Origin of the sequence: Nitrincola tibetensis (assembly GCF_003284585.1) — a bacterium.
Lineage (GTDB): Bacteria > Pseudomonadota > Gammaproteobacteria > Pseudomonadales > Balneatricaceae > Nitrincola > Nitrincola tibetensis.
Window position 1 is genome coordinate 1 of the sequence record NZ_QKRX01000020.1, and the last position, 49852, is coordinate 49852.

The 49852-nt window shown below is 45.8% G+C and carries 42 protein-coding genes and 2 tRNA genes; 24 read left to right on the forward strand and 20 right to left on the reverse strand.

Annotated elements, in window-relative coordinates:
• Window positions 1-340: 340 nt before the first annotated feature.
• From carA to greA, 3 genes are read left to right on the forward strand one after another with little or no spacing between them, the layout of a single operon-like run.
• Window positions 341-1480: a glutamine-hydrolyzing carbamoyl-phosphate synthase small subunit gene (carA, locus tag DN062_RS17165; protein ID WP_112160529.1), complete on the forward strand. Its 1140-nt coding sequence runs from the start codon at window positions 341-343 to the stop codon at window positions 1478-1480.
• Window positions 1481-1509: 29 nt separating this feature from the next.
• Window positions 1510-4731 (forward strand): carbamoyl-phosphate synthase large subunit, encoded by a 3222-nt coding sequence (carB, locus tag DN062_RS17170; RefSeq protein ID WP_112160530.1) that lies wholly within the window; start codon window positions 1510-1512, stop codon window positions 4729-4731.
• Complete coding sequence (gene greA / locus DN062_RS17175) at window positions 4728-5207, forward strand: transcription elongation factor GreA (RefSeq protein ID WP_112160531.1); 480 nt, start codon at window positions 4728-4730, stop codon at window positions 5205-5207. The genes carB and greA overlap by 4 nt, the downstream gene beginning before the upstream one ends.
• A 59-nt stretch (window positions 5208-5266) precedes the next feature.
• Here the strand turns inward: greA and DN062_RS17180 are convergent, their stop codons facing one another.
• Complete coding sequence (locus DN062_RS17180) at window positions 5267-5575, reverse strand: YhbY family RNA-binding protein (RefSeq protein ID WP_112160568.1); 309 nt, start codon at window positions 5573-5575, stop codon at window positions 5267-5269.
• A gap of 570 nt (window positions 5576-6145) precedes the next feature.
• On the opposite strand from DN062_RS17180, the gene ftsH reads away from it, so the two are divergent.
• From ftsH to pnp, 14 genes are all read left to right on the forward strand, one after another.
• Window positions 6146-8173 carry an ATP-dependent zinc metalloprotease FtsH gene (ftsH, locus tag DN062_RS17185; protein WP_112160532.1) on the forward strand — a complete coding sequence of 676 codons (2028 nt, stop codon included), beginning with the start codon at window positions 6146-6148 and terminating at the stop codon, window positions 8171-8173.
• A 105-nt stretch (window positions 8174-8278) separates the two neighbouring features.
• Complete coding sequence (gene folP / locus DN062_RS17190; protein ID WP_112160533.1) at window positions 8279-9136, forward strand: dihydropteroate synthase; 858 nt, start codon at window positions 8279-8281, stop codon at window positions 9134-9136.
• 1 nt (window position 9137) lies between these two features.
• On the forward strand, window positions 9138-10487 hold the full coding sequence (gene glmM, locus DN062_RS17195; protein ID WP_112160534.1) for a phosphoglucosamine mutase: 1350 nt from the start codon (window positions 9138-9140) through the stop codon (window positions 10485-10487).
• Between the two features lie 47 nt (window positions 10488-10534).
• Window positions 10535-11317, forward strand: a complete 783-nt coding sequence (gene tpiA, locus DN062_RS17200; RefSeq protein ID WP_112160535.1) for a triose-phosphate isomerase — start codon at window positions 10535-10537, stop codon at window positions 11315-11317.
• A 4-nt stretch (window positions 11318-11321) separates the two neighbouring features.
• Entirely contained in the window at window positions 11322-11687 is a 366-nt protein-coding gene (gene secG, locus DN062_RS17205; RefSeq protein ID WP_193483909.1) for a preprotein translocase subunit SecG, read from the forward strand.
• 13 nt (window positions 11688-11700) lie between these two features.
• Window positions 11701-11786 (forward strand) — tRNA-Leu (locus DN062_RS17210).
• A gap of 22 nt (window positions 11787-11808) precedes the next feature.
• A tRNA-Met gene (locus DN062_RS17215) sits at window positions 11809-11885 on the forward strand.
• A 338-nt stretch (window positions 11886-12223) separates the two neighbouring features.
• Window positions 12224-12679, forward strand: coding sequence for a ribosome maturation factor RimP (rimP, locus tag DN062_RS17220; protein ID WP_112160537.1), 456 nt, complete (start codon window positions 12224-12226; stop codon window positions 12677-12679).
• 38 nt (window positions 12680-12717) lie between these two features.
• A complete protein-coding gene (nusA, locus tag DN062_RS17225; protein WP_112160538.1) occupies window positions 12718-14208 on the forward strand; it encodes a transcription termination factor NusA in 1491 nt (496 codons plus the stop codon).
• Window positions 14209-14235: 27 nt separating this feature from the next.
• Entirely contained in the window at window positions 14236-16845 is a 2610-nt protein-coding gene (infB, locus tag DN062_RS17230) for a translation initiation factor IF-2 (protein ID WP_112160539.1), read from the forward strand.
• A gap of 9 nt (window positions 16846-16854) precedes the next feature.
• A complete protein-coding gene (gene rbfA / locus DN062_RS17235; protein ID WP_112160540.1) occupies window positions 16855-17268 on the forward strand; it encodes a 30S ribosome-binding factor RbfA in 414 nt (137 codons plus the stop codon).
• A 3-nt stretch (window positions 17269-17271) separates the two neighbouring features.
• The gene (gene truB, locus DN062_RS17240; RefSeq protein ID WP_112160541.1) at window positions 17272-18228 is read left to right on the forward strand and encodes a tRNA pseudouridine(55) synthase TruB; all 957 of its coding nucleotides are present in this window, start codon (window positions 17272-17274) and stop codon (window positions 18226-18228) included.
• A 118-nt stretch (window positions 18229-18346) separates the two neighbouring features.
• Window positions 18347-18616 (forward strand): 30S ribosomal protein S15, encoded by a 270-nt coding sequence (rpsO, locus tag DN062_RS17245; protein WP_036514252.1) that lies wholly within the window; start codon window positions 18347-18349, stop codon window positions 18614-18616.
• Window positions 18617-18800: 184 nt separating this feature from the next.
• Entirely contained in the window at window positions 18801-20909 is a 2109-nt protein-coding gene (pnp, locus tag DN062_RS17250; RefSeq protein WP_112160542.1) for a polyribonucleotide nucleotidyltransferase, read from the forward strand.
• Between the two features lie 75 nt (window positions 20910-20984).
• Here pnp and DN062_RS17255 read toward each other — a convergent pair whose 3' ends face one another.
• The 3 genes from DN062_RS17255 to rsuA are packed head-to-tail and all read right to left on the reverse strand — an operon-like array spanning window position 20985 to window position 23426.
• On the reverse strand, window positions 20985-21641 hold the full coding sequence (locus tag DN062_RS17255; RefSeq protein WP_112160543.1) for a YciC family protein: 657 nt from the start codon (window positions 21639-21641) through the stop codon (window positions 20985-20987).
• Between the two features lie 11 nt (window positions 21642-21652).
• The gene (locus DN062_RS17260) at window positions 21653-22714 is read right to left on the reverse strand and encodes a class I SAM-dependent methyltransferase (RefSeq protein ID WP_112160544.1); all 1062 of its coding nucleotides are present in this window, start codon (window positions 22712-22714) and stop codon (window positions 21653-21655) included.
• Entirely contained in the window at window positions 22701-23426 is a 726-nt protein-coding gene (gene rsuA / locus DN062_RS17265; RefSeq protein WP_112160545.1) for a 16S rRNA pseudouridine(516) synthase RsuA, read from the reverse strand. The genes DN062_RS17260 and rsuA overlap by 14 nt, the downstream gene beginning before the upstream one ends.
• Before the next feature lie 135 nt (window positions 23427-23561).
• Here rsuA and DN062_RS17270 point away from each other — a divergent pair, with 135 nt between their 5' ends.
• A complete protein-coding gene (locus DN062_RS17270; RefSeq protein ID WP_112160546.1) occupies window positions 23562-24398 on the forward strand; it encodes a 6-carboxytetrahydropterin synthase in 837 nt (278 codons plus the stop codon).
• 67 nt (window positions 24399-24465) lie between these two features.
• Here the strand turns inward: DN062_RS17270 and DN062_RS17275 are convergent, their stop codons facing one another.
• From DN062_RS17275 to dksA, 10 genes are all read right to left on the reverse strand, one after another.
• Window positions 24466-25647: an acetyl-CoA C-acetyltransferase gene (locus DN062_RS17275; protein WP_112160547.1), complete on the reverse strand. Its 1182-nt coding sequence runs from the start codon at window positions 25645-25647 to the stop codon at window positions 24466-24468.
• Window positions 25648-25867: 220 nt separating this feature from the next.
• On the reverse strand, window positions 25868-26716 hold the full coding sequence (gene panC / locus DN062_RS17280; RefSeq protein ID WP_112160548.1) for a pantoate--beta-alanine ligase: 849 nt from the start codon (window positions 26714-26716) through the stop codon (window positions 25868-25870).
• A gap of 3 nt (window positions 26717-26719) precedes the next feature.
• Window positions 26720-27511: a 3-methyl-2-oxobutanoate hydroxymethyltransferase gene (gene panB / locus DN062_RS17285; RefSeq protein ID WP_112160549.1), complete on the reverse strand. Its 792-nt coding sequence runs from the start codon at window positions 27509-27511 to the stop codon at window positions 26720-26722.
• A 42-nt stretch (window positions 27512-27553) separates the two neighbouring features.
• Window positions 27554-28048: a 2-amino-4-hydroxy-6-hydroxymethyldihydropteridine diphosphokinase gene (gene folK, locus DN062_RS17290; protein ID WP_112160550.1), complete on the reverse strand. Its 495-nt coding sequence runs from the start codon at window positions 28046-28048 to the stop codon at window positions 27554-27556.
• Window positions 28045-29502, reverse strand: coding sequence for a polynucleotide adenylyltransferase PcnB (gene pcnB / locus DN062_RS17295; protein ID WP_112160551.1), 1458 nt, complete (start codon window positions 29500-29502; stop codon window positions 28045-28047). Before pcnB ends, folK begins: the two co-directional genes overlap by 4 nt.
• Window positions 29503-30004: 502 nt before the next feature.
• Window positions 30005-31360 carry a sigma-54-dependent transcriptional regulator gene (locus DN062_RS17300; RefSeq protein WP_112160552.1) on the reverse strand — a complete coding sequence of 452 codons (1356 nt, stop codon included), beginning with the start codon at window positions 31358-31360 and terminating at the stop codon, window positions 30005-30007.
• A 14-nt stretch (window positions 31361-31374) separates the two neighbouring features.
• Window positions 31375-34299: an ATP-binding protein gene (locus tag DN062_RS17305; RefSeq protein WP_112160553.1), complete on the reverse strand. Its 2925-nt coding sequence runs from the start codon at window positions 34297-34299 to the stop codon at window positions 31375-31377.
• Window positions 34300-34303: 4 nt separating this feature from the next.
• Window positions 34304-34471 carry a hypothetical protein gene (locus DN062_RS18575; RefSeq protein ID WP_156460570.1) on the reverse strand — a complete coding sequence of 56 codons (168 nt, stop codon included), beginning with the start codon at window positions 34469-34471 and terminating at the stop codon, window positions 34304-34306.
• On the reverse strand, window positions 34472-35365 hold the full coding sequence (gene gluQRS / locus DN062_RS17310) for a tRNA glutamyl-Q(34) synthetase GluQRS (protein ID WP_239995832.1): 894 nt from the start codon (window positions 35363-35365) through the stop codon (window positions 34472-34474). It abuts the gene before it with no gap.
• Between the two features lie 47 nt (window positions 35366-35412).
• Window positions 35413-35844 carry an RNA polymerase-binding protein DksA gene (gene dksA / locus DN062_RS17315; RefSeq protein WP_112160555.1) on the reverse strand — a complete coding sequence of 144 codons (432 nt, stop codon included), beginning with the start codon at window positions 35842-35844 and terminating at the stop codon, window positions 35413-35415.
• 252 nt (window positions 35845-36096) lie between these two features.
• On the opposite strand from dksA, the gene DN062_RS17320 reads away from it, so the two are divergent.
• Entirely contained in the window at window positions 36097-37269 is a 1173-nt protein-coding gene (locus DN062_RS17320; protein WP_112160556.1) for a pyridoxal phosphate-dependent aminotransferase, read from the forward strand.
• Here the strand turns inward: DN062_RS17320 and DN062_RS17325 are convergent.
• Window positions 37264-37584, reverse strand: coding sequence for a Rieske (2Fe-2S) protein (locus tag DN062_RS17325; protein WP_112160557.1), 321 nt, complete (start codon window positions 37582-37584; stop codon window positions 37264-37266). The two genes, DN062_RS17320 and DN062_RS17325, sit on opposite strands and share 6 nt — an antisense overlap.
• A 2-nt stretch (window positions 37585-37586) precedes the next feature.
• Window positions 37587-39128 (reverse strand): bifunctional aminoglycoside phosphotransferase/ATP-binding protein, encoded by a 1542-nt coding sequence (locus DN062_RS17330; protein ID WP_112160558.1) that lies wholly within the window; start codon window positions 39126-39128, stop codon window positions 37587-37589.
• Between the two features lie 45 nt (window positions 39129-39173).
• Between DN062_RS17330 and mrcB the strand changes: the two genes are divergently transcribed.
• Entirely contained in the window at window positions 39174-41534 is a 2361-nt protein-coding gene (mrcB, locus tag DN062_RS17335) for a penicillin-binding protein 1B (protein WP_112160559.1), read from the forward strand.
• Window positions 41535-41544: 10 nt separating this feature from the next.
• Entirely contained in the window at window positions 41545-42192 is a 648-nt protein-coding gene (locus tag DN062_RS17340; protein WP_112160560.1) for a tetratricopeptide repeat protein, read from the forward strand.
• On the opposite strand, the gene DN062_RS17345 is transcribed toward DN062_RS17340, so the two are convergent.
• Together DN062_RS17345 and hemL are read right to left on the reverse strand one after the other, a co-directional pair.
• Window positions 42182-42787, reverse strand: a complete 606-nt coding sequence (locus DN062_RS17345) for a hypothetical protein (protein ID WP_112160561.1) — start codon at window positions 42785-42787, stop codon at window positions 42182-42184. The genes DN062_RS17340 and DN062_RS17345 overlap by 11 nt on opposite strands.
• A 14-nt stretch (window positions 42788-42801) precedes the next feature.
• Window positions 42802-44097 (reverse strand): glutamate-1-semialdehyde 2,1-aminomutase, encoded by a 1296-nt coding sequence (gene hemL / locus DN062_RS17350; protein WP_112160562.1) that lies wholly within the window; start codon window positions 44095-44097, stop codon window positions 42802-42804.
• Between the two features lie 168 nt (window positions 44098-44265).
• Between hemL and argC the strand changes: the two genes are divergently transcribed.
• Entirely contained in the window at window positions 44266-45300 is a 1035-nt protein-coding gene (argC, locus tag DN062_RS17355) for an N-acetyl-gamma-glutamyl-phosphate reductase (RefSeq protein WP_112160563.1), read from the forward strand.
• Window positions 45301-45365: 65 nt separating this feature from the next.
• Window positions 45366-45713: an iron-sulfur cluster insertion protein ErpA gene (gene erpA / locus DN062_RS17360; protein ID WP_112160564.1), complete on the forward strand. Its 348-nt coding sequence runs from the start codon at window positions 45366-45368 to the stop codon at window positions 45711-45713.
• 79 nt (window positions 45714-45792) lie between these two features.
• Here the strand turns inward: erpA and DN062_RS17365 are convergent, their stop codons facing one another.
• Window positions 45793-46896, reverse strand: a complete 1104-nt coding sequence (locus DN062_RS17365; RefSeq protein WP_112160565.1) for an anhydro-N-acetylmuramic acid kinase — start codon at window positions 46894-46896, stop codon at window positions 45793-45795.
• On the reverse strand, window positions 46893-48209 hold the full coding sequence (locus DN062_RS17370) for a M23 family metallopeptidase (RefSeq protein WP_112160566.1): 1317 nt from the start codon (window positions 48207-48209) through the stop codon (window positions 46893-46895). Before DN062_RS17370 ends, DN062_RS17365 begins: the two co-directional genes overlap by 4 nt.
• A 160-nt stretch (window positions 48210-48369) precedes the next feature.
• Between DN062_RS17370 and tyrS the strand changes: the two genes are divergently transcribed.
• Window positions 48370-49662, forward strand: a complete 1293-nt coding sequence (gene tyrS / locus DN062_RS17375) for a tyrosine--tRNA ligase (protein WP_112160567.1) — start codon at window positions 48370-48372, stop codon at window positions 49660-49662.
• Window positions 49663-49852 lie beyond the last annotated feature (190 nt).

Sequence of the window (49852 nt, forward strand, 5' to 3'; positions counted from 1 at the left end):
TCATCGCCGATGGTAGTGTGGGGTTTCCCCATGTGAGAGTAGGTCATCGCCAGGCATTTATTTAGAGAAGCCCCTGATTCCATGAGTCAGGGGCTTTTTGCTTTTATAAAACCTTAAAACAAATAAACTCGAATAGTGATTTTCGTCGCTCAACAGCAATAGCTAAAAGAGCGTTGGACTATTTTGACTATCTCGACTAGAATACAGCCGGTTTGCCGACAGGTTTTGGCAAAATACAAAATTCTAAATAGCGAGGCGGGCCTCTGGTTTTGTCTCGCTTTTTTACAGCTATACTTCACACTTCGATTATTTTTTTCAGCGCACATGCGGGGAGGTTCCATTGACGCGACCAGCCATTCTTGCTCTTGAGGACGGAAGTATTTTCAGGGGGATCGCGATTGGCGCCAACGGGGAGACGACCGGGGAGGTTGTGTTTAATACCTCGATGACGGGTTATCAAGAAATATTGACCGACCCATCATACTGCCGTCAAATTGTGACGCTTACTTACCCTCATATAGGTAACACGGGTATCAACTCTGAAGATCAGGAGTCCAACCAAGTTTGGGCATCTGGTCTCGTTATCCGTGACTTGCCTTTAATGGCAAGTAACTTTCGTAGTGAAATGACGTTAGATGCGTATCTTTCTGAAAAAGGCGTTATCGGTATCGCCGATATAGATACGCGTCGTTTAACTCGCTTATTGCGTGAAAAAGGTTCCTTAAATGGCTGTATCATGGCCGGGGAATCTGTTGATGAGTCAAAGGCGATTGAGAGTGCTAAAGCTTTCCCCGGTTTGAAGGGAATGGATTTAGCAAAAGAAGTGACCGTTGATCAGTCATACGAGTGGACTTCAGGTGAATGGAAGTTAGGTGTTGGTTATGCATCACATAGCGATCGAGATCATGAGTTTCACGTCGTTGCCTACGATTACGGTGTTAAACATAATATATTGAGAATGTTGGCCAGTCGCGGATGTAAATTAACTGTCGTTCCGGCTCAAACGTCTGCTAGAGATGTATTAGCTCTTAATCCTGACGGTGTTTTTCTGTCAAATGGTCCTGGTGATCCAGCTCCTTGTACATATGCAATTGAAGCGATAGCCCAGATACTTGAAACAAAACGCCCTGTATTCGGCATATGCTTAGGCCATCAGCTTTTAGCCTTAGCGTCTGGTGCAAAGACAGAAAAAATGAAGTTTGGCCATCATGGTGCAAATCATCCTGTTCAAGATATGTCTACGAACAAAGTAATGATTACGAGTCAGAACCATGGCTTTGCTGTATCAGAAAGCGATCTGCCGAGCACACTTGTGGCAACACACAAGTCGCTTTTCGATGGCTCATTGCAAGGTATTGCCCGTACCGACTGTCCAGCTTTCAGTTTTCAAGGGCACCCAGAGGCTAGCCCAGGGCCACGCGATGTAGCACCCTTATTTGATCATTTCATCGATCTTATGCGTGCACATAAACAAGCCTAAACAGAATTTAAGACAACTGGTTACTACAGATGCCAAAACGTACAGATATACAGAGTATTCTTATCCTTGGAGCCGGCCCTATTGTTATAGGTCAGGCATGTGAATTTGACTATTCAGGTGCCCAGGCTTGTAAAGCGCTGAGAGAAGAGGGTTACCGTGTTATTCTCGTGAACTCTAATCCTGCAACCATTATGACCGATCCAGCAATGGCTGATGCGACATACATCGAGCCCATCAATTGGAAAACGGTTGCAAAGATCATTGAGAAAGAGCGCCCTGATGCCTTGCTTCCAACAATGGGAGGGCAAACCGCGTTGAATTGTGCTCTTGACTTGGATCGTGAGGGTGTTCTGGCTCAGTACGGCGTCGAAATGATTGGTGCTACGCAGGATGCGATTGATAAGGCTGAAGACCGCGAACGTTTCGATAAAGCCATGCGCAGCATTGGCCTGGAGTGCCCTCGCTCAGCGATTGCACACAGCATGGAAGAAGCGCTTCAAGTTCTCGACTCTATCGGTTTTCCTGCAATCATTCGTCCATCATTCACAATGGGCGGATCAGGCGGCGGTATTGCATATAATCGCGAAGAATTTATCGAAATCTGTGAGCGCGGCCTTGATTTGTCGCCAACCTCAGAACTGCTGATCGATGAATCATTGATTGGCTGGAAAGAATATGAAATGGAAGTTGTTCGCGACAAGAATGACAACTGTATTATTATCTGTTCAATTGAAAACTTTGATGCCATGGGTGTTCACACGGGTGATAGCATCACAGTTGCTCCTGCACAAACATTGACTGACAAAGAATATCAATTAATGCGTGATGCATCGATTGCAGTTCTACGTGAAATTGGTGTTGAAACAGGTGGTTCTAACGTTCAGTTTGGTATTTGCCCGACGACTGGTCGTATGGTAATCATCGAGATGAACCCTAGGGTGTCTCGCTCCTCAGCATTGGCCTCAAAAGCGACGGGTTTCCCAATAGCAAAGGTTGCGGCGAAGCTTGCTGTAGGTTACACACTCGATGAGCTGCAAAACGAAATTACAGGTGGTCGTACCCCTGCTTCTTTCGAGCCCTCGATTGACTATGTCGTAACTAAAATACCGCGTTTTACCTTCGAAAAGTTCCCACAAGCCAATGACCGCTTAACCACGCAAATGAAATCCGTTGGTGAAGTGATGGCGATTGGTCGTAACCAGCAAGAGTCGCTGCAAAAAGCACTGCGTGGGCTTGAAGTTGGCGCCACTGGTTTTGATCCTATCGTTGACTTGAACGCAGAAGACGTTAAAAGCGATCTCGTTAGAGAATTGCAGCAGCCAGGTAGCGAGCGAATTTGGTATATAGGTGACGCTTTCCGCTTAGGAATGAGCGTTGACGAAATCTATAAGCTCTCCGGGGTCGATCCTTGGTTCTTGGTTCAAATTGAAGACATTATTAAGGATGAGGCTAGGGTTGCTCAAAGCACCTTAACTGATCTAAGCAAGAATGATATTTTTAGACTTAAGCGCAAAGGTTTTTCAGATGCGCGTTTAGCTAAACTCTTAGGTGTTACCGAAAAGCAATTCAGAAAACAGCGTCACTCTTTTAATATTCGTCCGGTATTTAAGCGTGTTGACACCTGTGCTGCTGAGTTTGCAACAGACACAGCCTATATGTACTCAACCTATGATGAAGAGTGCGAAGCAGCTCCTTCTGATCGTGAGAAAATCATGGTCATCGGTGGAGGTCCAAACCGTATAGGTCAAGGCATTGAATTCGATTATTGCTGTGTTCATGCGGCATTAGCGGCTCGTGAAGACGGCTATGAAACGATCATGGTCAATTGTAATCCAGAGACTGTTTCAACTGATTACGATACATCAGATCGCTTGTACTTTGAGCCGATTACACTTGAAGACGTGCTTGAAATTGTTGCCGTTGAAAAGCCTAAAGGGGTTATTGTTCAGTACGGTGGTCAGACACCTTTGAAACTTGCTGTTGCTCTTGAGCAGGCAGGGGTGCCAATTATTGGAACACCTCCAGAGGCTATTGATCGTGCAGAAGATCGTGAATTGTTCCAGCAGATGCTTAAACGTTTAGGTTTAAAGCAACCTGAAAATGCGACTGTACGTAGTTTAGAACAGGCCGTGATTGAAGCAGAAAAAATAGGTTATCCATTAGTTGTTCGCCCATCGTATGTGTTAGGTGGAAGAGCAATGGAGATCGTCTATAAAGAGTCTGAATTGCGTCAGTATATGCAAAATGCGGTTAAAGTCTCGAATGATGCGCCCGTACTGCTTGATCATTTCTTAAATGCAGCGGTTGAAGTTGATATAGATGCGGTATGTGATGGTACAACTGTTGTTATTGGCGCGATTATGCAGCACATTGAACAAGCGGGTGTTCACTCAGGTGACTCTGCTTGCTCCTTGCCACCCTACAGCTTAGCTGCAGACGTGCAAGATGCCATGAGAGAAATGGTCCGTAAAATGGCTTTAGAGCTCGGTGTTATCGGCTTAATGAACGTGCAGTTGGCCTATCAAAATGGCGAAATTTACGTTATTGAAGTGAATCCGCGCGCATCGAGAACGGTACCTTTTGTTTCTAAGTGCATTGGTGTTTCACTGGCCAAAATAGCTGCATTGGTTATGACGGGTAAAACCTTACCTGAACTTGGGTTTACTGAAGAAATCATTCCTAAGTTCTTCAGCGTTAAGGAGGCGGTTTTCCCGTTCAATAAATTCCCAGGCGTTGACCCCATATTAGGCCCAGAGATGAAATCAACGGGTGAAGTGATGGGTGTGGGCACTAGCTTCGGAGAGGCCTTCATGAAGGCTCAGATAGGTGCTGGTGAAAAAATGCCGATTAAGGGTAAAGCCTTTATCTCTGTTCGTGACGTAGATAAAGAAGCCGTTGTTCCTGTTGCTAAAGATTTAGTTGAATTAGGTTTTAAGTTGATCGCGACGTCGGGCACTGCTAGCTTGCTAGAAAAGGCAGGCTTACATGTTGAGCGTGTTAATAAAGTAATGGAAGGTCGTCCAAATATTGTTGATTTAATGAAAAATGGCGATATAGCTTATGTCATTAATACAACTGAAGGTCGTAAAGCGATAGCCGATTCCGCTGCGATTCGTCGTGCAGCGATTCAGCATAAAGTGCCTTACACGACAACTCTTGCTGGAGCTGCCGCCGTGACCGAAGGCTTGAAATTTGGTGAAGAAAAAGTTGTTCGTCGCCTACAAGATTTGCATGCAGGAGTGTTCTCATGAGTCGTGTTCCTATGACTGTTGCCGGAGAGGCTGCGTTGAGAGCTGAGCTTGAGCAGCTTAAGACAAAAGATCGTCCAAAAGTAATTGCTGATATTGCTGAAGCTCGTGCTCATGGCGATCTTAAGGAAAATGCAGAGTACCATGCGGCTCGTGAGCAGCAGGGCTTTATTGAAGGGCGCATAAGAGAGTTGGAGTATAAACTCTCTTTAGCACAGATTATTGATGTATCCAAAATACCTCATACCGGAAAAGTTATTTTTGGCGTGACGGTGAGCCTTGTTAATCTGGATACGGATGAAGAGGTGTCTTATCAGATTGTTGGAGATGATGAGGCGGATATTAAGAAGCAAAAAATATCTGTGAACTCACCTATAGCAAGAGCTTTGATAGGCAAAGAGGAAGGTGACGTTACAGCTGTCAATACGCCAGCAGGCATGACAGAGTATGAAATTACCCTCGTAACGCACACAGTCTAAATCTGCTGCAGCCACCTCATTTTCCTTTGGGGTGGCTGTAGTTGTAACGCCCAGCGAATTTATACAGAGCGCATTAAATTCGACAGCTTAGGATTCGGAGCGCTTGATTTTCTGTACAACAAGGCAAGATTGCCAATTTCTTGTACAAGCGTTGCTTCAACAATCACGCAAAGCTCTTGAATCAGCTGCTTTTTGAGTTGGCGGTCTCCAACAGAGAAGCGAACTTTAATGAGTTCGTGATCCTCTAATGCTCGATCAACTTCCAATTGAATATTCTCGGACAAGCCATTTCCCGCGACCATGACAATCGGATTGAGTTGATGTCCAATCGTGCGAAAATGTTTTTTTTGCTCAGGCGTTAAGCTCATACTAAAATGTTTATCTCGTAATTCGGGTTGAGGCATTTAGTGCCTAATAATAGTCAGAACAGCATTCTACAACACTCACTGGTTAGTGAGTAGTCGTGAAGCTCTAAAGTTGGCGCTTTGGTCTTGATGGATGAGGTGTATTTGATCTGCTGAGGCTTGAACGTTTATGGAAAATTAGCATCTAACTTAGGGCTAGTTACTCATTCAACGAACACGCCAATTGTTTGGGCGACTCTGCTTCGTCGCTTTGTAAGGGGTTGTAATTCTAAATTAATACCTCATATAGGTTCTTAGGTGCGCGTTGTCTTTGGCTTGGCGGTGGTATTGATGTGGCAACGGAGTTCAATGCTTGTGTTGTTTTTTTGATCTTACCAAGTATTATTTTCGTAACTTAAAGCGATAATTGCGATAAGGTGTGAAAGTAAATGCAGACTGAATGCTCGATTAGATTAATTTATCAACTCGATTGATCAATTAGTCAGAGGAAAATATCAGGTAGATCGAATTACCTGTGTTATGATGATCTTATGGTCATTAAAAAGATAAACTGAGGGTGGACCTTTGAACGATATGGCAAAAAACTTAGTGCTGTGGCTCGTCATAGCAGCGGTTCTTCTGACCGTCTTTAATAATTTTAGCACAGAGCCAGATGCCCGGACGCTGAGCTACTCAGAGTTTGTAACTGAGGTTCAGTCAGGAAGTGTCTCTAAAGTTGTGATTGATGGTTTTACAATCACTGGACAAAGGCCAACAGGTGAAACCTTTGTCACTATTAGACCAGCAGTGCAGGATCCTAAGCTAATCGATGACTTGTTAGCGAATAATGTTGCCGTTGAAGGTAAACAACCTGAAGGACAAAGTATTTGGTCTCAACTCTTAGTTGCAGCCTTTCCTATCCTGATTATTATCGCAATTTTCATGTTTTTCATGCGTCAGATGCAAGGCGGCGGCGGTGGCCGTGGTGGCCCAATGTCCTTCGGCAAATCAAAAGCCAGAATGATGAGTGAAGATCAGATTAAAACAACGTTCGATGATGTTGCGGGTGTTGAAGAGGCAAAAGAAGAAGTTGCCGAGCTTGTTGATTATCTTCGCGATCCAGGAAAGTTTCAGCGTTTAGGTGGACACATTCCACGAGGCGTTTTGATGTCAGGCTCTCCTGGTACGGGTAAAACCTTGCTTGCAAAAGCAATTGCAGGAGAGGCAAAGGTTCCTTTCTTCAGTATATCGGGCTCTGATTTTGTTGAAATGTTTGTCGGTGTCGGTGCGTCACGTGTTCGTGATATGTTCGATCAAGCTAAGAAACACGCTCCTTGCATTATCTTTATCGACGAGATTGATGCCGTTGGTCGCAGTCGTGGCGTAGGCCTAGGTGGCGGTAATGATGAGCGTGAGCAGACCCTAAACCAGCTTTTGGTTGAAATGGACGGCTTTGAAGGCACGGAAGGGATCATTGTTATTGCGGCGACTAACCGTCCAGATGTACTTGATCCAGCTTTATTGCGTCCAGGCCGTTTTGACCGCCAAGTTCATGTTGGTTTACCAGACATTCGTGGTCGCGATCAAATTCTTAAAGTCCATATGAGAAAAGTGCCGCTTGGCGATGATGTTCGATCCGATTTAATTGCGCGCGGAACACCAGGCTTCTCTGGCGCTGACTTGGCAAACCTAGTTAACGAAGCCGCTTTGTTTGCAGCAAGAGAAGGTAAGCGTGTCGTTGGAATGGAGCAGTTTGAGAAAGCCAAAGACAAAATCATGATGGGCGCTGAGCGTAAATCTATGGTGATGTCTTATAAAGAGCGACTCAATACAGCCTATCATGAATCGGGCCATGCAATTGTCGGTCGTTTAATGCCTGAGCATGATCCGGTCTATAAAGTGTCAATTATTCCTCGTGGTAGAGCATTGGGTGTGACAATGTTTCTTCCTGCTGAAGACCGTTATAGCTTTAGTCGACAAGGTATTATTTCTCAAATATGTTCGCTGTACGGCGGTCGTATTGCTGAGGAAATGACCTTGGGTAAAGAAGGGGTCACGACGGGTGCATCGAATGACATTCAGCGTGCTACTACTTTGGCTCGGAACATGGTGACAAAATGGGGTTTAAGTGAAGAGCTTGGTCCCTTGCTTTATGCTGAAGAAGATGATGATCCTTTTGGTCGAGGCATGGGCGGTGGTGCCAAGGCTAAGTCAGAAGATACTCAGCGTAAAATTGACGCTGAGGTTAAAAAGATTATCGACACTTGTTATGCAAAAGCATACCAATTACTGACTGAGAACCGTGACATTCTTGAAACAATGACTCAAGCGCTCATTAAGTATGAAACAATTGGTTCGAAGCAATTAGATGAGCTTATGGCAAGAGAGCCAGTAACGGCGCCTGATGGCTGGGATGAAACGGCTGAACGGCCTAATTCAGAGCCATTAAAGCCTTCTTCAGTTGAGCCTGAATCCTCGTCAGTCCTTGACGAGAAAGAGTCTGATTCAGACGATGGTCAATCCAATGATGCTCATGAATCTAAGGATCGAAAAGAATCTTCAGACACTGATGAGTCAACTGGATCGGTTGATCCTTGGACAGGAAAGCCTGACTCAAAATAGATATTGAGTTCTAATCAAATAAAAAGCTGGCTTATGCCAGCTTTTTATTTGTAAATTACTTTCTGTTTTGCCAATGCGTTGTTGGTGAGTTGTTAGGGCATCGATATGAAATCAATCCAGTGTGGAACTAAGTGGCTTAATCTAGATGAGCCTAAAGTCATGGGGATACTCAACGTTACCCCCGATTCGTTCTCGGATGGTGGCCGTTATTATCAGAATGACCACCTTTCTTTGAACGCAGTAATAAGTCAGGCCAACCAGATGGTGATGGCTGGTGCTCAGATACTAGATGTAGGTGGTGAGTCTACGCGACCGGGTGCTGTTGAAGTGAGTGCTCAGCAAGAGTTGGATAGAGTCGCACCTGTTATTGAGCGTTTAGTGGCTGAGTTTGATGTGGTTGTTTCTGTTGATACCAGTCAGCCGGTCGTGATGTCAGTCGCTGCTGGGCTGGGCGTGGGGTTGATTAATGATGTAAGAGCTTTACGTTTGGATGGTGCATTAGAGGCCGTCGTGAATTCAAAACTGCCAGTTTGTTTGATGCACATGCAAGGCGCGCCTGCCACTATGCAAGAAAAGCCTCAGTATGAAAATGTGATAGATGAAGTTTCACATACTTTGCTCAGTTATGCTCGTCGATGTGAAAGCGCAGGTGTGTCGAAGGATCAGATTATTCTAGATCCGGGTTTTGGCTTTGGGAAAAGTTTGGCGCATAATTTACAACTCTTAAATCGTTTAGATGAAATTTGTACATTGGGGTATCCTGTATTGAGTGGTACTTCAAGAAAATCAATGGTGGGTGTCATAACGGGAAAAGAGCCTCAGCAGCGACTGGGCGGCAGTCTTTGTACCGCTATTCTAGCTGTCCAGAAAGGGGCCTGTATTGTGCGTGTTCATGATGTGGAAGAAACCGTCGATGCACTTAAATTAATTAAAGCTGTTAGAAATCAAGCCTGGGAGGTGTAATTTGGTACGTAAATATTTCGGAACGGATGGTATCCGGGGAGCTGTTGGTACCTTTCCTATTACACCTGATTTTGTATTGAAGTTAGGTTGGGCGGCTGGCTGTGTTTTTGCGCGTGAGGGTCGGAGTAAGATTGTTATAGGTAAGGATACGCGTATATCAGGATATATGTTTGAATCAGCGTTAGAAGCAGGTCTGTCTGCAGCGGGCGTTGATGTTTTGCTAACGGGGCCTATGCCTACCCCAGCAATTGCCTACCTAGCCAAAACCTTCCGAGCCGATGCGGGTATTGTTATTAGTGCATCCCATAATGCTTACCAAGATAACGGAATTAAGTTTTTTTCCTCTAAGGGCACTAAGTTGCCTGACGCGGTTGAGATGGCTATTGAAGCACAAATGGACCTGGCAATGACCACTGTATCTTCGGATATGCTTGGTAAAGCAAAACGAATAGATGATGCAGCGGGTCGCTATATCGAGTATTGCAAGGGAACGATTAACGGTGCCCTTAGTTTGAAAGGAATGAAGATCGTTTTAGATTGTGCTAACGGAGCTACTTATCATGTTGCTCCATCTGTATTTAGTGAGTTAGGTGCGCAAGTTGTTGAAATTGCCTCATCTCCAGATGGGCTGAATATCAATAAGGATTGTGGTGCAACGGATGTCGCTCGTTTGCGTAAGGCGGTTGTCAATGAGTCTGCAGATATCGGCATTGCCTTGGATGGTGATGGTGATAGGTTAATTCTTGTTGATCACGCAGGAGAAGTGGTTGATGGCGATGAGATACTGTTTATTATTGCCATGATGATGCACCGGAGGGATGAGTTATCCGGTGGTGTTGTTGGGACGCTAATGTCCAATTTTGGTTTGGAAAAGGCGCTTTCCAATTTAGATATTCCTTTCCTCCGTGCTAATGTAGGGGATCGATATGTATTGGAACTGCTATCTCAACAAGGTTGGCTTCTTGGTGGTGAAGGTTCAGGGCATATTGTATGTCGTCATTTAAGCACGACAGGAGATGGGATTGTTGCTGCACTACAGGTCTTAAAAGCCATGAACGAATTGGGTGAAACGCTGCATGTGTTGAAGTCTCAAATGGCTAAGCTGCCTCAGGTTATGATAAACGTTCCATTGCCGAAAGGCGTTAATCCATTAGCGATGCCATCCCTTCGCAATGAAGTTGAGAAAGCAGAACTGCTGCTTAATAATACTGGGCGCGTCTTACTGAGACCTTCTGGTACTGAGCCACTTCTAAGAGTGATGGTTGAGGGTGTCGATCCTAATCAGGTAGCACGCATAGCTGCAGATTTAGCCGAAAGTGTTGAAAATTATACGCGTAGGGTTGAAATCTAACAGAAACTCCGTTAATATTTGCGCCTCATTTGAAAAGGGAGCAACTCATGCGTAAAGCAATGGTGGCTGGTAACTGGAAAATGAATGGTTCTTTGGTATCAAATGAATTGTTGGTTAACACAATTCTGAAGGGTGCTGATAAACTATTGACAGATTCCGTTGATGTTGTATTATGCCCGCCCAATGTTTACCTGAGTCAGATTTGTGAGTTGCTCAAAAACAGCTCTGTGATGTGTGGCGTTCAGAATATTTCGCTGCACCAGAGTGATGGGGCGCACACGGGTGAAGTAAATGCCCGTATGATGAAAGAATTTGGTACGAAGTATGTTATTGTAGGGCACTCTGAGCGTCGGGCAAATCAGTTTGAATCTGATGCTGATGTGCTTAGTAAAATTAAGCATGCTCTTCAATATCAAATGATTCCAATTTTTTGCGTTGGTGAAACGTTGGATCAACGTGAAAGTGGTCGAATTGAAGTTGTTATATCAGATCAGGTGCTATCGGTACTTGATGGACTGACCGAGAAAGAAGCGAGTGAAATTGTTGTGGCTTATGAGCCAGTTTGGGCGATTGGAACAGGATTGACAGCATCGCCTGATCAAGCTCAAGAAGTTCATCGCTACATACGTAGTTTATTTTCTTCTAGATATGGTCAGGAACTGGCTGAAAAAGTCCGTATACTTTACGGTGGAAGTGTAAATGCTGCTAATGCATCAGATCTTTTTAAAATGAAAGATATAGATGGTGGGTTAGTTGGTGGTGCTTCTCTAAAAGCTGATGAATTCTTGGGTATTTGTAGGTCATCTACGAATCTCGTGGTGAGTGATTGAAATGATTGAAACACTGGTTCTTATTGTGCATGTACTGCTAGCAGCGGCGATTATTGCTTTAGTTCTGCTTCAGCAGGGTAAAGGAGCTGAAGCGGGTGCCTCATTCGGTGGTGGTGCATCCCAAACAGTATTCGGGAGCACAGGTTCCGGCAGTTTTATGGTAAAAATTACGGCGCTAGCAGCAGCGATATTATTCGCAACAAGCTTTGCATTGGCGTATTTTGCTAAAGAGCGTGCAGCGAATGTTACTGAAGTAGGAATTCCTTCAGTTAGCGTAATTGAATCTGCAGCTGAGCGAAATCAACTGCCTGTGTTAGAAGTGCCAAGATCTGCTGATTTACCCTCAAGCGATATACCGCAAGCAGATTGATTGTAACGTTTTAGCCGACGTGGTGAAATTGGTAGACACGCCATCTTGAGGGGGTGGTGAGCCTAGCTCGTGCCGGTTCGAGTCCGGCCGTCGGCACCATTTTGAAGTTTTGATGTTTTGATGCGGGGTGGAGCAGTCTGGTAGCTCGTCGGGCTCATAACCCGAAGGTCATAGGTTCAAATCCTGTCCCCGCTACCAATTTTCAGCGTAAAAGCTGAGCGTTCATGGGTTAAGTGGTTTTAGTGCATCCCCTTGTTTTGGGGAGCGCTTATCTACTTGCTCGCTTAGTGTGCAATTGCTATAATATGTGCACTATGTTAGCTGCTCTCCATTTCATAATATTTAGAGACTATAAATGCTTCAACTTATTGTTTAAGTTTTTGTGTTTTTTGTCTAAAGTATTATGGCAGTATGAAACGTAAAAGCCCCCTGAGAGGGGCTTTTTAGTAGGTAAATTTAGGCTAAATGCCTGTCAGAAATGGGTCCGCACGAGACCCATTTTTTGTTTCAGGGCAAAGGTCATAATGAGGTAGTGTGTGTCGGCAAAACTGAAACAACTGGAAACCCTAATTGGTCCAGCCGTAAGCTCGTTAGGTTTCGAGCTTTGGGGTATTGAGTATCAATCCGCAGGTAAAAATAGCACTTTGCGAATATTTATAGACAGCCCAGATGGAATCTCTGTTGATGATTGCGCGAAAGTGAGTCATCAAGTGAGTGGTGTCTTAGACGTTGAAGATCCGATTAAGGATCAATATCTCTTAGAAGTCTCATCGCCCGGTATGGATCGACCTCTTTATACATTAGAGCACTATCAGCTTTTTGTTGGACATACTATTCAAATTCGACTTCGTGTTCCTTTTGAAGGGCGACGCAAGTTCAAAGGAATACTAAATGGTACTGAGGGTGAAGACGTGTTGCTGGTCGTCGATGATGAGGAATATATACTTCCTTTAGATATCATTGATAAAGCAAACGTAGTGCCACAATTTTGAAGTATTTATGATTTTGCAGATTCAAGTGAGACACAATAATGAATAAAGAAATTTTGCTGGTTGCAGAAGCGGTATCGAATGAAAAAGATGTGCCGAAAGGCGTTATTTTTGAAGCGATTGAAGTCGCACTAGCAACAGCAACCAAAAAACGCTATGACGAAGATGCAGATATTCGTGTCGTCATTGACCGCCAAACGGGTGACTATGAAACGTTTCGTCGTTGGTTGGTCGTTGATAATACTTGCGTTCCAGCATTGGGAACTGAACTTACTCTGCAAGAAGCTGAAGAAATAGATGTCAAGCTTCAGCCGGGTGATATTCATGAAGAGCAAGTTGACTCTGTTGCTTTCGGGCGAATTGCCGCCCAAACCGCTAAGCAGGTTATCGTTCAAAAAGTGCGTGAAGCGGAAAGAGCGAAAGTTGTAGATCAATACCGTGACCGTCAAGGTGAGCTCATTGCAGGTACGGTTAAAAAGGTTACGCGCGATAACGTGATTATCGATCTAGGTAATAATGCAGAAGCCTTGCTTCCGCGTGAAAATCTTTTGCCTAGAGAAAGTTTTAGAATGGGCGATCGAGTTAGAGCCGTTTTAGCTGAGGTACGTGCTGAAGGGCGTGGACCACAGTTAATATTGAGCCGGACCAGTCCTGAGATGCTAATTCAACTTTTTAGCATTGAAGTTCCCGAAGTCGCCGAAGATGTTATTGAGATTCGTGCTGCAGCGAGAGATCCAGGTTCCAGAGCTAAGATTGCAGTTAAAACCAATGATGGACGCATTGATCCTGTTGGTGCTTGTGTTGGGATGAGAGGCGCGCGCGTTCAAGCTGTTTCCAATGAATTGGGGGGCGAACGTGTAGATATCGTACTTTGGGATGATAATCCTGCTCAATTGGTTATTAATGCTATGGCGCCAGCTGAAGTGGCTTCGATCATCATTGATGAAGACAGCCATTCTATGGACGTTGCTGTCGCGGAAGAAGCCTTGGCAATGGCGATAGGACGCAGTGGTCAAAATGTACGCTTGGCAAGTGAGCTGACTAAATGGAAGCTTAATGTAATGAGTGAAGCCGAAGCTCAAGCGAAGCATCAGACTGAAGTGGGGAATGTTATTCAGACCTTTATTCAACACTTAGATGCGGATGAAGAACTAGCACAAATTCTGGTTGACGAAGGCTTTACCTCATTAGAAGAGGTTGCATATGTGCCCGTCGACGAGATGCTACAAATTGTTGGCTTTGATGAAGACCTAGTTGAAACCTTAAGAGCACGAGCAAAAGATGCGCTTCTTAATTTAGCTATCGCTTCTGAAGAGCAATTAGGTGATGCAGAACCTGCTGAGGACCTCCTTAATATGGAAGGGATGGAACGCACACTGGCCTATCAAATGGCTTCTGTGGGAATCATCACGATGGAAGATCTTGCAGAGCAGTCTATTGACGATCTTCTTGAGATCGAAGGCATCACAGAAGAGCAGGCAGCACAGTTAATTATGACTGCACGCGCGCCTTGGTTTTCGGAAAGTCAGTAAATATCAACGGAGAAGAGGAACCCATTTATGGCAGAAGTAACCGTTAAACAACTTGCCGATGTGGTTGGTGTATCCGTTGAGCGATTGCTCAAGCAGATGCAAGATGCCGGTATCAAAGGTAAGAATGAAACATCTAATGTAACTGATGCTGAGCGTCAGTCACTGTTAAATTTTTTGAAAAAGTCTCATGGTGAGCAATCAACTGGAAATGAGCCGATCAAAATTACACTTAAGCGTAAAACAACATCGCAATTGAAGGTCTCAGGTGCATCTGGGAAACGAAAAACGGTCAATGTTGAAGTGCGTAAAAAACGCACCTATGTAAAGCGCGATGAGCTTGAAAACCAAGTGGCTCAAGATGCTCAGCCTCAGCCAAATCCGGCTGTACCTGAAGTGGTACAGGCAGCTGAAACCCTGGTTACAGATACTGCAGTGAACGATACTGCGGTGAATACCGCTGTTCCGTCGGTCGAAGGGCAGTCATCAACGGCTGAGTCAGTTACGTCAACAGTTTCTGAAGTCTCTGAGCCTGTATCTGAAACAAAATCAGCTGCTGTTGAGTCTACTCAAAAAGAGGTGACTTCGAATGCTGGCGATGCAGTTGCTGCTAAAAAGCCGCGTACCGCTGATGATTCGTCACCAGACAAAGACAAAAAAGCGCCGTCTAAAACTAAAGATGCGCGTAACAACAAGGAAAGAGGCCGCAATAAAGACGCGGATGAAATTCCTAGACGTGGCAAGCCTATTGCTGCTAGAGCACCGTCTGTTGGCGAAGAAGAGATGCCTAGAGGCACTCGTCGTCCTGGTAAAAGTCCAAAGCGTGCAAATGCTCGTGGTCGTGTCCAAAACCAGCACGGTTTTGAAAAGCCGACAGGCCCAGTGGTTCATGAAGTAAGCCTGCCAGAAAGCATTACTGTCGCCGAGTTGGCGAAGAAAATGTCTGTTAAGGCGGCTGAAGTTATAAAAGTAATGTTCAAAATGGGTGCAATGGCAACCATTAACCAAATCCTTGATCAAGACACAGCAATGCTGGTCGTAGAGGAAATGGGGCATAAAGCAACAGCGATGCAAGAAAACGCAGTTGAAGATGCGTTGCTTGAAAGCATGCAGGCTCACGAAGGTGAAGAAATGCATCGTGCTCCTGTTGTTACCGTTATGGGACACGTCGACCACGGCAAGACCTCTTTGCTGGACTATATTCGTAAAGCAAAGGTCGCTGCGGGCGAGTCGGGCGGTATCACCCAGCATATCGGTGCTTACCATGTTGAAACCGATAATGGCATGGTTACCTTCTTGGATACACCGGGGCATGCTGCCTTTACTGCGATGCGTGCGCGTGGTGCTAAGCTTACGGATATCGTGATCTTGGTCGTTGCTGCTGATGATGGCGTGATGCCGCAAACAGAGGAGGCTATTCAGCACGCCAAAGCTGGTAATGTGCCGATCGTTGTTGCCGTGAATAAGATTGATAAGCCAGATGCTGATCTAGATCGTGTTCGTAGTGAATTAGCGCAGCGCGATGTTATTTCAGAAGAATGGGGCGGTGATGTGCAGTTTGTGCATGTTTCAGCAAAAACCGGTGAAGGTATTGATGCACTGTTAGATGCAGTCCTTCTTCAGGCGGAAGTGTTGGAATTAAAAGCCATACCTACCATCCCTGCTACGGGTGTTGTCGTTGAGTCACGTTTAGATAAAGGCCGCGGATCTGTTTCGACCTTATTGGTACAAAACGGCACACTTCGTAAAGGCGATATCGTCTTGGCTGGGCTCTACTACGGTCGTGTCCGTGCGATGTTGGATGAAAATGGTCGTTCAGTTGATACAGCAGGACCTGCTATTCCAGTCGAGATTCTTGGTTTAGATGGAACGCCAGATGCTGGTGATGAGTTTGCTGTCGTGTCTTCTGAGAAGAAAGCGCGTGAAGTGGCGCTTTTCCGTCAAGGCAAATTCCGTGAAGTTAAACTGGCTCGTCAACAAAAAGCGAAGTTAGAGAATTTGTTTGCGAATATGCAGGCAGGGGATGTTAAGTCACTTAACATCGTTCTCAAAGCGGATGTTCGAGGTTCTTTAGAAGCTTTAACACAGTCTCTAGAAGAGTTGTCGACGGACGAAGTGAAAGTCAATATCGTATCAAGTGGTATTGGTGGTTTTGGTGAAACTGATGCAAACTTGGCGTTGGCTTCATCCGCGATTCTAATCGGCTTCAATGTCCGTGCGGATAACCAGGCCAAGGCGATTGTTGAGCGTGAAGAGCTTGAGCTTCGTTACTACAGTGTTATTTACGACATCATTAACGATGTGAAGCAAGCGATGGCCGGTCTGCTATCTCCTGAATATCGTGAAGATATCGTTGGTATTGCTGAAGTACGTGATGTTTTCCGCTCTCCGAAGCTGGGTCAGATTGCTGGCTGTATGGTTATCGAAGGAACGGTTTACCGTAACAAGCGCATCCGCGTACTACGCGACAACATTGTTATTTATGAAGGCGAATTAGAGTCTTTACGTCGCTTTAAAGATGTTGTTGCCGAAGTCAGAAATGGCATGGAGTGCGGCATCGGCGTTAAGAACTATAATGATGTTCGTGTGGGTGACCAGATCGAAGTCTTTGACACTATCGAAGTGAAACGTACTTTATAACGGAGAACTATGGCTCGCGAATTTAAACGTACCGATCGAGTATCAGACCAGATCCAACGGGATCTGGCGATGCTGATTCAGCGCGAAATTAAAGACCCACGCTTAGGCATGGTGACGATTAGTTATGTCAAAGTCAGTAAGGATCTAGGTTATTCTGATGTTTACGTAACCGTTATGCCATTAGGTGATCAGACGCAGGAGGTTGCTCTTGAGCAATCCCTTGCAGTGCTGAATCATGCGGCTGGTTTTTTGCGCAAAGAATTATCGAAAGGCATTAAACTAAGAGTGATGCCGCAGTTGCGGTTTCACTTTGACGCCAGTGTTGACCGTGGCCGACGTTTGCACAGTTTGATAGAGCAAGCCTATCAGCAAGAGCAAAAAAGGGTGACGCCCGACACGGATTCAGACAAGCCTGAGGAGTAAGCTTTGGCTCGTAAACCAAAAGGCCGTCGTATAGACGGCATTTTTTTATTAAATAAATCTGCGGGCATGAGCTCAAATAAAGCACTGCAGCAGATCAAGCATCTTTATGGCGCTGAAAAGGCCGGCCATACTGGAGCGCTTGATCCTTTAGCAACGGGAATGTTGCCTATCTGCTTAGGCGAGGCGACAAAGTTTTCTCAGTATCTGCTCGACTCTGATAAATCCTATGTTACAACGGCAAAATTAGGCGTTAGAACAACGACCAGTGATGCCGAGGGAGAGATTGTTGAAACTCGTCCAGTTCCTGATGATTTGACACAAGAGAGGGTTGAAACCTTACTTGTTGAGCATTTTAGCGGCGAAATTGAACAAGTTCCGTCTATGTATTCGGCCTTAAAGCTGAATGGTCAGCCTTTGTATAAACTGGCTCGCCAAGGCATAGAAGTTGAAGTTAAATCGCGTCGGGTGACAATACATAGTATACGCTTGCTGGCTCTGAGAGCGGATGAAATTGATCTCGAAGTGAGTTGCTCTAAAGGAACCTACATACGCAGTATCGTAGAGGACTTAGGGCAGTTGTTAGGCTGTGGGGCTCATGTTAAAGCTTTGCATCGTTTGACGACAGGGCATTTCACTGTTGAAATGATGCGAACTCAAGCTGAGTTACAGTCCTATATTGATGAGCAAATGTCCGAAAATCCGGAGCAAAGTTACATACAAAATGCTTTGGATACGTTATTATTGCCCGCTTGGAGTGCGATTGCAGACATCCCTGAACTGACGCTAAGTGCAGGCCAAACAGAAGATATTCTGTATGGTCGTCGAGTCCGTGTTGACGTAGCGGTGTCTTCAGAATTTCGATTGTTTGATACCCTTTCAGGCCGCTTTTTAGGCTTGGGCGAAACAGACGAAACAGGTCTTTTAAAAGGCAAACGCCTCATCCGAAGCGATGACGTATAATTTCGCTGTGACTGCTGAGGCCGTCACAGCACTGACGCAGTTCTGGAAATATGCCTGGTTCTGCGCGTCTATTAACCAGCAACCCGTGGGTTGTGAGCATATTGTTAAGGAGATTTAAATGGCGTTAAGCGTAGAAAAGAAAGCAGAAATCGTTGCAAGTTATGCTCGTGCGGAGGGTGATACTGGTTCTCCTGAAGTACAAGTCGCATTGTTAACTGCGAACATTGAAGGCCTGCAAGGTCACTTCAAAACCAACAAGCAAGACCACCACTCACGTCGTGGTTTGATTCGTATGGTAAACCAACGTCGTAAGCTGTTGGATTATTTGAAAAGAAAAGATGTTGACCGTTACCTTAAGCTGATTGGCCGTTTAGGTCTGCGTCGCTAAGATACCGTGTTACCTCGGGGCCATACAGTGTATGGCCCTATTTTTATGGTCAGTTCTGAATGTTATGAATCATCCGGCCTGTACTCAGATAAAGACTGGACAGTCTTTATCTGAGTACTGGTCAAAAGAAGGGTATGATTGAGTCGCTCAGCACTGATCTCAGCTTTGTTAAGGAGAATTTATCGTGCAAGCGATTACTAAAACATTCCAATTTGGTCAGCAAAACGTTACGTTAGAAACAGGCAAAGTTGCGCGTCAAGCAACAGGTGCTGTAATGGTGACGATTGATGAAAAAACTCAGGTTCTATGCACCGTTGTGGGTGTAAAAGAAGCTAAGCCTGGACAGGATTTTTTCCCACTGTCTGTTCATTATCAAGAGCGTTACTACGCCGTTGGCCGTATTCCGGGTGGCTTCTTTAAGCGTGAAGCTCGCCCTACCGAAAAAGAAACACTCACTTCACGCTTGATCGACCGTCCGATTCGTCCTTTATTTCCTAAAGGCTTCATGAATGAAGTCCAAGTTGTCTGTCAGGTGATGTCCGCTGATGTTGGCACGGATTCAGATATTGCAGCCATGATTGGAACCTCTGCCGCTCTAGCGATCTCTGGTATTCCATTTGAAGGCCCAATTGGCGCTGCTCGCGTTGGTTTCACAGAAGAGCGCGGTTATATCTTAAATCCAACCTATGCAGAGTTAGCGGATTCTGAACTTGACATGGTTGTGGCTGGAACGTCTGATGCAATCTTAATGGTTGAGTCAGAAGCGAAAGAGTTAACCGAAGACGAAATGCTTGGCGGCGTTTTGTTTGCGCATCAAGAGTTCCAAGTTGTGATCAATGCGATCAATGAGTTAGCTGCTATCGCTGCTAAACCAACTTGGGATTGGACGCCAGTTGAGAAAGACTTGAGTTTGACTCAGCAGGTCAAAGATCTCTTGGGTGCTCGTTTGAATGATGCGTACCAAGTGGCTGATAAAGTACTGCGCCAAGACACTGTGCGCGCCTTGCGTGACGAAGTGCTTGCGGCCTTGGTAACCGATGCAGAATCAGCGCCATCGGCTGATGCGGTTAAGAAAGTATTCTCTTCGGTTGAGAAAGATACCGTACGTGACCGTATCTTAGAAGGTCAACCTCGTATTGATGGACGTGATACTAAAACTGTTCGTCCAATCAGTGTTGAAATTGACATGCTAAAAAGCGTTCATGGTTCGTCTTTGTTTACGCGTGGCGAAACTCAGGCAATCGTGACTTGTACGCTGGGTACAAACCGTGACATGCAAATCATCGATGCGATCGAAGGTGAGCGTAAAGATGGTTTTATGCTGCAGTATAACTTCCCATCCTATTCAGTAGGTGAAGCAGGCCGTATGGCTGGCCCGGGTCGTCGTGAAATTGGGCATGGACGTTTGGCGCGTCGTGGTATTCAAGCGGTATTGCCGTCGAATGACGATTTTCCGTATGCTATCCGCGTTGTATCTGAAATCACTGAATCCAATGGTTCAAGTTCGATGGCATCTGTCTGTGGTGCATCACTTGCATTGATGGATGCGGGCGTTCCATTGAAAGCACCTGTTGCGGGTATTGCAATGGGCTTAGTGAAAGAAGGCGAGCGTTTTGCTGTGTTGACCGATATCCTTGGTGATGAAGATCACTTAGGTGACATGGACTTTAAAGTTGCAGGTACTGATAACGGTATCACGGCTCTGCAGATGGATATCAAAATCACAGGTATCACTGAGCAAATCATGGAGATTGCGCTGGAGCAGGCATTAGAAGCTCGTAAGCATATTCTGCGTGAGATGGCGAAGGTTATTGGTTATAGCCGTCCAGAGCTGCCAGAGAATGCGCCTGCGATGACTCAGATTAAAGTAAACCCAGAAAAAATCCGTGACTTGATTGGTAAAGGCGGTGCGACTATCCGTGCTTTAACTGAAGAGACAGGTGCGGCTATTGATATTGAAGATGATGGTACAGTTCGTATTTATGCGGCTAGCCGTCCTGCTGCGAAGGCTGCTCTTGAGCGTGTATTGGCGATTACGGCGGAAGCTGAAGTCGGTAAAATCTACGAAGGTACCGTTGTTCGTATCGAAGAGTTCGGTGCGTTTGTTAATATCCTGCCTGGAAAAGACGGTTTGGTTCACATCTCTCAGATCGCTAACGAGCGTGTGAAGGCTGTAACGGATTACATCAACATGGGCGATGTCGTTAAAGTGAAAGTGCTGGATGTTGATGTTCGTGGTCGCATCAAACTTTCAATGAAAGACACACTTGAAGATGAGTCTGTTGCTGGTTAATTCAGCGGGATCTGGCTTCTAAATAAAAAACCTCACTCTAAGGAGTGAGGTTTTTTTATGGAAAAAATGGCCGTTTTACACTTTGTCTTGAGACAGAGTGTAGAGCCTAAAGCCAAAAATAGTGATGAGTATTGAGCAAAAATCAATTACAAGTGATAACAGAATACTAATGCCTGAAGAGCCGACGATGTTTTCTATGAGCATTTGCATAAGGAGAAGTGAGACGAAAATTAATAAATAGCCTTGCAGCAATGTCCAGAAAAACTCTTTAGATTGGCCCCAGCTTTGCTTAAGTGATGTAGACGCCGTTTTGCCTTCTAACACGCAAATATAGTCTGCAAAGGAAAGGCGAACACCGACAAATACGCCGGGAATGATGAGCATGATTAAACCAGCCATTACCGCCAACCCATTTAGAAGGTAGGTGATCAGTAACCGCCCCCAGCTACTAATTCCAAGACTAATGGCTTGTAAGGTGGGTAGAGGATTGCCATCAAGAACAGACTTCATGTAAAAAATGGTTGCCCCCCAGTACAGGGGTAAAAGAGCCAACTCCAAAAGGCCGATTAATAAAAAACTGGATGGAAGAGTGTCCATCTCATCGCTCAATTGACCCGTTGCACTGAATTTGAGAAGCGCTAGAATAAGTAAAAATGGCAGCTGAATCGCAGCCAATGCCATTAAATGCGATTTAAAAAAGAATAGTGCCTGACGCAAGTATTCAAGGGTCATATTGAATCCTTCTAAATTTTAGGGGCTTGCAGGGTTAAAAGTTTAAAATGGCCGTTGTCAGCGCATAGTTTAACATCTCTAAAATATGACAAAGCGATTTTTTCTAGTGCAATGTGTTGGTTTACAACAAAGCATGCAATCCCCTTGGGTTTTAACAAACGAGCTGTCTGGTTTAAAAAGCGTTGCGTTAACTCGGACGAAGTTGAGAAGCCAGAATGGAAGGGTGGGTTGCAGACAATAAGATCAAAGGAGTTGCTTGAAAGTTCAGCACCTGCATCGGAAGGAACAACTCTTCCTTGATGGTCTACATATGTCAGGTTTGCAGCGCATGCAAGCAATGCGGCGGCATTATTATCCGTACAGGTTAACTCAATTGGGTATTTTGCCAACTCAACACTCAGATATCCAAAACCACAACCTAAATCGAGTACGGATCCCTGTATCAATGAGGCGTCCCCAAGCATGTTAGGCAATTCATCGATGAGAAATGCACTGCCTTTATCAATTTTTTGCCAGCCAAACAGACCAGGTTTAGTGTAGTAAGTTTTGCCATTGTCGAAGGATTTAGTCCGAAGCTCGGAGTAGTTTTGATCATCCAGCCAGTCGGTATCTGATGTCTGATGGCTTTTGGTATGTTCTGACACCCATAAACTGCCAGTCACTTTGTGTTCGACTAAGGGGGTTTGAAAAAGAACGGACGTTTTACGGCTGAATGTTTTAATACCTTCTGATTTGTCACCAATAAGAATCAAACACCCATTGGTTTTTAACATGCGTAATGCATGATTGATGATATGGTGTACTAGGGGCTTCTCTTTTGAAATACGATAGACGATACGGTCAAATGAAGTGTCTGAATGTGCATGAAGTTCGAAATCATTAAACTCGCAAGACCAACCTGCTTTTTGAAAAGCAAGGTACAGATCGTATCGATTGCAAATCACTTCGACGTTTATAACGCTAGACGGAATATCGGAAGGCGTATTCTCGTCAGCAATCCATAGTGTGCGCTCCTGTGACGTGGTGTTCAGGTATTGCATCACTTGTTGAAAGGCAAAATCAACGCGCTGCATCGTCTGTCTCAGTTTTCTCTAAGTTAACGTCACGGATTTCTTCGAATGTAAGTTCTCGATACTCACCGGGTGAGAGGTTTTCATCCAGCTCAATGCGGCCAATTCGTTGCCGATGCAAATTTGTTACACGATTACCTAATGCGGCAAACATGCGCTTAACTTGATGGTAACGCCCTTCGGTGAGCGTTACCCAGCAGTGGGTCTCATCAATTCGCTCAAGTCGTGCGGGCTTCGTGCGTTGTGTTTCTCCTTTGAGGAGAAGGCCTGTTTCAAAGAGCGCTTCAGCGTTAGCATCTAGCGGGTCGGCAAGGCTGACATGGTAGAGCTTATCTGTTTTGTGTTTCGGAGAAGTGACTTGGTGTGACCATTTACCGTCATCCGTGAGCAACACTAACCCTGTGGCATCTATGTCTAGGCGTCCAGCAATGTGTAGCGCGTTAGCTCTCGGAGAGTCAATGAGCGTTAGTACGGTTGGGTGGGTTGGATCGTCTGTCGCGCAGACATAGCCTTCGGGCTTATATAGCATGATATAGAGCGGGCGAGGCTGTGAGAGTAACGTGCCTTCCACCTCAACTTCATCGGTCTCTAAGATATGCCGACCTGAATCACGTTCAGGTTCGCCATTGACCGAAACCAACCATGCATGGATAAGTCGTTTAACATCTTTGCGAGATTGTCCGGTGGCTTGAGCTAAATATTTGTCTAAACGCATAAGGCCTGTTAATCCTTCGAAAAAAGAGAGTATACCCTATCCTAGAATACAGCCAATATCCTTAAAGTTTGTGTCATGAAAGTCACGGCGGTTTACGCTAAAATAGCGACTCTTAACCGATAGATTGAGGTGGCTGTGAAACTCTTTGTTGATAACCTAACCCATGTTGACTTTTCTTACCTTCATCCTCAGCGTGGCTTGGTGGGAGAGTCTTGGGAAGCGCAGCTGATTTTACAAGGTAAGCTGGATGACCAAGGCATGATATGTGACTTTGGCACGGTAAAAAAGCGTATTAAGGCGTGGCTCGATAGCCATGTCGATCATATGTTAGTGGTCGCACGTGACATGGAGTCACTGACGGTGTCTCAAGATGAGCAGGACACTGCGGTAGAATGGTTTTACCCAGGAGGGGAGCGTTTCTTTTGTAAGGCACCACATCAAGCGATTGCACTGCTACCTGTTGCAGAGATCACACAAAAAACGGTGGCAGGTTGGGCTCAAGAACAGTTATTGGCATTGTTTCCTGAACAGGTCGAAAGTGTTGAAATCCACTTCGTTGCAGAAAAAATTGAGGGCGCTTTTTATCACTACAGCCACGGCTTACAGCAACATAAAGGAAATTGTCAGCGCATTGCGCATGGCCACCGTTCTCGTATGGAAGTGAAGCTGGATAATAAACGCCGCCAAGATGTTGAGTTGTATTGGTCACAGCAATTTTCGGATATTTATATTGGTACTTTGGCTCATCGTGTGGAATCTATTGATGGGGTAAATCGATACGAATATTTAGCACCTCAGGGAGCTTTTCAGTTGGAATTACCGGCTCGCTACTGCTATGACTTAGTGACTGAAACAACTGTAGAGCAAATAGCGCAGCATCTAGCCGAGCAAATTAAGGAAGAGTATTCAGACTATGAAGTCGAGGTTCGTGCGTTCGAAGGTGTTGGAAAGGGTGCGATCGTGGTGATTTAATAAATCATTGCGTATGAAGCAAAATCAGTCAGCCATCAATTTATTCAATGGCTGACTGGTTGGGCGATTAGTCGCGCTCTACCGCAAGGGCCGTTCCCATTCCACCGCCAATACAAAGTGTAGCGAGGCCTTTTTTCGCATCTCTACGTGCCATTTCGTGAAGTAACGAAACGAAGATTCGGCATCCGGATGCGCCGATTGGATGTCCTAAGGCAATGGCACCGCCGTTGACATTCACTTTGCTTGTATCCCAGCCTAAATCTTTGTTTACAGACATGGCTTGAGCAGCAAAGGCTTCGTTGGCTTCGATTAGGTCTAAGTCATCGACTGTCCAACCTGCTTTTTCAAGTGCTTTTTGGGTTGCACAGATAGGGCCTGTTCCCATGATTGCAGGATCAACACCGGAAGAAGCATACGCAGCAATGCGTGCAATGGGCGTCAAACCCAAGGCTTGCGCTTTTTCAGCTGAGCAAACGATGACGGCTGCTGCACCATCATTGATAGTGGAACTGTTACCTGCTGTGACCGTGCCATCTTTTTTAAAGGCAGGGCGTAATTTTTCTAACATCTCAAGCGTGCAGCCAAGTCGTGGTTGCTCATCTGTGTCGAATACAACAGGATCACCTTTACGCTGAGGAATCAGCACTGGAATGATCTCGTCTTTGAAGCGCCCAGCTGTCACTGCAGCTTCAGCTTTGTTCTGTGATGCGAGTGCAAATGCATCCTGTTCTTCACGAGTAAAACCGTATTTTTCAACGATATTTTCAGTCGTGATGCCCATGTGGTAATTGTTAAAGGCATCCCATAAGCCGTCTTGGATCATGGAGTCGACCATTTTCCAATCGCCCATGCGGGCACCGTTACGTGAGTTAGGCAGTATATGTGGAGATTGAGACATGCTTTCTTGACCGCCCGCAATGATCATATCAGCATCACCACAGCGAATCGCTTGAACTGCCATCTGGATAGCTTTTAAGCCAGAACCGCAGACTTTATTGATGGTTATTGCGGGAACTTCTTGTGGAATGCCGGCATGAATAAGCGCCTGACGAGCTGGGTTTTGTCCACAACCAGCGGTTAAAACTTGACCAAAAATGACTTCATCTACTTCCGCAGGGTTAATCGCATGCTTGTCGAGTAATCCTTTGATTACCGTGGCGCCGAGTGTGGCAGCAGACAAGGAAGCAAGAGAACCATTAAATGCGCCTACAGCCGTTCGGCCAGCAGCAACAATTACAACTTCGCGCATGTGTATTCCTCATGAATTGGTAAAAATATCCTACACCGATTCATGCTCGTGAATGACGTTAATAAGGCTAATCAAACGCCGAGCATTTCGCAGCTACAAACTAACATGTCTAACCGCTATGACGTATCTCGGCAGACCCTTTGAGTCTGCGCGAAATAGAGCCATTCTGTCAAGTTGGATGCCCATTAGAAATAGGTCGGAAGGTGACCTTGAGGGCTTTTTAAAGATCGATCTCGATATTGTCGATCAAGCGTGTGTGTCTCATGTATGCAGCAGCCAAAATAACCAGCTTGGTGTCTTCAGTCTGCGCTGCTAAAAGGTCTTCTTGCCTGACAATGCGAAGATAGTCGCGCTTAAATCCAGAACTTTCTAAAAGGTTGAGCGCAGAGTCTTCGAGCTCTCTAAATGAACGCTCGCCTTGACGTATTTTATCAGCACAGTCCATTAAAACTTGGTGCATTTGGCTGGCTGCCGCCAATTCTTCGGCAGATAAGTAACCATTACGAGAGCTCAGTGCTAAGCCCGAATCCGCACGAACAATGGGAATGCCCACAATTTCAATTGGGATGCATAAATCAGCGACCATTTTTCGGATAACACGTAACTGTTGGAAGTCTTTTTTGCCAAAAAAGGCAATGTCTGGTTGTACAATGTTAAACAGTTTACAAACGACCGTTGCGACGCCAACAAAGTGTCCAGGACGACTATGTCCACAGTAAAGTTCTGAGAGTCCGGGGACTTCAACGAGTGTCTGTGTATTGCGCCCTTCGGGATAAACCTCGTGATCGGAAGGTGTGAATAAGAAATCACACCCTGCTGCTTCGAGTTTGAGTTTGTCTGCATCGAGAGTACGCGGGTATTTATCTAAATCCTCATTCGCACCAAACTGCAGAGGGTTTACAAAAATACTGGCGACAACTATGTCTGCTTTTTTGACAGCTTCTTCAACTAGGCGAATATGACCCGCATGAAGGTTGCCCATGGTGGGCACCAGCGCAATGCGCCTATTTTGGTGGCGATGAGGCTTTAAAGCGGAGCGTAGCTCGTCGATTGTTATAATAGTTTGCATGGCTTAGAAACTCTGTGCTTCGCTCGGGAAGGTGCCGTTTTTGACCTCATCAATATAGCGCAAAATTGCGCCTTCAATGCTATTGCACCCTTCCATAAAATTTTTGGTAAATTTAGGTCTACGTCCGGGTGTAATGCCTAACATGTCGTGTAAAACAAGTACTTGAGCATCGGTCGCGGGGCCTGCGCCAATACCAATAACGGGGATGCTCGCATTGCGCGTGATTTCTTCAGCCAATAGTGAAGGGACGCACTCAAGCAATAAAAGGCTGGCGCCTGCTTCTTCTAAGCGTCTAGCATCCTCAATCATTTCAAGGGCCGAGCTTTTATCTTTCCCTTGAACTTTATAACCACCTAGTTTGTTCACCGCTTGGGGAGTTAAGCCTAGATGAGCACAGACAGGGATTCCGCGAGTGGCCAGCATTTCTATGCTGTCAGCGAGCCAAGCCCCTCCTTCGATTTTGACCAGATGAGCGCCTGCTTGCATCAGTTTAGCTGCGCTAGACATGCATTGTTCAGCAGTGGCGTAGGTCATAAAAGGAAGATCAGCCATAATCATCGCACCCTGATTGCCTTGGGCGACACAGCGAGTATGGTAAGCCATCTCTTCGAGTGTGACGGGTAGTGTGCTGCTATTGCCTTGTAAAACCATGCCTAATGAATCACCGACTAGAATCATTTCGATACCAGCCGTGCTCATTAAATGGGCAAAGGTCGCATCATATGCAGTTAGAACTGTAAATTTTTTGCCCGCTTCTTTGAGGCTCGTCAGTGTATGCAGTGTGATGTTACTCATAAATCATCCAGACAAGAAATTGTGCAATGCATTAAAACGACATTATATCTGTATTTGCTTGAGTTTGCCCATTGGACAATTCGCTAGATAGGCTGAAAGCGAGGTTTTATCCGGAAAAATCAAATCAGGAGCGATTTCTGCTAGTGGATACATCACAAAATTGCGTTCAGTCATAAAGGGATGAGGGACATTTAAGCGTTCCGTTCGAATCAATTCGTTGCCATAAATGAGAAGATCTAGATCCAGTGTACGCGGCCCCCAGTGTTGAATTCTAATGCGTTGATGAAGCTGTTCTAACGCCTGTAGCTCATCTAACAGTGCGTGGGCGTCCAGGTGGGTATTAATTTCCGCAACGGCATTAACAAAATCCGGTTGGTCTTGGGGGCCAACCGGTGCAGAGACGTACAGTGATGAATGTTGTATCAATGCTGATTCGGGTAATTCGTTGAGTTCTAGCAACGCTTGTTGAACTTGCTGGATGGGGTCATCTAAATTGCTGCCAATTCCGATAAAACAGCGAATAGTAGCAGAATTCATACACTAGGCTTCCGAGTGATGGGTTTGCGACGACGCTTTTTTCTAGGACGCTCATCCGTTGATTTGGCAATGCTCATGAGGCGGCGTTGCTCGGTATTTGCTGACTGATAATCTGTCCACCATTTGCCTAAGCCTTGTAAATCTTCACCGGCACTCTCACGCAGCACGATTAAATCATAGGCGGCCCGAAATCTCGGGTGCATGATTAAGGTTTCGGCTTTTTTTCCGTGATAACGTGGCAACCTAAGTTGCAGTTCCCATATTTCGCGCATTGGTGTCGAAAAGCGTCTAGGGATGGCCGTTGCTTTAACCTGCATTGCTAATATTTGGTTAGCCGCCTCGTGAAGTGCAGGCAGGGGCGGCAGATCATCCAAAAGTTCGAGATAGCGCTCTTGTAGGGGGTACCAAAGCAGCGCGGCAAACATAAAGGCTGGGGTGACACTTTTGCCTTGATCCAAGCGACGATCGGTATTGCGAAGAATCTGCGTGATGAGTTCTGCTGTCGGATAGTCTGGATTTTCAAGAATCGCTTGCGTGGATGGAAATAAATATTTGAATAAACCAAAACGTTGCAGTTGGCGGTATGAGGCACTGCCATGGCCTGTTTGCAAAAGCTTGAGCGTTTCATCGAATAGGCGGGCAGGGGCAATACGACCGAGTAAACTGTTAAGTCGGTGAATGGGTTCGGCTGTTGTGTCTTCGACTTCAAAGCCAAGTTTGGCTGCAAATCTTGCGGCCCTTAGCATTCTGACGGGGTCTTCGCGGTAGCGTTGTTCAGGGTCACCAATCATGCGAATAATTCGGTTTTGCAAATCGGGATAGCCGTTTGCAAAGTCATGAATGCTGTAATCACGAACACAGTAATATAAGGCATTGATCGTAAAATCGCGACGAAGAGCATCTTCTTCAATGCTGCCATAGACATTGTCACGCAGAATCAAGCCTGTGTCGGATTGGCGGCCATGCTCGCCTGTTTCATTGTCATCCGAATCATGCGCTGCGCGGAAAGTGGCAACTTCAATAATTTCTCTACCGAAACGAACATGGAGCAGTTTGAAGCGACGACCAATCAGTCTCCCTCTGTGAAACAATTCTACCGCTTCTTCTGGGTGAGCTGATGTGGCCACATCAAAATCCTTTGGGCGTTTACCCAAGAGTAGGTCGCGAATACATCCGCCAACCAAGTAGCTTTCGTGACCTGCATCATGAAGTCTGTAAACAACCTTCATAGCATTGTCATCTAAAAGATGCCGTGGAATTTGATGAATGTTCTCTGGGATGACGCGTTTTTCACCTAAGTGAAGGTCTTGCATGAGCTGTTCTTTCAGTTCTGGCTCAGGAATCACTTCTTTTGGAATAGGTTTTGGCATGCGTTTCACTAGCAAAACGCCAGAGATAACGACACAAAGAATGATCGCTAAAAAAATAATGTAGTCTAAACCCGTATTAAGCATCTGTTATTTTTGTTCCATTAAGGAGTGAAGTGTCAAGATTATCGCTATCTGCACATAATAACAGTTAAAATTTCTTAAGGGGATAGTCATGGTGAGGTAAGGTCGGAGTGAAGGGATCATGGTGTGGAAGCTGAAGACAGACTAAGCAACAAAATGTGTTGTTGTTTTTCGAGCACTGTGAAAAGTGTTTGTTGGTACTCTGTCTTCAGCTAAGCCTCATTGTTATTTTTATTTGAGGCGCTACATCATAAGTATTTCAGCGTTTTTATTTTTATTGATGCTGATGTGTCTGTTTTTATTGTTATTACCCTATATAGAGCAGGTATTGTGCCAGTTTTTATAACTCATTGTTTTTTATATTTTGTTTTTATTTTCGACAAATTAACTTGGTTTTTCTATGGAGTTTGTTACCCCTTCCTAGGGTGTAAGTGTTACCTGTGTGTATTATGGTAACACTTTTTAGAAAGTGTAACCGGTTTGTAACCCTCGCGTTACAATGGCGTTAACTTAGGCTTTCTTTTTTAGGTTTACGCGGTATGCCTAGTTTCTGGCGACGCTCCCAAAGGCATTTTCGGCTGATGCCTAAGTTTTTTGCTAAATCAGTTTCATTCATGCTTTCTTGGTTTTCTAAGACGTAGCGCTGAAAGTAGTCATCTAAGGATAAATCGGGTTTAGGTTCGTGCTGGTTTTTTTGCGTTTGCATTGGCTCAGAAGGCGTAGGTGCGGGTGAGGGCGATACTTTAAGCCCTAAAATATCAGGTGTAATGAGTGGGCCTTCTGCCAGAATGACAGCGCGTTCAATTGCGTTTTGCAACTCCCGAACATTCCCTGGCCACAAATGTGCTTTGATCGCTTGTAAGCTTGCGGTGCTGAATTCTAGCTTGGCATTATGCTTACGATTTTGCTCACTTAAGAAAATTCTGGCCAGTTCTACGATGTCATCGCCTCGCTCACGGAGCGCTGGCATGTTGAGTTCCATGACGTAGAGTCTGTAGTACAAATCCTCACGAAAGCGACCTTCACTCGCCATGGCCTTGAGGTCTCGATGTGTGGCCGCAATTAGTCGGACGTTTACTTTTCGTGCATGGACAGCACCTACGCGTCGAATTTCTCCTTCTTGAAGGAAGCGTAACAGTCGTGCTTGTGCTTCTAGAGGGAGCTCGCCAATTTCATCGAGAAAGAGTGTGCCTTTATCTGCCGCTTCAATTAAGCCACTGCGGCAGGTATCTGCACCTGTAAATGCGCCCTTTTCGTGCCCAAAGAGTTCAGACTCAATTAAACTATCGGGTATCGCGGCGCAGTTGACGCTGATCATAGGAGCGCTTGAGCGCTGGCTTTTTTGGTGGATGCTACGCGCAGCCAGCTCTTTGCCAGTTCCAGACTCCCCGAGAATTAAGACGGTGGCATCTGTTTGGGCGACTTTATTAATGCGTTTTCTCAACTCAATCACGGCATCACAATCCCCAGTGATGAGGTCAGGCCCGATTGCGAGTGCATCGTCGAGTATTGGTTCAGTACGAATCAGTTTGCTGATCGTACTTAGCATTTCGTCGTGATCAAAGGGTTTTGCTAAATAATCAACGGCCCCTAGCTTCATTGCATCAATTGCGGAGCGCATGCTGGCATAGCTGGTCATGATTAACACCGGTATGTTGGCAAAGTTGCCAATCAGATCTGTGCCTGCTCGACCGGGTAAGCGTAAATCACTAATAATAAGATCATAGGCGTGAGCATGCATCAGCGTTTCAGCATCATTGACATTGCTAGCGCAATCAGTGCTGTAGTGATGCTTAACGAGTAGGCGTTTGAGTGCCTCTCGTATGACTTGCTCATCCTCAACAATCAGAATTCGGCTCATACTACGGGGACCTGTTAATTCAAATAGCCTACGGAAGTGCAAATAGCACTTTGCCGTAAGGGAAGCTGAATGATTACCTGAGTGCCTTTGTTCTGTTTTTTGTTGGCAGGACTAATTATTTCAATAGTACCATAATGTTCAGTAATAATATTGTAGACTAACGAAAGTCCTAAACCAGTCCCTTTACCAGGATCTTTTGTGGTGAAGAAGGGTTCGAACAAGCGTGGAAAGTGTTCTGGGGTAATGCCTGTGCCGTCGTCCGTGACTCTGATCTTAAGACGGTCATGGTGGATGCTGGCGTCGATTAAAATCTTTGCGCGTTCAGTTGAGGCATCGCAGGCATTATTAATCAGGTTAACAAAGACTTGCAATAACAGCTGTTCGTCACCGTCACAATACAGGCTTTCATCCACTTGGTTTGTAATCAGCATGTCTTTGCCGCGTTCATCTAAGCGCACAAGATCAATGGCCTCTTGAATGCATTGGCATAAATGAACAGGTGCAAACTCCGAATGTCCATCATTGCTTCCTGTATGTGCAAAGCGAATCAAAGACTGAACAATACGGGTGATACGCGATGTTTGATGCAATATTTGACTGCCCGTGCGCAGAACTTCAGGTTCATCTGTCTCTAATTTCAGATTTTGTGCCAAGCAGGCGATCCCTGTGACGGGATTGCCAATCTCATGGGCGACCCCGGCTGCAAAGCGACCAACAGACGCTAAGCGTTCGGTATGAGCCAAACGGTTGGCCAGCGCTTTGTGTTCAGTTTCATCTTCAACCAAAAGAATCAATCCCTTTTCAGGTTGATCATCCAAATGAGTCTTATGCAAACTGAACCAATGGGTGCTGCCGCCTATATCAATCGTGGTAGCGGGTTGGTAGGTGTCATTGGTGCGGGTGAAATGGCCTAAGAACTCTGACCAAGGATAAGGGAGTGCGGCAATATTAACGCCTAACGTGGCTTCAGCTGAAAGCCCAGTGTAGTTTTCAAGTGCCTCATTCCAAAACAGTACGTGTGCTTGCTCATCTAGGGTGCAGACACCGATCGGCAGTCTTTGTAACGTAAATCGATGGTGCCGCCTCATTCGATCGAGTTCTGCAGCGAGACCCGAAAGACGCTCATGGTAGTTCTCTAGTTGGTTCTCAAGTAAGTGGATTTCACGACTTTTATAACGGCCCTTTGAGCTTATTTCGTTGGGCCGTAGTACCGCTGTTGCTTCTGCTGGCCCTAGAAGACCTGATAAGTTATTTTCAAGTATGTTGCGTAACCTTAATACATCTAAGGGTTTCAGCTTGTTGCTCATGGGAAGCTTTAAAAGGGCCAAGGCCGATTCAATCTCCCTTTGTGCGGAGGCTTTCCCAAGACGAGAGCTAAGGCGTTGCGCTATATCCTCAAGTGTTTCATGGTCTGAGCTAAAGCTGGATGGGCGTGGCAGAGCGTTTAGTACGCAGGATAACGCGGTGTCCTGTTCTTCAGCGTCTGCTGGTACAACAAAGGACACTAAGATCATGGTTAAGGTGTTGATGAGAAGGGACAGCAACGCAAAGAGATACCATTTATCTAAAAGATCTCGGGTAATCAGCGATGCGTCAGGGAGTAAAACGGGCAGGAGGATAGTGAAAAACCAAAAGGCTGCTCCGACGATAAGACCCGCTAGAAATCCTATGCGGCTCGCTCTTTGCCAATATAACGTGGCTAACACACCGGGTAAAAATTGGACAAAGCCAATGAACGTAATGAGTCCTAGGTAAGAAAGTTCGTAATGATGATCGAGGTAAACATAGGCGGTATAACTGCCGAGCATCACAAATAGAATAAGGCTTCGACGAATCCACAAAAGCCATTTGTACATACGAATAGAGTCGGGTAAACGAATGATAGGCAGTAAAAGATGGTTTTGCATCATGGACGCGAGTGCGACGGTGGCGACGATGGTTATCCCGCTGGCAGCCGAGAGTCCTCCAATAAAGGTAATGGCACCAAACCACTGTTGGTTGAGTTGATCACTCATGCCAAGAAGAATGAAGTCTGGATGACTTACGGTGTCGAGTCGTTGGCTTGCCCAAAGTAAAATTGGCACACAGAGTGCCATAATCAATAAAAAAACGGGCATGATGATCATTGATAGGGTTAAGCTTTTTTCCGTTGCATTTTCACCAAACAATAAATGAAACATATGTGGAGTGATAAAAGCGGCTGCGAAAAAAACGATGAACAGGGTTCTCCAGCTTCCGGATTCAGGTGGCTGTTTCATGTTCTGTAGAACTTCTGGGTGTTGGCTTAACCATTCAGATAAGCCTGAAAATCCACCGTGTATCCAGATAAATGCAAAAAGAGTAAGTGAAAGGATGGCCGTTAGTTTGACAATAGACTCAAGGGCGATTGCGACCACAAGACCATCATGTCGGCTTCTTAAGGAGGCGTGTCGAGCACCGTATAAAATTGAGAAGAGCGCGATGATTACGCAAAAAGCGGCTGCAATTTTGTGGCGCGGAACACTTGAATCTATGACATGAACAGATTCGACGAAGGCTTGGATTTGTATCGCTAGTAACGGCATGCTTGCGACTAGAATAAACAGAGTGATCAAGCTGCCAATAAAGGCACTACGAAAGCGAAAAGCAAACAAGTCGGCAACAGAGCTTAGTTGGTAGCTGCGAGTAATCCTTAGCAACGGGATTAAAATTAAAGGTGCTAGGATAAAAGTTGCGGTGGCTCCAAGATAAGAAACTAAATAGGAGAAGCCAGTCTCGGCCGCCATGCCAAATGCACCGTAAAATGTCCAGGCACTTGCATAAACGCCAAGAGAAAGAGAGTGAATGATAGGATTCTGAACAAGACGCTGCGGCAAAATTCCTCTCTCGGAGGCGTAGGCGGCTAAGAACAATAAAAGAAGATAGGTGATACTAAGCGTCGCAAGTAGATAAATGCTCATGATTTCATCGCAGTTTTAGCCAAGCAATAAAGCTTGAAATGAAAATAATGATCAGCCAAATAAAAAATGGCCATAACCACCCAATGCCACCAAATAGCCAGATATCAATAAGGGATGGCAGAATAAAAAATCCGCTAAGCGTCAATAAAAACAGTAAACGATGCTGATGCATTCACGCCTCTTGCTGATTGGGCAAAACACAGGTGGCTGGAATCTGTTCAATTTGCCAGTTTTTGATTGCCCAGTCGATGATCTCACGCCGAGTTGCTTGAAAGAGTTCTTGTGGTGGGTTTTGACCCAGGCATTTGAGCGCAAAGCATAAGTTTTCCACCACCTTGTTGTTTGAGATCGCAGGGGCTAGATTTTGTTTGCTGAGTTTCTGCCCGTTTGTATAGGTAGCCAGTGGAATATGAGCATATTCTAGTTGTTGGAAATTGAAATGAGCTTGTAAGTCGCGCTGTCTAAAGGTCTCTTGAAGTAAATCAGCACCACGAACAACGTGAGTGATATGTTGGTCATGGTCATCAATAACGACGGCCAGTTGGTAGGCGAAATATCCATCTCGGCGTTTTAAAACAAAGTCGTCGGCTCTTGACTGATGTAGAACCTGTTTACCTTGTATTCGATCAGTAAATTCAGATTTGACTGCGCTTGAGCGCAATCGTATAGCGACGCTTGCGTCAGTTTTAGGAGGTGTTTCCCGGCATTTTCCATCGTAGAGGTGGCGTGCGTTTCGAACACTTAACTCACTTCTTGTGCAGCAGCAAGCATAGGCTTCTTGCTGGTGAATCAGTTTGTGTAGGTGTTCTTCGTAGAGGCGAAGGCGCTGGCTTTGATAAACAACGGTATCATCCCATTGCAGGCCATATGCATCTAAGGTTTGTAAAATCCAGTCGTTTGCATTTTCGACAACACGGGGAGTGTCGATATCTTCAATACGAACTAACCATTTCCCTTTGTGATGGCGAGCATCAAGGAAGCTAGCGAGCGCCGCTAATAATGATCCAAAGTGAAGAGGCCCTGTAGGAGACGGCGCAAAACGACCCGTATATATCATGAGTTGCATTGTCTACAAGTACGGGCCAGAAATGAGATCACTGACCCGACTTGTTATTAACCACCGAGCTGCTTTTCTTTAATCTCGGCTAGCGTTTTACAGTCAATACAGAGTGTTGCCGTTGGACGAGCTTCCAGACGACGTATACCGATATCAACACCACAGGCTTCACAGTAGCCATAGTCATCATCTTCAAGCCGTTCTAGCGCTTCATCGATTTTTCGAATTAATTTACGCTCACGGTCCCGTGTTCTGAGTTCAAGACTGAATTCTTCTTCTTGGCTCGCACGGTCGGTTGGGTCAGCGAAATTTGTCGCTTCCTCTTTAAGATGAGTGATGGTGCTGTCAACTTCTTCCATCAACTCTTGTTTCCAGGCCAGCAGAATTTCGCGAAAATGCTGTTTCTGCGCATCGTTCATGTATTCTTCACCCTCATGCGCCTGATAAGGTGCTGGGTGATGTATTTGAGAGTCGTTGTTGGTTGGCATAGTACAGCCTCACATCGCTTGCAATAATGAAAGGCATTACCATAGATGAAATGGCCTTTCTGTTATTAGCTTAATACTAATCTACTTAAGATCTGTATTTTAGCATTAAGCCCTAAAAGGCGGTGAAATTACCAGAACCGACGTCATTTAACCAGACCTATAGCAATGAAAAATTGATATTCTCTGATATGCACTATGCTGGTGCGGTAACTTGAGGTTAGTATTCCAGTTTTTAGATGTGCAGGTAGAGTTATGCAAAATCAATGGAGCCTCCGTTCAAAAGAAATCGAATCCTTTAAAGTCATGGACTTATTAAAGCGGGCCAGAGAGTTAGAAGCTCTAGGGCATGATGTTATTCATCTTGAGGTGGGTGAACCAGACTTTGCGACGGCGGCCCCCATCGTTCAAGCAGCGGTGACTGCTTTAAACGCAGGCAAAACTCAATACACCCCCGCGGCGGGTATTCCGGAACTGCGAGAAAGAATTGCGCAGTTTTACGCAGAGCGATACAAGGTGTCGATCACGCCAGCTCAAGTGTTAGTCACTCCGGGGGCTTCAGGGGCGCTATTGTTGGCCTTCTCTCTTATTGCTGACCAAGGGAGAACGATCATGATGAGTGATCCTGGCTATCCCTGTAATCGACAGTTTTTACGTTTGCTAGAAGCTAGAGGTCAATTGGTGCCAACTGGGCCTGAGCATCGCTTTCAGTTGACGCCGGATTTAATTGCTCAGCATTGGTTGCCTTCCACTGCCGGTGTTTTATTGGCTTCACCTTCTAACCCAACTGGAACACTGATTGATAAAGCATCTCTGCACGCCATTGCGGATCAAGTAAAAGCGTTCGGTGGGCAGTTAATCCTGGACGAGTTGTACCATGGCTTAACCTACGACACGGATGCAGATACTGTTTTGTCGGTTGACCCGAGTGCGATAGTGATTAACAGTTTTTCCAAGTATTTTGGAATGACGGGGTGGCGGCTGGGGTGGCTGGTTGCGCCTGAAGAAGCAGTTAAAGAGATGGAGAAGATGGCGCAAAATTTATTTATTTCACCACCGACCCTGTCTCAATATGCGGCACTTGCCGCATTTAGTGAGGAGGCAATGAGTGTGTTTGAGCAGCGTCGTCAGGCATTTGCGCGTCGACGTAATCTGTTGGTGGAGGGGTTGAAGCGTTTAGGGTTCGAAGTGCCTGTAGTACCTGATGGTGCATTTTATGTGTATGCAGATGCGTCTCATCTTACTTCAAACAGTTTTGAGTTTTGTTGGCAGTTGCTTGAGGAAGATTTTATTGCGGTTACCCCAGGCGCTGATTTTGGCCAGTATCAAGCAGAGCGTTATGTACGCTTTTCTTACACAACGAGTTTTGAGCGCATTGAGGCCGCACTGGAAAGACTGTCCGCTCGCTGTAGGTCATCCAAATTATGATATAACAAGGTACACATGACGTTCATGGATGGAGGTCTGGCAAGCACGCAGTGATTGATGGCGACAAGGGCCAGCAATGCAGACACCTGTTTCTGGTTTGAATAAGGCACCGTGGGTGGCACATTGAATGAATTGTTTTTCAATGTCCATCAGTTGATTGGCCTGCCACTCTAAACGAATCCCTCTGTGTGGACAGCGGTTTTCATAGACGTAAACCGCCTCTTTGCGTCGCATAACAATGAATGCCTGCTCATCGATATCGAGGTTCACTGCTTGGTTGTCTGGAAAGTCTTCCAACTGGCCTATATTAAGCATGTTTAGCGACCACCTTGAGGCAAAAGCAAGTTCTGTGCGCGCAGTTGTGATAATAGCTGCTCTATTGCCTCATCATCTTCTGTATCAACAGGGAGGGTGATCCGTTTTTCTTCTTCGGTTAGCGGCTGTTGAGTGGTGACTTGCTGATGCATGATGTGAATATCAGCATCGGATGGGTCTTTACCTTCTTCGTTACGGCGAACAAGTCGTGCTTCAATTAGATGCGGTTTGCAGGTGCAGCTAATAATGCGTACAGGCAGTTGAAGTCGTTGTGCAAGTTCGACGTAACTTTTACGGGTAATGCGCCGAATGAAAGTTGCATCGACGACAACTGTTTGCCCTGAACGCAAGAGCTTTTCGGCTAGGTCCCGTAAGCGGTGGAAGGTTCGTGTATTCATGTCGGCGCTATAGAGCTCGATCTCTTCACCTTGTAAGCTTAATTGATGATGCAAACGCTTTCGTTCAACATCGGATCGAATGCGGATGGCACCAATTTCTTCCACCAGTTGTTGGCTTAAGTAACTCTTACCACTGCCCGAAACACCGTGCATTAAGTAAAGTGCCGGAGGTGGAGGAGTGCAGTAGCGTTCGGTTAAATGAAGATAATGCCTGAAACTGGTGGTATCGGGATGTTCGCCCAGCAACGCAACTTTGGCACGAACCATGGAACGGTAAGCTTTATAGAGGTTTAGCAATCTGATACCGCCATAGTCTCCATTTTTTTCTAAATACAGATTTAAGCATCGATTTGCCCAGCGTGGCTGGTTATTCGCTTCTAGGTCCATCAATAGAAAAGCGAGATCAGAGAGCGTATCTATCCAACGAAACTGTAGGTTGAATTCTATGCAATCGAAAAGTCGCAATTGATCATGAAATAAGGTGATGTTGGCAAGATGTAAATCACCATGACATTCTCGAACATGTCCTTGTTTTTTACGCTCAATTAGCAATGGAGCCAGCTCTTTGAAGTCTTGCGCGGTTTGAGTATGCAGACGCAATAACAAAACTGAGTCCTCAAGCGCTTGAGGGTTTTGATTACAATGTTCATAATTGTCGGAAATCAGCTGCCAAAGGGTTTCTGGTTCACCCCAGGGGCTATCTTGTGCCACAATTGGTATGCGCTGGTGAAAGTCTGCGATTTGCAATGCCAGTGTGTCTATCCAACGTGCTTCAAAGAGTTGTTTGGCTAGCTGGCGATCCAGTCGATGCTCTGGATCAAATTGCGACATTTTTACTGCGTATTCGATGGGGTTTGAGGAGTCGCCGATTATAGGATCATCATGGGTACCACTAATCGCAATGACTTCTTGATAAATGTCGGGTGCTAATCGCTGATTTAAGCGCAATTCTTCTTCACAACACACACGGCGCTGTTCTAATGATGTAAAATCCAGAAATCCAAAGTTAACCGGTTTTTTTATTTTATAGGCGAACGTACCGGTCAGCAGAAGCCACGAGATATGAGTTTCAATAACCTCAATGTGGCTACAAGGATGTGGGAAACGATCTGGATTCATTAATGAATGTATCAGTGTTTTTAACATTTTGCTCTGCTGCTGCCTCTTGTTATCAGAGATTATACAAGTCTAATGTCAAAAAAGAGAGTTAAAACCACACGTAGACGTGGTCAGAATCAAAAGAAGTCTACTGGCAGTGCCATATTTAAATGGATATTTGCTGCATTTCTAAAACTATCTATCTTAGGGGCTGTGTTTTTTGCGGTGGTCCTGATCTATGTCGATGGTCAGGTCCGCGAAAAATTTGAAGGAAAACGATGGGCGCTCCCTGCAAAGGTGTATGCTCGCCCCTTAGAACTCTATCCAGGGCAGTCAATTAGCATTCAGGACCTTCGAGAAGAGTTGACTGGACTCGGCTATCGCTTTGTAAGTGCGGCGCAAGGGCCTGGTAATGTTGAGGTGGCGAACAATCGTGTGCGTGTCATTACGCGAGGATTTGATTTTCCGGATGGTGCAGAGCCTCAGCGTCGTTTGATGCTTGAGTTTTCGGGTGAGCGTTTGCAACGGCTGTATGATGAAGCCCGCAATGAAACCTTGCCCTTGGTGCGCATGGAGCCTATCCAAATCGGAGGTATATACCCGCATAGCAATGAAGACCGTGATTTAATTCGGATTGAAGAGGCACCACCTTTTCTAAAGGAAGCGTTGTTAGTCGTTGAAGACCGAGACTATTACTCGCATCATGGCATCTCTATCAAGGGTATCAGTCGTGCGTTGTGGGTGAATATTCAAGCTGGCCGCTTTGTACAAGGTGGAAGCACACTGACTCAGCAGTTGATCAAAAACTTTTATTTAACGTCAGATCGAACTCTTTCTCGTAAGCTGCTAGAGCTGCCTATGGCCTTGGTCATGGACTTCCGTTACGAAAAAGATGAAATCCTTGAAGCCTACTTAAATGAAGTCTATTTAGGGCAGTCGGGTACTCGGGCGGTGCATGGTTTTGGTTTAGCGTCTCAGTTCTATTTTTCACGCCCCGTCACCGAGCTGGAGTTGCATCAAGTCGCACTATTGGTTGCTATGGTGAAGGGACCGTCTTTTTATGATCCACGTCGTAACCCAGAGAGAGCCTTGCAGCGCCGAAACTTGGTTTTGAGTATGTTGAGGGATCATGGTCATATTAGCGATGCTCAATTTCAAGAGGTTGCCGCTTTACCGCTGGGAATCGCTCAAGCACGAAGTCTTCATAAAGGTGCTTATCCTGCGTATCTTGACTTAGTGAGAAGGCAGTTACGTAAAGATTATCGTGATGAAGATCTCTCTTCAGAAGGATTGCTGATTTTTACGGCTTTAGATCCTTTGGCTCAGTCGCGGGCGGATCAGTCGATGGTGACTGTTCTGAATGATCTTGAAAAGCGACATGGCGCAAGGGGAAATGACCTTCAAGGTGCGATGGTGGTAACCGACCCTCAAACAGGGGAGGTGCTTGCTGTTGTTGGTGGAAAGGATACGCGTTATGAAGGTTTTAATCGTGGCTTGGATGCGGTTCGTCCAATCGGTTCCTTGGCTAAACCCGCTATTTATCTTGCGGCCTTAGAACAGGGGTACACACTGGCCAGCGTGTTGCAAGATACCGCGATTAATATGCGTTTGCCAAATGGAGATGTTTGGACGCCGCAGAATTTTGATCGGCAAATCTACGGTTCTGTGCTGATGCACAGAGCCTTGGCACGGTCGTTAAACTTATCCACTGTAAACTTGGGAATGGAAATTGGCCTTCCAAAAGTAGTGGATGTGCTGAAGCGTTTAGGTGTTGAGCGAGATATCCAGTTATTTCCATCAATGCTGCTTGGAGCACAAGGAATGTCGCCAATTGAAGTCGCTGAAATGTATCAAACCTTTGCTTCAAATGGCTTTAGAATGCCATTAAGATCAATTCGGATGGTGACAACGGCCGAGGGTGAAGAGTTGTCTCGATATCCTTTCCAGCTCCGCCAGCAAGTCGATGCCGCATATGTTCATTTGATTCAATATGCAATGCAAGAAGTGGCGCGTGAAGGAACGGCTCGAAGTATTTATCAGCGTTTACCAACATCTTTAAATGTTGCGGGTAAGACTGGAACGAGTAGCGATCAGCGTGACAGCTGGTTCGCAGGCTATGCGGGTAATCGGTTGGCGGTTGTATGGGTCGGTCGTGACGATAACAGCCAGCTACCTTTTACATCAACAGGAGGCGCTTTGCCAGTATGGATCGAATTTATGGCGCGTGACAAGCCTGAACCTCTAGTGGCTGCACGTCCCTCTGGTATAGAGTATGTTTGGATAGATGAAGAAACGGGCTTAAGATCGGATCCTTTATGTCAAGGATCAAGACAGTTACCCTTTATAACGGGCTCTGCACCACAGCTCAGTGTAGACTGTGGCCAGCATCCGTCAGTGAATACGCCAACTCCGGTGGAGCCGTCGAGTGGATGGTTGAGAAATTGGTTTCGATGAGGATAGATAAATGAAACAAGCTAAATGGATTCTGATTTCTGGGAGCCTGTTGTTGGCAGGTTGTGCAACCTCCAATCCGTTCACTAATATTCCAGTTGAAGATCGGACTGGGCGTCCTGTGCCGTCGACAACACCTGCACCCGTGGTGACGCCACCTAGTGGTGTTATTGTTACACCTGTAGATCCGGGCTTAGGCGTGACTATTCCGGGAGAAGTTCCTGTGGTTAGAATGCAAAGAGAGCTGCCGCCAGCGGATGAAGTTTGGCAGCCAGTCACTCCGCAAACGAGAACACCAACAGCTCCTTCGGCTCCTTCAGCTCCAACGCCCTCTTTGCCCGAAAATACGGCAGTGGTTGCCCTGCTTGAAGCGGCTCGCTCCGATACAAACAGTGGTGATTTAAGAGGGGCTCAGTCGCGCTTGGAGCGTGCTCTTCGTATCTCGCCAAGAGAACCTGATGTGTATTATGAGTTGGCTGAAGTTAAGCGTCAGTTCGGACAATTTCTAGATGCTGAACAGGTGGCTTTGCGAGGTGTTGGTGTTGCTGAGGGGCAGTCAGCGCAACTGCGAAAACTGTGGATTTTGATTAGCCAAATCAGAACGGAAGCCGGTGATTTGGCGGGTGCGGAAGATGCAAGGGAGCGTGCGTCTAAGTTTTAGAGAACTCATCTAAAAGTGCGCTAGCGGCTAAAGGTATGAACGCTGCTAGTGCGAAGTTAAAGAAAATAGGGTTTCCTGCTGTTCCTATTAAGGGAATGAAAGCAAAAAACACGAGTCCTATACTCGCAATTAACGCGCCGCTTAGGCCTTTAACTTTGGCTGTTGTGTTCTTAAACAGCAGGCTTCCAGCAAACAAGGCTAGTATCAGTGCAATAGAGAGTACTTGCGCGTACAACACGGCATATTCCATCGCCCGTGATAGCTCAAAGAATGCGATAAGACCTAAAAGCCAGCGCCCCCATCCAGCCATCGACCAATGCCACTGCTTACCTGTTGCGAGAAAAACAGTGGCAATAAATGGCAGTGCGACATAAACACTGAGATTTTCGGTCATTTGCAGAAGCGTTGTTTGGTGAGGGCCTGGCGTTAGCACCAGGTGTGTCAGTGCATAGGCTGTGACGAACAGCGAGCTGAGTGCAAAGACTCTCACTTTATAGTGAGTCTCGGGTTCTGTTGACTTCAGCCGCTTGAGCAGCCAAACGGCTGCCAAGCTGCTGCTCATCAATAGAATCACATAGGAAACAGATTCAATCATTGACGCCTCATGAATTACGCATCGTTGCGCGCTAAGTCTGCAAAAACACGGTCTGCGGCTTGCAGGGTGGCATCTAAATCGGCTTCACTATGTGCGTTTGAGATAAAGCCAGCTTCAAATGCAGAAGGGGCGAGATAGACACCTTGCTTTAGCATGCCATGGAAAAAGCGTGAGAAAAGCTGGGTGTTGCAACTTGTGGCGTCTGAGAAGCCTTTGATTTCAGTTGCCTCAGTAAAGAAAAGTCCAAACATTCCACCAACGCAGGTGGTTGTAAATGGAATGTGGTGTTTTGCCGCAAGGACTTTTAGTCCCTCAGTTAAATACTCAGCTTTAGCTGCCAATTGCTCATGCACACCTTCCTCGCACAGCGCATTTAGCATGGCCAAGCCAGCCGCCATGGCAAGGGGGTTGCCAGATAGTGTTCCAGCTTGGTAAACAGGTCCAAGGGGTGCAATATGGGACATGACCTCTTTTCGACCGCCAAACGCGCCGACAGGTAAGCCGCCGCCGATCACTTTCCCTAAGGTCGTTAAGTCGGGAGTTACTCCGTACAGAGCTTGCGCACCCCCTAAAGCGACTCTGAATCCGGTCATAACCTCATCAAAAATCAGGAGGCTTTCATACTCATCGCAAACGTCACGTAGCCCTTCTAGGAAGCCCGGAACAGGGGGGATGCAGTTCATGTTACCGGCAACTGGCTCAACGATGATGCACGCAATTTGATCGCCCACGTCTGCGAAGGCTTGACGAACAGAGTCAATATCATTGAACGTAAGTGTGATGGTGTGTTCAGCGAGTGCCGCAGGAACGCCAGGAGAGTTGGGTTCACCGAGAGTGAGTGCGCCAGAGCCTGCTTTGACCAGCAGGGAGTCTGAGTGGCCATGATAGCACCCTTCAAATTTGACGATTTTGTCACGACCCGTAAAGCCACGAGCCAGACGAATAGCGCTCATTGTTGCCTCGGTTCCAGAGCTGACCATCCGTATCATTTCCATCGATGGAACCAGTTCACATACCTTGTCAGCCATGCTGGTTTCAATGGCGGTGGGGGCACCAAAGCCAAGTCCATTGTCTAGAGCCTCACGAACAGCATTGATCACAGGAGGGTAAGCATGACCAAGAATCATGGGACCCCAAGAACCTATATAGTCGATATAGCGCTGATCATCTTCATCATAGATATAGGCGCCTTTTCCACGCTTGAAAAAGATGGGTGTACCACCAACTCCCTTAAATGCGCGTACCGGGGAGTTGACGCCCCCTGGAATATGGACTTGAGCGGCTTGAAAGAGATCATCGGATCTTGACATGAATAAACTATCCTTTAATAAGTATTCTGAACACCATTAGTCTGTCTATAATAGTGATTATTGCATCAGATTTGTATGATATGGGTTTAAAAGCTGTCATAACTTATGTGTATCATACAGAGTTAAAAGCATTACGCTGCATAACTGACATTAGATTGAGAGGTTAGGGTGATTAAAGTAGGTATAGTAGGTGGCACGGGGTATACCGGGGTTGAGTTACTCAGGGTTCTGGCAAATCATCCTTCTGCAAAGGTCGAAGTGATTACGTCACGCTCCGAAGAAGGTGTTTTAGTGGCCGATATGTATCCTAACCTCCGAGGTCATTTGGATATTGGATTTACAGTGCCAGATATTGAAACGCTGGCGGCCTGCGATGTTGTTTTTTTCGCGACCCCTCACGGTGTTGCGATGAGCATGGCGCCAGAGTTAATTGATAGAGGCGTGCGGGTCATCGATCTAGGCGCAGACTTTAGGATTAAAGACATTCCGTTATGGGAAAAGTGGTATAACCACACGCACACTTGCCCTGAGTTGGTTGAAAAGGCGGTATATGGTTTACCAGAGGTAAATAGGGAGGCGATTCGCACTGCTCAATTAATTGGTTGTGCTGGCTGCTATCCTACCGCTGTTCAGCTTGGTTATTTACCCTTGTTAGAGAAAGGTTGGGTTGATCACAGACGTTTGATCGCTGATTGTAAATCAGGTGTGAGCGGAGCAGGTCGTGGTGCAAGTGTTGGGGCATTGTTATGTGAGACCAGCGAGAGCATGAAAGCCTACGGCGTACCTGGACATCGCCATTTGCCCGAAATTCGTCAAGGCTTGGCAAGAGCGGCCAATAAGCCTGTAGGGCTCACTTTTGTTCCACATTTAACGCCGATGATACGTGGCATTCATGCAACACTCTATTCGGTATTGAAAGACCCGGTTGACTCAGGACTGCAAGAGTTGTTTGAAGCGCGCTACGCCAATGAGCCGTTTGTGGATGTAATGCCTGCAGGTAGTCATCCAGAAACACGGAGTGTGAAGGGGTCTAACGTTTGCAGAATCAGTGTGCATCGGCCACAAAACGATGACACAGTCGTGGTGTTGTCAGTGATTGATAACCTCGTGAAGGGTGCATCCGGTCAGGCTGTTCAAATTATGAACATTATGTTTGATCGACCTGAAAACGAAGGCTTGACCCAAGTTGCGTTGATGCCTTAGGTTAATACTTGACTGCTTTGCTTGGTTTTGTAAGAATGCTCTGTCCGCAATGAGGTTAACGAGCAATGACAGAATCGACTGAAGAAACAACTCTTTATTTTACGCAGTCTGCGGCCGCAAAAGTGCGGACGTTGATTGAAGAAGAGGAAAATGAGAGTCTAAAGTTGCGTGTGTTTATTACGGGCGGCGGTTGCGCCGGATTTTCGTATGGCTTCACGTTTGACGAAGAGGTTGCCGAAGACGATACGGCAATAACGACGGATGGCGTGACTTTGTTGGTAGATCCCATGAGCTTTCAATACTTGATTGGCGCTCAAGTGGATTACCAAGAAGGTTTGCATGGTTCGCAGTTTATGATCAAAAATCCTAATGCGGCAACGACTTGTGGCTGCGGATCCTCATTTTCTATCTGATCTTCTTCACTAGCCCATTTACCTAACTGGAAGATGGGCTAGTGTTTTTCGCGCTCAAGTGTTCAGATGTCAGCATCCTTTACGGATAGTACATTCCTCCGAGTATGCGTTTTCCTTTTGCGCCAGTCACATCAGGTAAATTGCCCGTTTGATGGTGCACAGCACGCCACGCGAGCCAAGCAAAAGCACACGCTTCGACCCAGTCTACATCCAAGCCCAGTGTGTCGGTCTTTTGGGTCGATCTCTCTAAGCCCAGTTCTATCCGCGATTTCAAGAATGTATTATGAGCGCCTCCGCCGCAGAGAAAAATATCCGCTTTGCCATCCTTTTCTAATCGTTTAATGTCTTCGCAGATACTTGAGGCGGTGAGCTCCGTTAGCGTAGCTTGAACATCTTCAGGCTGGATAGGCGCTTTTATAGTGCTGATTACGCTGTCCAGCCAGTCTACATGAAATGCCTCTCGCCCCGTGCTTTTAGGTGGTGTCAGTTTGAAGTAGTCATGATTTTGCAGTGTTCGTAAAAGCTCTGCATGAATTCGGCCAGACTTAGCCCAGTGGCCATGCTCATCAAAATGCAGTTGCTTATGCCGATGTATCCATGCATCCAGCAGCACGTTGCCAGGCCCTGAATCATAGCCTAAGACTTGAGCGCTTCGATCGGCGGGTAAATAGGTTAAGTTGGCCATTCCGCCAATGTTAACAATAATCCTATTCTGTTGATCTGAGCGAAACAGGTGATCATGAAATGCTGGAACTAAAGGAGCGCCCTGTCCCCCTGCTGCGATGTCTCGCCGTCTAAAATCTGCAATGGTTAGAACACCTGTCCGTTCACATATAATGTTTGGGTCGCCAGCTTGCAGACTGAATCCTTGTTCTGGGTAATGACGCAGAGTTTGTCCGTGGCAGCCAATTGCAGTGATGTGGGTCTGCGTTACATTATATTTATCCATTAAGGCGAGTGCATTTTGCGCAAAAACCTCTCCTAATAATGGGTCTAAATGAGCCAATGCCTCTATTTCGGACTGGCCTGGCTGAGTAAGCCTTAATATTTTCTCCTTTAAGTCAGATGGAATTGCTTCACGGTGGGTTCCATAGAGTTTGAATTCCGTATCAAAGCTGACTAAAACACTATCGATGCTATCTAGGCTGGTGCCTGACATGATTCCGATGAAGTAGTGACTCATGGGTGTTGAGGCTCATTATAAGGGTTATAGGAGGCAAGCAAGGGCTCGGAAGATGGCACTAAAAGTTCAGATAGTGTAGCAACTTTTTGCTCAAATAGAGTTCGCTCTGCCTGGGGAATGGTGACTACATCTTTGCTTTTGGCGGTTAAAGGGTTTTGGTGTTCACCATTAATTCGAAACTCATAATGAAGGTGTGGGCCTGTGGCTAAGCCGGACATGCCAACATAGCCAATGATTTGACCTTTTGTAACAGTGGTGCCCACTTGTATGTTTTTCGCGAAGCTATTGAGGTGAGCGTATAGGGTCGAAATCCCTTTGGGGTGCTGAATGATGATGGTATTGCCAAATCCACCATCGGGCCCTCGAAACGTTATTTCTCCATGGCTTGTTGCGTAAATAGGAGTGTTCATAGGCGCTGCATAATCAACGCCTCGGTGAGGGCGAGAGTAGCCAAGCAAGGGGTGTAGACGGTTGCGCTGGAAAGGTGAACTAATTCGAGCATGCTCTAAGGGTGCAGATAAAAATGTATGTGATAAGCCTGTGCCATCCGCTTTGAAAAAGCCTGTTACGCTGTGTTTTGATGTGTGATGGTAGAGCTGCAAAAATGCAGTCTCCGATTTGAACTCAAGCGCTAACAGTTGCAGAGGCTGGTTGGGTGCTAAGTGTCTCGGTCGTTCTGATATAAGTAAATTAAGTGTATAGGGTGACTGATTGAGCAAGTCGAGGTGAATGTAGTTCTCAAGAGCATCAAGCAATTGATGGTAAATTCCCCGATCTAGACCCATGCTAAATAACGCAGGGTATAGGCGTCCATTTACATCAAGCTGAATGCGGCGAAGTTGTGGGGAGGGTGGAGCATCAATCACTTGAACTTGCCATTCATTTGATGTGCGAATAAATTCCCACTCAGTGTCTTCAGCAAAAAATTTCAGCATTACAAGAGAGGAGGCATCAAAAACAAAGGACATGCGCTCAATGAATGAATGTTGAAGTTTGAGTTCTTGGAAGTGTTGCACTTTAGATAAGGACGCAATATCGGATGAGCGGATACCCGCTTTGCTGAGTGCTTCATGAAGATCGGTGTTGCCATCCAGTGGGTAGCTAACCCAAGCGGCATTTGGATGAGTGTGAACGGAAGTTTGCGAGAGAGGCGATACTGAAAAGGTGGTGATGTGTTTTTCTTTAATTATCGTGTCGATTTCAATCGGTATTGAGCTGGTTGTTGGTTCAGAATTTAAGTTCTGAAAAAACAAAATCACTGCTAGCGAACACAACACGAAGGGAATTAAATAGGCGCGTCGCTGAGATGTCATGTGGCTTAAGCGGTTCTCGAAGGCTAAAAAGGGAAGCTTGTGGCTAAAAAACAATCAAAAAATATGATTTATACTCTCAAAGGGAGAGGTTGTTTGTCAATCTGGCCTGTGACCCTGTAAAATCTCGCGCTAACCTTAACTCAATTGGATAGATAGGAAGATGAGTAAACCAACTTTGATCGAAGATTTAAAATCGCGTGGACTAATCGCTCAGACCACCGACGAGCAAGCATTGTCGGAGCACCTTGAGAAGGATGTGGTGACTTTGTATTGTGGCTTCGATCCGACGGCAGATAGTCTTCATTTAGGTCATTTGGTTCCTTTGTTGATGTTGAAGCGTTTTCAAGATTACGGGCATCGTCCTATTGCTTTAGTAGGTGGGGCTACGGGCTTAATTGGCGACCCAAGTTTTAAAGCACAAGAACGTCAGTTGAATTCGGCCGAGGTGGTCGCCAATTGGAGTGATCGCCTGAAGCAGCAAATCAGTCAGTTTATTCGTTTTGATGATCAAGACGGTGCCATTATGGCCAATAACTATGACTGGACGGCAAGTGTTGATGTGCTGACCTTTTTACGTGATATCGGCAAGCACTTTACGGTTAACAAAATGATCGCAAAAGAGTCGGTCAAGCAGCGTATTGAGCGTGAAGATTCAGGTATTTCCTTTACTGAGTTTACCTATCAGATTCTGCAGTCATACGATTACCAAGTATTGAATCAAAAGTATGGGTGTTCGCTGCAGATTGGTGGTTCTGATCAATGGGGTAATATTACCGGTGGCATTGATCTTGTCCGTCGCATGAATGGAAATTCAGTTCATGGCCTGACATTGCCTTTGATTACAAAATCCGATGGCACTAAGTTTGGTAAGACAGAAGGTGGTGCGGTTTGGTTAGCGCCAGAAAAAACGTCACCCTATGCTTTCTTCCAGTTCTGGTTACAAACGCCTGATGCGGATGTGTATCGCTTTCTTAAGTTTTTTACTTTCCTTAGTGTCGATGAAATTGAAGCGTTGGAAGCGGAGGATAAAGTTTCAGGTGGTAAACCTAAAGCGCAAAGTGTCCTCGCCAATGAAGTCACACGTTTGGTACATGGCGATTCAGCACTCCAAGCAGCACAACGCATTACTCAAGCGTTATTTTCAGGTGAAATGGATAGCTTGAACGAAAGTGACTATGAACAATTAAAGCAAGACGGACTGCCAGCTTCTGCGTTACCTGTGGACTTAAGTGAGCTGTCTTTGACAGGCTTGTTGGTGGATGCAGAGGTTGCAACCAACGGAAAGCAAGTTAAAGATGCACTGCAGCGTAACTCGGTTATGGTCAATGATTTGGCTTGCGGAGTGGAGCAAAACATGCAGGCTTTCCAAGTGTTCTCGGAGACTAATGCTCGTTTTGGTCGTTACTTTCTGGTCAAGTTGGGTAAGAAGAAACATCACTTGTTTTACCGATAGCGTCTTATTGGTTTAAGTAAATTAACTTTTTTTAAAAAAGTTGTTGACCTAGGCTCTAAACCTATTTAGTATTCGCGCCTCGCTTGAGAGACAAGGCCTTCCGGGGCAGAGTCACTGAAACGAGGCTTCTTTTTAAGTGTTTGATTCAAATGCAAATTAAGAAGGTGTTGGTGGTTTTTCAGGTAGAAGT

What these genes read in the sequence shown, in the direction of transcription:
- carB (WP_112160530.1), top strand. Translation starts at nt 1,510, where the DNA reads ATGCCAAAACGTACAGATATACAGAGTATTCTTATCCTTGGAGCCGGC.
- greA (WP_112160531.1), top strand. Translation starts at nt 4,728, where the DNA reads ATGAGTCGTGTTCCTATGACTGTTGCCGGAGAGGCTGCGTTGAGAGCT.
- DN062_RS17180 (WP_112160568.1), bottom strand. Translation starts at nt 5,575, where the DNA reads ATGAGCTTAACGCCTGAGCAAAAAAAACATTTTCGCACGATTGGACAT.
- ftsH (WP_112160532.1), top strand. Translation starts at nt 6,146, where the DNA reads ATGGCAAAAAACTTAGTGCTGTGGCTCGTCATAGCAGCGGTTCTTCTG.
- folP (WP_112160533.1), top strand. Translation starts at nt 8,279, where the DNA reads ATGAAATCAATCCAGTGTGGAACTAAGTGGCTTAATCTAGATGAGCCT.
- tpiA (WP_112160535.1), top strand. Translation starts at nt 10,535, where the DNA reads ATGCGTAAAGCAATGGTGGCTGGTAACTGGAAAATGAATGGTTCTTTG.
- nusA (WP_112160538.1), top strand. Translation starts at nt 12,718, where the DNA reads ATGAATAAAGAAATTTTGCTGGTTGCAGAAGCGGTATCGAATGAAAAA.
- infB (WP_112160539.1), top strand. Translation starts at nt 14,236, where the DNA reads ATGGCAGAAGTAACCGTTAAACAACTTGCCGATGTGGTTGGTGTATCC.
- rbfA (WP_112160540.1), top strand. Translation starts at nt 16,855, where the DNA reads ATGGCTCGCGAATTTAAACGTACCGATCGAGTATCAGACCAGATCCAA.
- rpsO (WP_036514252.1), top strand. Translation starts at nt 18,347, where the DNA reads ATGGCGTTAAGCGTAGAAAAGAAAGCAGAAATCGTTGCAAGTTATGCT.
- DN062_RS17255 (WP_112160543.1), bottom strand. Translation starts at nt 21,641, where the DNA reads ATGACCCTTGAATACTTGCGTCAGGCACTATTCTTTTTTAAATCGCAT.
- DN062_RS17260 (WP_112160544.1), bottom strand. Translation starts at nt 22,714, where the DNA reads ATGCAGCGCGTTGATTTTGCCTTTCAACAAGTGATGCAATACCTGAAC.
- rsuA (WP_112160545.1), bottom strand. Translation starts at nt 23,426, where the DNA reads ATGCGTTTAGACAAATATTTAGCTCAAGCCACCGGACAATCTCGCAAA.
- DN062_RS17275 (WP_112160547.1), bottom strand. Translation starts at nt 25,647, where the DNA reads ATGCGCGAAGTTGTAATTGTTGCTGCTGGCCGAACGGCTGTAGGCGCA.
- panC (WP_112160548.1), bottom strand. Translation starts at nt 26,716, where the DNA reads ATGCAAACTATTATAACAATCGACGAGCTACGCTCCGCTTTAAAGCCT.
- panB (WP_112160549.1), bottom strand. Translation starts at nt 27,511, where the DNA reads ATGAGTAACATCACACTGCATACACTGACGAGCCTCAAAGAAGCGGGC.
- folK (WP_112160550.1), bottom strand. Translation starts at nt 28,048, where the DNA reads ATGAATTCTGCTACTATTCGCTGTTTTATCGGAATTGGCAGCAATTTA.
- pcnB (WP_112160551.1), bottom strand. Translation starts at nt 29,502, where the DNA reads ATGCTTAATACGGGTTTAGACTACATTATTTTTTTAGCGATCATTCTT.
- DN062_RS17300 (WP_112160552.1), bottom strand. Translation starts at nt 31,360, where the DNA reads ATGAGCCGAATTCTGATTGTTGAGGATGAGCAAGTCATACGAGAGGCA.
- DN062_RS17305 (WP_112160553.1), bottom strand. Translation starts at nt 34,299, where the DNA reads ATGAGCATTTATCTACTTGCGACGCTTAGTATCACCTATCTTCTTTTA.
- DN062_RS18575 (WP_156460570.1), bottom strand. Translation starts at nt 34,471, where the DNA reads ATGCATCAGCATCGTTTACTGTTTTTATTGACGCTTAGCGGATTTTTT.
- gluQRS (WP_239995832.1), bottom strand. Translation starts at nt 35,365, where the DNA reads ATGCAACTCATGATATATACGGGTCGTTTTGCGCCGTCTCCTACAGGG.
- dksA (WP_112160555.1), bottom strand. Translation starts at nt 35,844, where the DNA reads ATGCCAACCAACAACGACTCTCAAATACATCACCCAGCACCTTATCAG.
- DN062_RS17320 (WP_112160556.1), top strand. Translation starts at nt 36,097, where the DNA reads ATGCAAAATCAATGGAGCCTCCGTTCAAAAGAAATCGAATCCTTTAAA.
- DN062_RS17325 (WP_112160557.1), bottom strand. Translation starts at nt 37,584, where the DNA reads ATGCTTAATATAGGCCAGTTGGAAGACTTTCCAGACAACCAAGCAGTG.
- DN062_RS17330 (WP_112160558.1), bottom strand. Translation starts at nt 39,128, where the DNA reads ATGTTAAAAACACTGATACATTCATTAATGAATCCAGATCGTTTCCCA.
- mrcB (WP_112160559.1), top strand. Translation starts at nt 39,174, where the DNA reads ATGTCAAAAAAGAGAGTTAAAACCACACGTAGACGTGGTCAGAATCAA.
- DN062_RS17340 (WP_112160560.1), top strand. Translation starts at nt 41,545, where the DNA reads ATGAAACAAGCTAAATGGATTCTGATTTCTGGGAGCCTGTTGTTGGCA.
- DN062_RS17345 (WP_112160561.1), bottom strand. Translation starts at nt 42,787, where the DNA reads ATGATTGAATCTGTTTCCTATGTGATTCTATTGATGAGCAGCAGCTTG.
- hemL (WP_112160562.1), bottom strand. Translation starts at nt 44,097, where the DNA reads ATGTCAAGATCCGATGATCTCTTTCAAGCCGCTCAAGTCCATATTCCA.
- erpA (WP_112160564.1), top strand. Translation starts at nt 45,366, where the DNA reads ATGACAGAATCGACTGAAGAAACAACTCTTTATTTTACGCAGTCTGCG.
- DN062_RS17365 (WP_112160565.1), bottom strand. Translation starts at nt 46,896, where the DNA reads ATGAGTCACTACTTCATCGGAATCATGTCAGGCACCAGCCTAGATAGC.
- DN062_RS17370 (WP_112160566.1), bottom strand. Translation starts at nt 48,209, where the DNA reads ATGACATCTCAGCGACGCGCCTATTTAATTCCCTTCGTGTTGTGTTCG.
- tyrS (WP_112160567.1), top strand. Translation starts at nt 48,370, where the DNA reads ATGAGTAAACCAACTTTGATCGAAGATTTAAAATCGCGTGGACTAATC.